Below are 57,671 nucleotides of genomic sequence, written 5' to 3' on the forward strand. Positions count from 1 at the left end.
CGGCCATACACAAAAAGCGACAAACAATAAAATGGTTTCGGTGCCTTCAGTCAGACCATGTAAGTAGTAAAAACTTTTATGGGCAAATTGTGGCCGCGCTAATTGTAAACGCTCTGCTGGAATGGCAAAGGCTAAAAAACTGGAGCCGGTACCAATAAAGCTGGCCAACAACACCGCAGCCGCTAAAGCATTGGCGGTTGGATCAGCCAAAGCAAAACCCAAAGGTATGGCGGCATAAAACAAAAAGTCTAAACTAATATCTAAAAAGCCACCGGAGGCGGTACTGCTGTTTTGCCAGCGCGCCAAGGCACCATCTAAGCCATCCACCACGCGATTGAGCAAGATCACGAGCAAGGCGGCAGTATAGTTTTGATAGGCTAGCAAGGGTAAAGCCAACATACCGAACAAAAAACCCAGCACAGTTAACTGATTAGGGCTTATTTTCCACTGATCTAACTGTTTTACCAGCGGTTGCATTAACGGTTTTAACAAGGGTGTGATCTTAGCATCTAACATGTGGCGGCCTCCATTTCAGCTAGGTTTATCAACCGCCCAGCGGCAGGCACATCAGCCTGATCATGGGTGACTAACAGCGCAGGGATCTTCGCTTGCTGAATAAAGTTAAACACTAACTCGCGTACTTCTTGGCGCAAACGGCTGTCGAGTTTGCTAAAAGGCTCATCTAATAATAACGCTTTAGGCTGCGCTAGCATCACGCGCAACAATGCCACCCGCGCTTGTTGCCCACCCGAAAGACTCGCCGGATTGCGCAATGCCATGTCAGCTAACCCCACCGAGTCTAACGCCGCTAAGATCTGCGCTTGGCGCTGTGCACCTTTAATGGCTTTAGGCATGGCAAAAGCGATATTCTCTGCCACATTCAGATGAGGAAACAATAACGGATCTTGTAATAACAACCCCATGTGCCGTTGATGCGGCGGCAAGTGAGTGATGTCTTTACCATCTAACACTATTTGACCAGACGCGCTAAATTGCGGCGCCAATAAACCGCTCAGCCAATTCAGTAAACTCGATTTACCACTGCCCGACGGGCCCATAACCGTCAGTACTTCTCCAGCATGGATCTCGGTACTGAGCGACAGCAAAGGCTGCTGCTGACGACTTAACTGTAAAGCGTTGATCTGAAGCGTGCCGCTATTCATAAATCCTATCTCATTTTACTGCAACAGAGGCGTTGCTTTGCGTCTTGGTGCCAGGCTGAAAAAATAGTTTGCTGCACCAATAGGCTAGCAAGAAGGCCAAAGCAGGTAACAACATTTGTAATAAGGCATATACCGCAACCAAACGGCGGCTGCCGCCATTAGCCAAGGCAACGGCTTCGGTGGTTAGCGTAGCAACCCTACCCGCACCGGTTAACAGTGTGGGCAAATATTGACCAAAACTGACCGCTAGCCCTAAAGCCAAGGCCAATAAAATTGGTTTAAACAATAAGGGCAATTTAACGCGAACAAACACGGCGCCCGGCGATAAACCCAAACTTGCTGCGACACTTGCCCAGCGCGGATCCAACAAACGATAATTGCCCGCTAACGCCAAAAACACATAAGGTAATACAAATAAGCTGTGACTGGCGATCACTGTGCCCATACCTGGGGCAATGCCCAGTTGCTCTTGTAACCAAACAACCCCAAATAAAAAGGCGATTGCCGGCACTAACAACGGTAAATAAATAATACTTTGGCTCAACCAAGAGAGCGGTTTTTGCCGCACTTGCTCAGCTTCTAAGGTGGCCAGTGTTAACAGCAAGGCCAAACCACTGGCCGCAAATGCGACGACTACGGCATTTAACAGCGGTAAACGAATAAATGGCAGTGCCGTGAGCCAATGGCTGAGTTGCAAGGTGTCGGGGACTAAATCGGGATAAGACCAATAACCCGCCATCGACCACAGTATTAAGCCCCCCATCGCCAATACTAACGTCAAGCCAACGAGGCCTAAAATTAACCAGCTTAAACGTTGCCAAACAGCATCGGCATAACTTCTGCGGCCATTACTTAACAGGCGGCCTAAGCCCCACGCCAGCAAGCGCTCGGCACACCACCATGCGAGCAGTACACTTAACACTACAGCTAATTGCAATACGGCACCGGCCGAGGCCATAAAACGGCGATGTAAATCGACATCATTAAACCACTGCACAATCGCTACAGCGAGCGTCGGTGGCCCTGATGGGCCAACAATTTGCGCGATTTCGACATTGGCACACCCATAGGCTAACACCGCATAAATGGGTAAACGTAATTTAGGATAAAGCTGCGGTAACACCACTTTGCAAAAGGCCGTTAATCGCTGATAGCCCATACTTTGCGCCAACTGAAACTGCGTTAACACTGTGCTGTTTGCTAAAGCAGCCAGTGACATAATCATTAAAAACGGTAATTCTTTTAAAAAGAGCGCCAACATAATACTGACGCCGACAGCATCATTGGGGAGTAACCAATCTGGCGGTGTTTGCCAGCCGGTGAGCAAAGCAAATACCCGACTAAAAAACCCCGATGGGGTGAGCAAAAAAGCCATGGCAATCGCGGCCGTAGCATGCGGTATCGCTAACAACGGACTAAAGATCCGCTGTAGCAGCATCATACCTCGGCTACCATAAAAACAGCCTAGTAATAACAAGCATACCAGCAACGCCAACAGGCTACTTAACACGCCGCTTGTGACACTTAATGTGACCATCTGTGGTAAACCCGGTTGTTGCCACAATTGCTGCCACGCCAGTAAATTAACCTGCTGAGAGCCCAGCGTGGGCAACCAACCAAAGGCCGGTAACAACACACCAATTAAACCGCCTAACACCGGCAGGACCAGCAGGGCGAATAGCAACCAAGGCGCTACCCTGATACCCCAGTCATAAAGTGACTGGCCCAGTTTCATGGTTGCACCCCATAACGTGCTAACCAAGCGGCGGTAAGCGCCCTACTCCAACTCGGATGCGGCTCAGCTAAGGCTGTGGTCGTGCTTGCTAGCGGCAAAGCAGCCGGCTCGGTTTGTGTTGTACTGGGCCAATTTAATAAGCGGCTGTCTAAAACGGTGCTATCCCCCCATACCGCTAATTGCTGTTTGTGCCACTGTGCTTCTGGCGACAATAAAAAGTTCGCCACCAGCTTGGCCGCGGCGCTGTGCGCGGCATTAAACGGGATCGCCACAAAATGTACATTGGCTAAACTGCCATCCTGCATGGCATAGCTGCGGGTGCTGCTTGGCAGATCGTAACGACGCACCGCGGCAGGAATGCTGGAAGGCGCAAAACTAAACGCCAGTTGTAATTCTTCATCACTGACCAAACGCATTAATTCATTGCCGCTGCTCGGGAAATGCCGACCTTGACGCCATAAGTTGGGATGTAATTTGGCTAAATATGGCCACAGCACTGCGGTCATTTGTTCAAAGCTGGCGGCGGTGACAGGCTGATACAATAACGGGTCTTGCTGATTAAGCACTAATAATAATTGCTTTAAAAAGCTTACGCCTAAAAAATCAGGCGGCCTGGGGTAAGTAAAACGCCCTGGCTGTTGCTGACTGAATTCAAGCAGTGTTGCCATCGTGCGAGGCGCTGAAGCAAGATGCTGACTATTGTAATAAAAAACCAGCTGCGCTTGGCCCCAAGGGGCTTCCATCCCTAACGTCGGCAAACCAAAGTCTAAACGCATTTGCGGGTTTTCGTCAGCATTCACATAAATGAAGTTGGGCAATTGCTCAGCCCAATCTGCTTCTAACAGCTGCCGTTGTTGTAAACTGGCAAAGTTTTCCCCGTTAATCCAAATCAGATCAACACTGCCATTACGATGATTGTTGGCGGCCTTTTCAGCTAAGATGCGGCTAACCGCTTCGCCTGTATCTGCCAGCTTGACGTGAGTAAGACGAATACCATAACGCGCTGCTACTTCTTGGCCGACCCACTGAATATACTGATTGACCTGCGGATCGCCGCCCCAAGCATGCCAGTACACAGGTTGATTTTGGCCTTGTGCGATGATCTGCTGCCAGGCGGCACTGTCTGCAACAGCCATAGCTGACATGCTAGCGTGCGCTGAGGTGCTATTTTTACTAGCCACGTTTGTATTTGCCGTTTCTGTTACGCTAGCGTGGGCCAAAGACAGACTGGCGCATAACAACACACTACATTGGCACAAGCTTTGGCAAAACCAAGCCAAATTACTGCGCCACTGCATTCAACCGCCAATCATAATCCAGAAAAGAAATCGGCAGCTTGCCTGCCGCTAACTGCTGCTGTTGGCGTTCATCCAGCTGTAACGCCTGTGCATAGCGCAACAAAAAACTCGCCAAACTGCGGCTATCGCGCCAAGGTTGTTGGAAATCTTCTTTGTACCATTTAAAAATTGCCGACAGCTGCAAGCGTTCGTCAGTGGCTAAATTGCGCGAGCGATCGGACAGAAAACGCACCGTTTGCTGCTCTAATTGTTGTTCTAAAGTGGCCGCGTTATAGGCTTCTTCACGCAACGCCGGACAACCGATACTGGCACAATTCACGGCAAAATGAATGCGCGGCTCGTTAAAGTCACCGCTGCCGCGGATCATCTCATGTTCGATTTCATCTAAAGAACGGTGTTGACCTAATAAAGGAATAAACCGTTTCTTCCACGGTGACTGAAACAAAGTGCCCAGATCTTTGATAGAGTCTAAGTTGGGATACGCCGTTAAAATCAACTGTAATGTCCAAGCGTTATAAGCATTGAGCAAAAAGGCTAAACGCTCTGCCGTAGGCCATTGCTTAAATGTACTCATTTCTACAGCGCTTAACGAGGTTAAATAGGCCTCAAGTTGCGCTTGCTGTTGTTGCAACAACCGGTAATTTACCGCGGTGGCATGGCCACCGGGCAAAGCATGCACCGTTTGCTGTAATAACTGGGTCAGCGGTTGATGTTCAAAGGTGCGCGCTTGCCCCTGTAAACTAAAACACAGTAGCCATAACAGTGTTACAAAACGCATAAGCTTATCCTTTTAAGCGCCAGTGATGGTATTTTTGCAGCAGCGATAAAATCGTTGCAGGCGCATGCGCACGTTTCCACTCGCCGGCGGCGTATTTATTGGCTTCGGCCCAGGTTGGATAACTGTGAATGGTCCCCAAAATTTTGTTTAAGCCTAAACCGTGCTTCATCGCCAAGACAAATTCAGCCAATAAATCGCCGGCATGCTCAGCAATAATGGTCACCCCTAAGATCTGATCTTTACCCGGCTTAGTCAGCACTTTCACTAAGCCTTGCGCAGCCCCATCTGTGATGGCGCGATCTAACTCACCTATGTCAAAGCGCGTGACTTCATAAGCGATGCCCTGCTCTTTGGCTACTTGCTCATTGATGCCCACTCGGGCCACTTCCGGATCGATAAAGGTTGTCCAGGGGATCACACGATAATCGACTTTGAATTTTTTGAACTGACCAAACAACGCATTCACCGCGGCATACCAAGCTTGATGAGCGGCCACATGCGTAAACTGATAAGGCCCAACAATGTCCCCTGCCGCAAAAATATTCGGTAATAAGGTTTCTAAATAGTCATTGGTTTGGACTGTCCGCGAGGTTTCAATCCCGAGCTCTTGCAAACCAAAACCCTCTAAGCGTGCGGTACGGCCTACAGCACAAATTAATTCATCATAAGGCAAGGCCATTTCTTGGCCTTGATGCTCGACGATTAAACATTTTTTCGCATCTTGTATTTCGCAGCGTAATGCTTTGTGCGACGTTAATAGCGTTACACCACTGCTTGTCAGCGCTTTGTGGGCAAAATCACTGATCTCACGATCTTCTTTGATCATCACCCGCTCGGCCATTTCGACTTGCGTCACTTCACTGCCAAGCCTGGCAAAACTTTGCGCCAGCTCACAGCCAATGGGCCCACCCCCTAAGATGACTAATTTAGCCGGTGGCTGCTCACGTTCGGCTAAAGCCTGCCATAAGGTATCACTGGTTAAATACCCCAGCTCTTTTAAACCGGGTAAAGGCGGCACAAACGGCTGTGCCCCCGCGGCAATAATAATGCTGCGCGCGGTAAGTTGCTGCACACGGCCATCCGTCAGCGTGATCTGCACCGTCCATGGATCGAGCAATTTGCCATAACCCTGCAACACCTCAACCCCTAAATTGGTATAACGTTCTACGCTATCATGTGGCGCAATATCAGCAATCACTTGCTCAATGCGCGCCATGACTTTTTTAAACGAAAACGGCGCAAGCATGCCCTGCTGATGACTCAACGGCTCGGCCGCCGCTAGACCATAATGCTCGGCATGCCGCAGCGTATGCGCGACCTTGGCACTTTTAATTAACGCTTTACTGGGTACACAGCCAAAATTTAAGCAATCGCCCCCCATTTTATGCGCTTCAATTAAGGTGACTTTGGCTTTCACCGCTGCCGCAATATAACTGCTCACTAACCCCGCTGCGCCGGCGCCAATCACAATCAGGTTTCGATCAAACTGCTTTGGTTTTTGCCATTTCGCATACAAGCGGCGCTGATTAATCAGTTTAATTAAGCCTTTCGCCAACCAAGGGAACAAGCCTAATAGTGCAAAAGACAACAGCATATTTAACGATAAAATACCGGCTAAGCTGTCAAGCTGTGCTATCTGCGTACCCGCATTCACATAAACAAAGGTACCGGCTAACATGCCTACTTGGCTCACCCAATAAAAAGTCCCTGCCCGCAGCGCGGTTAAACCCATCAATATGTTAATGAGAAAAAACGGGAAAATGGGCACTAATCGCAAGGTAAACAGATAAAAGGCACCATCTCGATCAATGCCTTGATCAATGGCTTTTAGCCGAGTAGAGAACTTTTGTTGCAAGGTGCTGCGCAGCATGTAGCGCGCCACTAAAAAAGCCAAGGTGGCACCGATGCTTGAGGCAAATGACACCAATAACAAGCCCTGCCATAAGCCAAATAAGGCCCCTGATGCCACAGTAAGAATTAATGCCCCCGGTAAAGACAGCGCCGTAACCAGTACATAAAACAGAAAAAACCCACCCGCGACCAGCCAAGGCGACGCCTGATACCACTGGCTAAACTCTGTTAGCCCTTGCTTTAAACCGGCAAAGGTTAAAAGCTGATGCAGGTCGAAGTAAAAAAAACTGCCCGCAAGCAACAGCAATAACAGTAAAACCAATATTTTTTTAAACATAGTATCCACTTATCAATTTAAGAGCGCAGCATTAAAAACGGTAGGTCACCGAGGCTTTTACATTACGGGGTAATTCAGGAAACACCAAGGTTGAGCCAAAATAACCGCCTTCAAATACCGGCCGCCAGTTTTGCTGCTGCGTCACGTTAAGCACATCCAGTCGCATTAACCATTGTGGGCTCAGCTGATAACTACTGTTCAGATTAATATGATACTGATCGCGAATTTGCACCGTGGCTAAGAAGTCTAACGGATAGCTCTTGGTATACACCGTGGCTAACCCCACTTGCCACAGCTCGGTTAATTGATAACCGGCGTTCAAAGACAAAATTGTTGAGGGGATCCCCTGTACTCGGCCAGATGATGGCGCAAAGCCCGCAAAATTCGGTGCGCCAATGCCGGTACCGGCAATAATATCGGGGCGTGAGTTATCAAAAGCATCAGCAACTTGCTGGCTATCTTGAAAGCTCGCTGAATCATCATAACGCGCATCTAAATAGCTGTAGGCGAGATTAAACCAATATAACTCGGCGCGGTAAAACACCTGCGCTTCAAACCCAGCCGTACGAATACCGCTGTTGCTGCCGTCACGATTACGTAAGCTGCGCCGCTGTTGAAACACCGCGGCATCAGCATACCAGCTGCTCTGCACGGGATCGTACTTAATACCGGTTTCAACTAAGGTGTTTTCGGTGGCAAAGTTAAGCGGGTTAATTTGATTGTTCGCCCCCAAAACCGTGCCGCCAGCCATACTGTTAGAGGTTGCTTCGTTGTAATTAGCGCTGGCATACAGCACTAAATCGGGCTGCAGTTTATAACTGACACTCAGCATACCGCTAGACAGTAATTCAGCATGGCTATCTTGCGCCGCTATTTGCCCTGCCGGCGGCAACGCATCACGGGCGGTCACGTCATACTGATCGGCACGCAGGCCAACAATGCTGCTCCATTTATCACTCCACTGGCTGTCGTGCTGCACAAACACACCCGTTTGCCAGCTGGTTGAATCCGTGGTGTCGGATAAGGAGAAATCACCGGTGCCGTCGTTATTAATATCGTATTGCGCACCGGGTGACACATAAATACCGGGGCGAAGCTCGACTAAGCGCGCTTGCTGTGCTGGCATTAACGGGATGCGTCGATTAGACAGCGGCCCGGTTAAATCAATAGGAAGATCCGCTTCGGTAGTAAATTGGCTGTAGCCCAGCACATCGTTATAACGGACATTCAGCCCAAAGGTGGTTTGCTGCGCTGCCTGCCACTGATATTGGAATTCGGTACGGTTTTCAAAGGTATCAGCACCATCAATAATCTCAACAAAACTGTTGCCGGCAATCTCTTCGCGGCTTAAATGCTGAAAATAACTGATATTGCGCACTAACCACTGCTCACTGAGTTGCTGTCGGTATTCACTGTGTACTAAAAAAGTTTGCGCTTGGTTAGTATCGTCTGGATCGGTCAGTACTTGATTGCGCGGCAACAGTACTTGGCCCGTGGGCGACACGAGCGCAAAGGCACCGGGTACGGTGCTGCCATTAGGCTGACGACCTTGGCCGGTGATATACAAGCCCGAATCGATCAGCGCTTGGGTTGGTCGGTTAATGCCAGCGATGTCGGTATAATTGGCTTTATAATATTCGGCGCTCAGATCCCAACGCGTATCGGCATCTAACTGCCAGCGACCACTGACATAAGCGCTGGTACTGCGATGATGGCTAAAATCATAAAAACTGTCTTCATCAATATGCTCTAAGCTTAGGCGCACACCGGCTTCGTTCTCCAATAGCGGCTGATTGATATCTAGCTGCGCCCGATATTGCTGCCAACTGCCCGCACTGACCCTCAGCTGCTGACTGGCTTGCTCTAGCGAGGCTTTTTTACTGACCAAATTGACATAACCGCCGTTGCGCTGGGTGCTACCGAGTATCACCGGTGGTGGCCCTTTTACAATATCGAGTTGCTCAATCGCATTAAAGGATAACGGCACACCAAAACCATTATTACCCGCTTGGCGACGAATACCGTTTTCAAACAGCTCACCTAACTGACCGCGTAAACTGGGTAAACTGGGCGCGCCAAAGCCAGAGGCCGCATAACTATTAGGCGTTAGGGCTAAAATATCTTGCAGTGAGGTAATGGCATATTGTTGCATCATCTCTTCAGTAATCACCGTGACCGAGCGCGCAATATCGACTAGCGCTTTGTCATCACCAAAGCTACCGCTGACCCGGGCAAATTTCGGCGAAATACGGTCGTCATCGCTTTGCACACCTTTAACGTTAATCACTTCGACCGGATCCGTCTGCTCAGCAGACTCGGTTGCTGCCATGCTTTGCGCTAAGGTTTGAGCTGAAGCGGTGAGAAGTGTCAGCGCAATCGCTGCCGCTAAGGGGTGATAATGAAATCGCAAAATAAATACCTTCTTTTTATAAGAATAAGTGAGATGTCAGTGCTGAAACGTTAAATGCCGATAAGCCTACTGACTTAACTATAATGTAAAAAACGCACCACTCGGTGCGTATTATCTCTCTATTGTTGGTTTAGCTAAAAATAGTTACAGCATTAGGAAAATAAATGTCTGCCAACGCGAGGCCAAAGCAGAGATAACTGCATGATTGCTTATACTGAAAAAAGCCGCCTCTAGCCCAACGACCTTAAAAAGAAGAACCTAGCTGTTGCAGAAAAACGAGCGCTTCTAGGGTGGAAACGTGGCCGAGAATGGCATTATGTTGCGGTTAGCAGCTAAAGCGCAACATAATCTCAGGGTAGGGATGTTCAAATTTCAGGGTGTTTTCTAGCCGCGTTTGGTTAATATGTTACTGCATAAGCAACCCTAGAACTAAAACACCTTAATTAGCCAACGCAAGCCAGAGCCTCGATCAAGCTAAGGCTCCGGCGGGATATTATATTGGCTTGGGTTATGAGTAAAATAAGCCTATGCGTGCCTTAGATTTTACCTCGCGCTTTTTAACCGAAATGACTTGAGCAGATCAAAACAGCCGGCGCAGTAGTTTATCTGCGCCTTAGTTCAGCTTTTGCACTAGCTCAGCTAAATCTTGCACCACGTAATCAGGTGCAGCCGCCAGCGGATAGAGGGTTTTGCCAGGCCTTGCCACAAAAGCGGTTTGCATACCGGCTGCTTTCGCGCCAGCAATATCCCAGCCGTGTGCCGCAACCATTAACGCCTCTTCTGGCTTAACGCCTAATTTAGCTAACGCCCAAGCATAAGCCCTGAGATCGGGTTTATACACTTTAATGTCTTCAATACTTAACCGTTGCTCGAAATAGTCGGTTAACCCCGCATGCGCAAACTGCGTGGCGACACCGTTATTCGATGAGTTGGTTAAGCTGACCAGCCGGTAACCTTTGGCCTTTAGTGCCGCCAAACCGGCTTTTACATCAGGGTGTGCTGGTAGTGACAATAAAGGCCCCTTGATCGCCGTCAGGGCTTGTTCTTCGGTTAAACGGATTTGATTACTCTGCGCCACCATCAGCAGCGCAGCCACACCAATCTTGCCAAAGTCTTGGTAATCACCCGTGACAGTGGTCACTAAAGAATGATGCAACATGGTTGAAAACCATAATGCGGTTAAATCGTCTCGGCCATTTAAAGCTTGGCCGATAGAACTGCGCATCGTTTCTAAATCTAACAGTGTTTCGTTAACATCAAAAACAATGACTTTAGGTTGAGTAGCAGCGTGACTCATCATTCCGGTCCCTAATAAAAACAGTAACACAAAAGCCAACCATGACCGTTGGCAACGGGGGATAAAAGGCATTAGTCGTCAATTCCTCAGTGATTGATCAGACAAAGACAGCAAAGCGACGAATACTAGGCCACTTTGCTGTCGTCATTTAAGCAAATCATTTAAACAAACAAGCGAGGCTTATTTTGCAGACCAGCTAAATTTTTGAAATGGCGCATCAACCGGCGTCGCGGCTAAGTGATTGGTATAATTACTCATCACCTTCTGGGCTAAACCCAACACAATTTCTAACAACTGACGCTGGGTATAACCTGCAGCAAAGAAACGCTCAAGTTGCTCTGCTGAGGGTTTGCCGCGACTGCGCGTCATGGCAAGCGTGGTGTCGTGTAGTACTTGCAGCTTTTCTGTCGGTAAAGGCGCACGATTGCGTAATGCGTCGGTTAATGCGGCATCCACTTTCATCATATGCGCAATACCCGTATGCGCGGGCACACAATAACCACATTCATGCTCAACGTTGATGGTTTGCCATACTACCGTTAATTCTTCTGCATTAAATGACGATTCACTGAACAGCTTGTGCAGTACTTGATAGCCGTCTAACAACCCAGGCGCTTCTGCCATCACCGCATGTAAATTAGGAATAAAACCAAAGGCGCTTAATGAGTTTTGTAGCATTGGCTTGCTGTCATCTGGCGCGGTATCGACGGTGTGCAAAGTGAAGTGACTCATAATCATGATCCTTAGTTAATAGCGAGAAAGTATCTGACGACAATATTTGCCGCGCTGATGGAGTTACTATAACTAATTATGAACAGTCGTTCAAGTTATTTATGAGCAACTGTTCAAATATGTCAGTAATACACTTTCATAAAGTGTGCTATACCTGTGCATGCTGACGGATCAAGTTATGATAAATATGATGTAAGCGGTCTAATTCAGCGCGCTCTACCCCCGAGTGACCTGCCAAGGCTTGAATACTTAAATCCAGTTGATATAAGGTTTCGCGCATTGCCGTGCCGGGGATCATGCTTTGTAACCAACTGATGGCCGCCACACGCTGCCCGGCGGTCACTGGCATCACCTGATGTAAGGTTGCCGAGGAATACAACACCGCATCACCGGCAGCGAGCTTAACGCTTTGCTCACCAAAATCGGTTTGAATGACTAACTCGCCACCTTGGTAGTCTTCTGGCTCTGATAAAAACACCGTGATGGAGAGATCTGAACGCAATATCTGTTGATCCGGTAAACGCATAATGGCGGCATCGACATGCCAGCCATAATGCCCACCTTCTGCATAACTGTTAAAACACGGTGGATAAATACGATGTGGTAAGGCTGCAGCCATCAAACTGGCGTTATACCCAAACTTCGCCAGTAAACGATTAGCCAGTTGCTGTACCTGGTGATGATCACGGTCTGCTTGTGCATTGTGTTTCACTACCGCCGCCATCCCCATTGCACTGCCCTTGCCATCTAACCAAGGCACGTGTTGCAGCGCTTGACGAAATTCTGCCACTTCAGTTTTAGTCAGTAATTGCTTTAACACGTGCATGTTTTAGCTCCTAAAGGTTAATAATGAAGTTTAAAATTCATAGGTTAAGGTTGCACGAACAGAACGGGCATCACCCAAGTACATAAAGGCGCCAGAACGATAAGCCGCAGTCCAGTATTCTTTATTGGTGACATTACCGATATTCATACGCAAGGTGGTGGCCTCGTTGATGTTATAGTTGGCAAATAAACCCAACACGGCATAACTCGGTACCACTATGCTGTAATCGTTAATCGTGCTATTGAAACCGGCTGCTGTATCGGGCTGACCGCCATAGATTTCGCTTTTATAGCTGTAATCTCCGCCCAGCACTAAATCAGGCGTTAATTGATAACGTAACTGCACATATACACTTTCATCAGCAAAGTTACTTAGCGCCAAACCAATATTGCTAGGCTCAATTGAATCCAGCACCTCTGACTGCATAATGGCCGCACTGGCTTGCACACTGAGCTTATCGGTTAAATTACCATTGATGGCAAACTCGACACCCTGAATACGGTTTTTACCGGTGTTTAAAGTCCCTAAGGTTGAATAAGCATCGCCAACACTTTCCATCACATCAGACTTCGTTGTGGTAAACCATGCTGCCGCTAAAAATAAGCGTTCATCTAACAGCGACCATTTAGTGCCTAATTCAATATTTTGCACTGTTTCTGGATCGGCTAATGCTGCTTGTTCTGGATCGCCACAAAGACCGCCATAGCCACAGTTTGCGCCCAGATCAGACTCGCCACCATTAATGTTGGTCGCGGTGGCGTAACTTAGATACACGTTACCCTGCTCGCTCAAGCTGTATACCAGCCCCAAATGACCATTGTAAAAACGGTCTTTATACGCATATTGCACCGGCTGACCAGAGGAAAGGACATCATTACTGTAATCGATTTGATCTACCCGCAGCCCCGCGAACGCTTGCCATTTATCATTCAGTGTGGCGGTATCCATAACATACGCGGCTAGCGTTTTGGCTTTAAACAAGGCGTCTGAACTGCCCTTCTCGATATTACGGCCAATAATATTATCGGCATTCGCGTAAACCTCACCCATGCCATCCAGTAAGCAATAACTGTTACTAACTGACGAGCGCCCTGCAACACGGCAATTAGTGCTGTTTTGGTAACTGATATCATAGACACCGTTATCCACTTGCTCGTCACTGATTTCCAGACCCAATAACAGCTGATGTGCTACCGAGCCGGTTTGGGTATCCCAAAATAAATTAAATTGGCTGGCAAAATACTCAACATCTTGCCAACCTTGATGGGTACTTAGCACTATGGTCTGAGCATTCGGCGCTGTTAAATCAGAGGCATCTCGTTCAGTGCCACGGGCACCGGTCGCTAAATAACCGTTGCGGGTTTCCCCATAGCGGGTGGCATTATGAAAACGCAGATTATCCGCTAACTGCCATTCAACCCGAAAGGTCGCGGCGGCCACTTCTGAATGTAAAAAGTCTTCTTGCTGCGCATATACCGGAATATCACTTAATGGCTTGCGACTATCTTGTTGATAATAACTGCCTAAATCCGGTGTATCTTCGGCTTTTAAATAATACACATCAGCAAAAGTTTTAAGCGAACTGGCATTATCATACACCCCCGATAACAAAGCGCCTTCACGGCTGCGGCTAATTCCTTCGCGCCCTGGAGCATCCTCTGCCGTGCTCAGTAAATTGATACGGGTAGCAAAGTCGTTGGCAATCGGCGTATTGTAATCCAGCACAAGACGATGATGTTCATCCGTGCCGAGGCTGGCATCCATACGGCCAAAATCGTAAGACGTTGAGGCTTTTTTACTAATACTGTTAACGGCCCCACCCGATGAACCGCGCCCGGCAAAAGTCGAGCTGGGGCCCTTGGTAATTTCAATTTGTTCTGTGGCAAAACTTTCGCGGGTGGTCATGCCTGGATCGCGTAAGCCGTCGACAAATACATCTGAGCGCGCTTCATGCCCGCGAATAATATAACGATCACCAAAGGCATTACCGTTTTCGCCCGTGCCCAGGGTAACGCCCGCTTGTGCCGCTAAAATTTCTTTGAGATCCGACTTACCCGACTCTTCAATTTGATCTTTGGTTAAAACCGTAATGGTTTGAGGTGTATCGAGCAGCGGTGCCGTGCGACGCAAATCACCTGATTGCTCTACCTGATATTTAGAAAAACGTACACCGTGGATCTTAATTAATTCGATGGCCTGCTCTTGGCAATTGGGCTCGGCAGTATCGCACTCAATCACAATTTCTTCGGCAGAAACCTGCCCGAGTGTTAGGGCTAAAGTGGTAAAAAGCGCTTTGGAACCAAAATGGTTCGACGGGTGTTTAGAGGTTACTTTCGTCATTATCATTCCCTTAAAGAGGTAAACCAATCAGGGCCGAAAGCATAAAAGGTTTCGCCCAATCTGTAAACCTAAATGATAACTATTTTTATTTGCATGCGCATTATCTGAGCAGCCAACCCAAAAAAACGGCTTTAGACATAAAAAAACCGCCACAATAAAGGTGGCGGTTTTTTTATAATGGGCTTAACGCAGTTTACTTTTCTGGCTGCTGTACCAAAGATAATTGATACACATCGTGCCGTCGATCTTTCATGGTATGCACACTGCCGTGAGTATGTAACTCTTTTAACAGATCCAAATTAACATCAACAATCAATAGCATCTCAGAATTGGGCGTTGCCTCGGCTTTAATACCGGTGGTTGGAAACGAAAAGTCTGATGGCGTAAACAAGGCTGACTGCGCATATTGAATATCCATGTTATTAACACGGGCCAAATTACCCACTGCACCGGCAATCGCCACATAACATTCGTTTTCAATGGCTCGGGCCATGGCACAGTGCCGCACACGGGTGTAACCATTTTGCGTATCCGTTAAAAATGGCACAAATAGAATATTCATGCCTTGATCGGATAATAAGCGCGCGTATTCAGGGAACTCGACATCGTAACAAATCATAATGCCAATTTTGCCACAGTCGGTATCGAACACCTTGATTTTATTGCCGCCATGCATCGCCCAGTTGCGTTTTTCAGCTGGCGTGACGTGCACCTTGTCATATTGCTCCCAACTGCCGTCACGGCGGCATAAAAAGCCACTGTTGTGCAGTTTGCCATCATACATATAAGGCATGCTGCCGGTAATGATATTGATGTTGTAAGAAATGGCGAATTCAATAAACTTATCACGGATCGTTTCGGTGTACTTTGACAACTCGCGAATACTTTGCGTAACACTTAAATGGTTGTAATGCTCCATCAGCGGTGCAGCGAACAGTTCAGGGAATAAGATAAAATCGCTTTTATAATCTGACACGGCATCAACAAAAAACTCCATCTGCTCAAAAAGCTGATTGATATCTTTCATATTGCGCATTTGCCATTGCACTAAACCTAAGCGTACTTCGGCTTTAGGGGCATTGATTAGCTTTACCGATTTGGTGTAATAAATATTGGCCCATTCTAATAAGGTGGCATATTCTTGCGACTCGGTATCACCACGCAAATACCCTTTGAGTAATTTGCGCACATGAAAGCCATTGGCTAACTGAAAACTTAACACCGGATCATAGATCTGTTTGCTTTTTACCTTTTCAATGTATTGCTTGGCACTTAATTTTTCTGCATGTTCATTATAGTTAGGCATGCGACCGCCGGCCATAATGGCGCGCAAATTAAGATTTTCGCAAAGCTCTTTGCGTACATCATATAAACGACGTGCTAAACGTAAACCACGGTAGTCGGGGTGAATAAACACTTCGATACCGTATAAAATATCGCCATGTGGGTCATGATTATTAAACGAAAAACCGGTAACAATTTGCTCGTAAGTATGTTCGTCGCTGAATTTGCTGTAATCAATAATCAGAGAAAAGGCACAGCCAACAACTTTACCGTCCACACAGGCACAAATTTGCCCCTCGGGAAACTTGGCTAACAAGGTATCAATCACCTCTTCGCTCCAACTGAGCAATGGGCCTGATTTATACACCTGCTCAGAAGCATGGCGTAACTCAGTCATGTCTTCTTTGGTTAAATGGCGAATTTCTATATGGCTAGCTTCCATGAAGTCTCCTGCTTTCAATACACTATCTTTAACTTAGCTTAACACTATCACAAATAACCGACTACTACCGTATCACTCAGACCGTGTTTAATTGATTATTTAGGCTCAAAATGAAAGGTAGGTTTATGATCAACCCAAATTGGCAGAAGACTGGGCGCATCAATACCTTGGCAGTAGGTATCTATTCGCCCAGCTGAATTTACACTTGATAACGTGCCAGCAATTGCTTGGCTTCGTTGGCGGCCTGTTGCAATGCGTTAGCCGCATTTTGCGTTTCTTGAGCATAGGTTGAATTTTGTTCCGCGCCTTGCTTAATTGTCTCAACATTTCGACTGACATCTTCAGCGACGACACTTTGCTGCTCGGCGGCGCTGGCAATGTCGGCATTGATGGCATTAATGCGTTTTGAGGCATCTAACACCTGTTGTAATGCATTAACAGCTTGCTGTGCCGACTGGGTGTTATTTTCAGACATCTGTTGCTGCGCGGCTGAAAAACTCGACACATCATTCACATTACCTTGCAAGCGCACAATCATGGTTTGAATTTCATCGGTTGAAGATTGTGTTTTACCGGCTAAGTTTCGTACTTCTGAGGCGACCACCGCAAAACCACGACCTTGCTCACCCGCTCTAGCCGCTTCAATAGCGGCATTCAGCGCCAGCAAATTGGTTTGTTCGGCAATCGATTTAATCACATTCAATACCGTGGCAATATCTTCACTGGCCGAGTTTAACTCTTTCACCACTTTTGAAGACGCCGAGGCTTTTTCCTGTTGCTGCTCGATACTTTTCAATAATTGTTGTGTTTGCAGATTGGCTTTATCGGTTAACTCAAATACAGAACCCGCCACATGCTCTGCATCCACCGTACTTTGCGCCACTGTTTGTGCGGTTACTGCCATTTCGTGAATTGACGCCGCAGCATGATCGGTTTGTTGCCTTTGTGAAGCACTCGCTGCTGTGGCACGGTCTGCCAAACTGCTCAGATCGTTAGCTGAGTGCTGCAATGCTTCGCTGGTATGGGCAAACTTAGCAATAGTCTGGCGAACATGTTCCAGTAGCTGATTAAACTCTTGCGCCATAGTGCCAATTTCATCTTTTGTGGTAATGGATAGACGCTGTGTTAAATCGCCGCCGCCTTGGGTAATTTGCGTTAATCGGCTAATGGTTTGTGTTAAAGGTGCCGCAATCAAGCGATTCACTAACACTGCTATCAACACGATAATCAGCAAACCAATAAAAATCACAGCAAAACCAATTTTAAATGATTCAGCTCTTACCAGCGCAGCGACATCATCATGATTAATTGCCACAATGACTCGATATTGCCATGCAGGGTAATCATTATTAATGACGGTCCAATCACTGTCTGAGCCGGCTAAGATACTTTCAATTGCAGCAGTGGTTTGGTTATCTGAATGCATCCGCACACGGTTTTTGTCATCGACCACGGCCACAAAGCCTTTTGATAACAATTTGCTGTCTTTAATACTGGCTTCAAGTTCAGTTAAGTCGGCTTTGTAACCAACATAAGCAATTCCCACGACTTGCTGTGCCGAGTTGAATAACGGGGTATAGCCGGTGAGATAAGGCGTGCCTAAAATATCAACTTGCCCAAAAAAGGCCTTGCCTTGTTTTATTAATTCAATCACGGTACCGCTCGGATTTAACTGTGTACCAATGGCTCGCTGCCCATTCACCAGCACATTGGTGGCCACCCGTACAAAATTATCACCATCTCGGCTAAAAAGTGTGGCCGTGCCACCGGCGATATCGGTTAGCTCATCAACGAGTTTAAAGTTATTGGCTTGTGGTACATCGTTAATCAGTAAATCAGGCACCATAACCTCTTTAACTTGTACCGGTTGACTTAAAGCCACAGGCCCCTCCTGTTCAATCCGTTGCAACAACAATTTCATGGTACTGGCGACACGGTCTTGCATCAGATTATCGGTTACAGAAAGAAGTTTAACCACGCTGGAGTTGAGCTGCTGAGCGCTTTGTGTCACTTGCTGCTTTATTGCTGTGTTGGTGCGAACATAGGTCAATCCGACCGCGATCAGCATTAAGCACACTATTAATACGCTCACCGATAATACAAACTTTCGTTGAATAGACATATATTTATAGCCTCAAAAGTAATCGTGACGTGGGTACTGCGGATAACAACGCAGAACGTTGTCTAATATTATGTCGGCACACTACCTGATTTTATGACTTTGCGATATCGGTAGAGGCACTTAAACCCTAATACTTTTATCAATCAAAACTCACGCTGTTGGCAACAAGGCACACTGACTTAATGTTGACGAGTGTATCTGCCTATCTATAAGGTTTAGCAGATGATTGACCCAAAATACATTTAACGACAAAACAAACGCAGTAAAAGCCGGAAACATCAAGACGATACCAAGGTATTCCCCTGAAAATCGGTTAAACCAGCTGATATGACCAAAACCATACCAAGCCATTAGCAATAGCGTTCGTCTTAGAACACTGCATCGGTAAACTGGAGTATTGCCTCGCTTTTCTATAAATAAAAACCATTGCAAAACCCCTCAAAATGTCATACCAATTAAAATTAATTGGTTGACAATAAAGTCGCTGGCGCCTACCTTATGCCTCACCCTGTGATGTTTTGTTGTTTAACCCTTTAGTAAGTTTGCCAATAACCTGCTTTAGCAACACAACCGATAATGTTTTAGCAGCGGTTAGCTACAACAGATATAAACCTGAAACCACAGCGGGCACGCGCCCAATCAATCAAGCTAACATGATTAACATGTATAAGTTAATGGTGTAACGGCTAAACGCTTTATAAAACGCTGTACCCTACATACAGCGAGAGGCCCTTCTGATGAAGGGCCTCTTATATTTTGCAGACATAAAAAATGCAGCGATGATCGCTGCATTTTTTTTATTAAGCTTATTGATGTTGGCGACTTGGCTATTGTGCGTTTAACCCCGTTCAGCAGACGAAACGCGCCGTGGCACAGAGCAATAAGGGCTAAACCACTTTATGTTTAACCAAATTCGAAATGGAATATAAACCGCGTTTCTCGTTATTCTTACGGCGTATTTCTTCTAAAGCGCTGGCTTCCGTGGCATCAAACAAGGTATTGATCAAACGGTTAAAGTGATTATGCATGGCCACCCGCGCTTTTGACGGATCTTTCGCCTTAAGCGCATTATAAATGGCCGTGTGCTCCTGCAACGTTAAGTGGCTATCCTTACTACAGACGCTAGCATAATCATCAATGATGGCCGCAGTAGATTCACGCAAAGACCATAACTTATTGACCAATAAAATCATCGCGCCATTTCGAGTCGCGCCAGCAATAATACTGTGAAATAAGCGATCGGCCTCTTCCGTTTCACCACGATCTTTCATCATAACAAGCGTATCATGTAAACGAGCCAGCTCTTCATCAGTAATGCTCACCGCCGCTAATGCCGCAACCTCGCCTTCAACCAGTGCCCGAGCTTGGGTTAATTCAAAAGCATTCACTACCGCTTCTTTATTATTTTTAACCGCACCTTCAAGTACATAAACCCCCGAGCCGGTTTTCACTTCAACCTTCTCACGCACTTCTAAAGCAATGATCGCTTCACGAATAGTCGGCCGACTAACATCAAACTTTTCTGCCAGTTCGCGCTCAGCCGGTAAACGACTACCTGGCGCAAATTCACCGCTATCAATTAACGCTTCAATTTCGTCTACGATGCCCCAAAACATTCGTCTGCTTTTCATACAGGCTCTCTCATATTTTTCTAACCAATATTCTGTGCACTAATTCACGTGCATATTAGCGACTTCAAAAGCCCTAAGCAAAAACAAAATCGTGGTTTTACCATTACGGGCCAAGCTATATTTTAAGCATAGCAGGTTATACCAAAAACTGGTAATAACATCATGCCGAAAAAAAGTTCACATTGGTAATATATCATGATTGACAATTTTTCATCCATTGGTTAGATTCCTTTCACGCATAATAGCTAGCGATATAAATTGTGCGATACATAGCGGCATATAAAAAAACAAAACCCAAGGGTAGACATGAAACTAAGCAAAGTAAGTACAGGGATCCGCGCTGCAAGTCGTGGCACGCTCACCACACAATGGGCCCTATTATCGACCCTATTGGCAACGCTAGCGATGCCAGCTGTGGCGCAAGAGGCTGAGACAACCGCTGCTGACACCCAAAAAGCCGCAGAAGTTGATGTAGAAGTGATACAAGTATCAGGCATGCGTGCCACCATGACCCGCTCGTTAACCTTAAAGAAAAACACTGAAGCCATTACTGATTCTATTGCCGCTGCAGATTTTGGTGATTTACCGGGTTTATCTATCTCTGATGTTATCGAAAACATCACCAGCGTGTCAGGCCACCGTGGTAAAGGTAGTGCCTCTGAAATGTCTATCCGTGGTTTAGGTCCGTTTTTAGGTTATAGCACCTTTAATGATCGCACTATTACTAGTGCCGGTTTTAGCCGTGCCGTGAACTTCAAAAAATTCCCATCTGAATTCTCTGATAAAGTAGTGGTGTATAAATCACAACAAGCTGATTTAGTTGAAGGGGGGGTAGCCGGTACCATTAACGTTGACTCGTTACGCCCGCTGGATTACGGCAAAGATCAAGTTTCACTTGAGTTGCAAGGTATTTATAACAATCACACTGCACACACCGATGGTGAGAACGGTTTAGGTAATCAGGTTACCGCTTCTTTTGTTAAGCAGTTAAATAATGCTGTGTTAGGTAACTTTGCGATCACCGCCGGTTATCAGCGTACAGATTCTTCTAACCCTGAAGAAAGCATGTTAACCAGCTCGACCATGTATGCCTGTGCTACTCGCTTAGCTGATGGTACGCCAACTCGTACGGTAAACGATTGTAACTCGACGTCCAGCAATGCGAACGCCAGTGTTACCCGGGCCAATATTGATAATTATGACCGTTCATCTGTTTTCTTAACGCCATCAAGCTGGACGTTCCGTAATCAGGAAGAAGAAGATACGCGTGATGCTTTCGTCACCGCCTTACAATGGCAGCCAAACGATGCTTGGAATATCAACTTTGATATTGAATATTCAAACAATACCTATTTTGAAGATCGCCATGATTTCGTTATCGCCAGTGCCCGTCGTAACTTGCGTAACCATATTATCGATGACGAATTAAACCTGCTGTACCGCGAAGGTGATTCAAGAATGGAAACCCAAGGTCTTTATCGTAATGAAGACGAAACCTATAACGGTTGGGGTTTAAATATTGAGCATAACCTCACAGACGATTTAAAAATTTCTACTGATATTTCTTACTCTAAGTCTTACCGTAACCGTACAGATTATCAATCTCGGATTATTAGCAATAGCTATTGGAAATACAGCATTGATAACACGGCACATCGTTTAAGCGAAGTGCAGTTCTTAGATGCTAACTGGAATAGCCCAGGTGATGCCGGTTACAACAGCAGTACCGCTTTTGATCCCAACAATATTGCGTCTTGGAGTGCCGCTCGGAACAATAATGTCAACCCAGAAGCCCGATACCGTCGTTTAATGGAAGAACGCTTTGACCGCTTAGGCGCTATCCGCTTCGACTTAGAATACTACTTAGGTGGCGACGTTTTTTCGAGTATTCATGCCGGTGTGCGCTACTCTGAAGAAGAGCTATTCTCCGATTTAGATACCACTCGTGCCGTCAACCCCTTCACCGGTGCAGAATCAAGCGAATTTGCCACCCGTGATGCAACCTTGGTTAACGCTGTTGTAAACAACTGCTTTATCGATTGGAATAATCCAGATTGGTTAAGCAGCGAGTCTGGTAGTGGTTTTGCTGATGGTCAGTTTGCCCAGTTAAATGGCCGTTGTGGTTTTGGTATTTTATCTGGCGTAAATGCTGACGGTAGTTTTGCCGACATCGGCCCCTTCGCTGATGTGCGCAGTACGGGTGATGTTGATATTACAGAGTCAATTACTGCTGCTTATGTCATGGCTAAACTGCAAACCCAACTGTTTGGTTTACCGGTATCAGGTAACATCGGTTTACGCGCGGTGCAAACCAAAATTGATTCTAACGGCATTCGCTCGGGCTATCGCGTTTCAACCAATAACACGGGCTCGTTAACCTTAGAGCCAACGGGTACCATTGAAGAGTTTAATATCAAAAATGATACTATCGACTTCTTACCCAGTGCCAATATTACCTTTCATTACAGCGATACGTTCTTAATTCGTGCAGCCGCCTATCGTGCTATGTCCAGACCGCAATTGCTAGACATGAGCGCAGGCCGTGATATCGATGTGAATACTGAAGATACCATTACTAACCCGAACGATTTGATTCGTCAGGTTAGCGGTGGTAACCCTTATCAAACCCCTTTAATGTCAAACAGTGCTGACTTATCACTGGAATGGTACCCCTCAATGGATACCGCTTACTCAATTGCGTTCTATGTGAAACAGTTTGAAGCAAACTTCCGTGACGTGGTTGTTGCTGAAACCTTAACTATTGATGGCCAGCCGATTGATGTGCAGTTATCAACCAGCACCTATACCGATGACGCCAGCTACTTACGCGGTGTAGAGCTGAGTGCGCAGCACAACTTCGTTAATTTACCTGCCCCGTTTGATGGTTTGGGTGTCAAGCTATCTTATAACTACGCAAACTCGTCTTTCGAAAATCAAGATGGCACTTTCGGGGATGTGTTTGACTTAGACGGTAATTTAACGCAAGCCGGCTTTGTTGAGCCCGCTAACGTGTTTGGTTTATCCGAAGACGTGTTCTCGGGCTCGGTATACTGGGAAGGTAAGAAGTTCTCCATGCGCGTGCTGTACAAGTACCGCTCACAATACTTCCAGCCAAACAGTGGCGCCGCCTCTAACCGTTATGTTGAGCCGTTCAACTATGTTGATTTTAGTGCGAAATACAAAATGACTAAGGCGACTTCTATTTCGTTCCAAGCGTTGAACATTACTGACGAAGCTCAATACATGACACGTGGCGCCAGCAATACGCCTACGTTAGTGTCAAGTTCAGGTCCTAAGTACTTCTTAAGCCTGAAAACCGTGTTCTAATTGCATGGTGTTGCAGCACCCATCGCCTTTTGATGGGTGCTTTTTTTCTCTTGTTTCAAACCAAGTGGTTACCATGAAAAATACAACACGACTATGCTCTGCCGCCGTCATTATCAGCTTATGCTGCCTGTTCTCTGTAGATGCCGCAGATCCTTTAGTTACGGATAAAGCCGCGTTCTCCAAAACGCTGCGCGCCGCTAAGCCTAGCGATACCATGATGAATGGCGTGCCAAACGGGTCAGTGAATCGCTATCAGCAAGTTGTGAAGGCACAGAACAGTCAAAACAGCGTTATTAATGTCGATAATATTTAGGTAGCGGCCGGTAGCGATGCTTAATGCACTGCCATAGCAATGGATAGCCGCATACAAGGCAATTTATTTTTTCAACAAAACAACAAACACCGTTCAGCCCTTTGATGCTATCAGTGGTATCAACGTCAGTTTTAACGTCACTCATTCTATGACGCTAGGTGAACGATTAAAAGGCATTAAAGCGCCAGCCATCAGTTTAAGCCGTGCCAATACTGGCCTGCTTTACGCTACTGATGCGGCTTTAGCAAAGTTTGGCGTATCAGCGGGGTTAGTTCCGGTTAGCAAGGAAGCGACAGGCCCCGCTTGATACGACAAACCATTCGCCGTCACGCCACAACCGCGTGTTAGCTCTGTAGAGGCATAATAAATGAATACGCAAACACTGACTTCTCCCGTAACGGCTTGGCGCCGTATCAGCCAACTGACCGCTGCGTTACTGGCTGTAGCCACCTTATGTTGGCACAGCCTAGTCTTGGCGCAGCCGCATCCAAACCTGGTGCTCACTGCAGCCGATATTATTGAAATGCGCACAGCCATTCAAACGCCAAGTTTATTTACCGACACCTTTAACAAAACAAAAGCCCGCATTGATAAGCAATTAACCTTCAGCATGGAAGTACCGGTTCCCAAAGATGCCGGCGGCGGTTATACCCACGAACGCCACAAGAAAAATGCTCAGTTAATGTATGACGCTGCCATTGTGTTTCAATTAACCGAGCAAAACCGTTATGCACACTACGTTCGAGATATGTTACTCAAGTATGCCGCACTTTACCCAACGTTACCGCGACACCCCATGCGCAAAAGTAGTAACGAAGGCAAATTATTTTGGCAAGGTTTAAACGAAGCGGTTTGGTTGGTGTATACCATTCAAGCCTATGATTTAGTTTACAATGTCTTATCAGCTGAAGAACGCCACACCATTGAACAAGGCATTATTCGCCCAGTCGCCCGTTTCTTATCGATTGAATCACCGCAAACCTTTAATAAAGTGCATAACCATGGCACTTGGGCTACTGCAGCCGTCGGCATGACCGGTTATGTCCTGTCTGAGCCGGAATTCGTTGAAACCGCCTTATTAGATTTGAGCAAATCTGGCAAAGGGGGTTTTTTACGCCAGCTGCAAGAGTTGTTTTCACCGCAGGGTTATTACAATGAAGGACCTTATTACCAGCGTTATGCGCTGCTGCCATTTGTCACCTTTGCGAAAGCAATTCAAGTCAACCAACCTGAGCGCGATATCTTTGGTTACCGCGACGGTGTGTTGTTAAAAGCCATCGATACCACTATTCAGTTGAGCTACAACGGCCTATTCTTCCCCCTAAACGATGCCATCAAAAACAAAGGTATTGATACCATTGAATTAGTTACAGGTGTAGCCATGGCTTACGGTTTAAATGGCGACACCAGTTTGCTGGATATTGCGCAACGCCAAAACACCCTTTTATTGACTGGCGATGGCTTAAAAGTGGCACGTGATCTGGCCGCAAACAAAGCCACCCCTTACCGTTTTAATAGCATCGCCTATGGCGACGGCAAGGATGGTAATGAAGGGGCTTTAGTGGTTATGCGCAGCGCTACCCCAAAACCGGCTGCCGTGGTGTTTAAAGCTACTGCGCAAGGTTTAGGCCATGGACACTTTGATAAACTCAACTGGCAATTCTACGATGCAGGGGCTGAAATTGTTACCGACTATGGTGCGGTGCGTTTTCTTAATGTTGAAGCCAAAGACGGTGGTGGTTACCTTAATGAAAACAAGACCTGGGCTAAGCAAACGGTTGCGCACAATACCTTAGTGGTGAACGAGCAAAGCCACTTCGCAGGTAATACGAAAACCGGTAATCAGCACCATCCAGAATTACACTTTTTTGCGACGAACCCGCAAGGCAGTATCGCTTCTGCAAGTATGGATACCGCTTATAAGGATACGCAATTTACCCGCACCATGGCGTTAATCACCCTACCTGATAGTGATCTGCCATTAGTGGTCGACATCTTAAAAGCGACAGCTAAAACCGCTAAGCAGTTTGATTTACCGCTGCATTACAACGGTCAATTAATTGAAACTAACTTTAAACGTGATACCGCCTTACAGCAAATGCAAGCACTGGGCAAAGCCAATGGTTATGAACACCTGTGGTTAACCGCTACTGGCAAGCCAGATGCGGCACTGGCTAAAATTACATGGTTGAATGACAACGGGCGTTTCTACACTTTAAACACCGCTAATCGCGCTAACTTACAGGTGTTATTTACCCAACTGGGTGCCAATGATCCGAATAACAATTTACGCAACGAACGTGCCTTTATTCTGCGCAGCAACGGCAGCCGTGAGCAACGTTTCGTCAGTGTGTTAGAACCGCATGGTGAATATAACCCATCAAATGAATTTACTTTAGATGCCAACAGTAAACTGGTTGCGATGAACAGCCACAGTTTAAAAAATATGGAAATTATCGACCTGCAATTCAAGGATAACCGGCATTTCTTACTGGCCTATCGCACCGACCCAGTCAACGGCTCAACCTCTAGCCAATTCACTTTGAATGGCAAGCGCTACAGTTTCAGCGGCCGCTTTGCGTTGTTGCATGTGACAGAATAACCAGCAGAATATGATGAAACAGCCTGCTCATTTTCATGTGGTCAGCACCGTTTTTTATAGCGCCGCTCGTTAAGCCACTCTAAAGTAAAAGCTAGTTGCCGTTCGCGCCTTGGTATATGATGTCAGACATATTGACGTCTACCGTGAAGGAAAAACTGCGATGCTGTTTGAGTTGTTCCAGTTGCCTGCACAGCCAGTGTTGTTAGAGGGTACTTATCAGCTTGAGCTCGTTTTGCTGTCTATGTTGGTGGCCATACTGTCTTCTGGGGCGGCATTATTTTCGGTAGATATTAGTCGACAACATTTCTTACCATGGCAACGCCAACTGGCCATATTAGCCGGCACCATCAGCCTTGGCATTGGCATCTGGTCAATGCATTTTATTGGCATGTTGGCTTTTAGCTTATGTACCCCAGTCGACTACACCACCAATCTCACCCTCTTCTCTTTATTGCCCAGCTTGTTAGCCTCGTATACAGCGCTGAATTTATTGCGCCAAGAACGGTTGACCTTAGCAAAACTGTTAATCGGTGGTGTGCTTGTGGGCGCCGGTATTGGCGCCATGCATTATACCGGTATGGCCGCGATGAGTATGGCGCCGCAATTACGTTACGATCCCCTGCTCTTTAGCCTTTCTATTTTAATTGCCGTATTTATGGCTTTTTTAGCCTTGTGGATCCGTTTTGGTATCAACCGATTACAACTGAAGTTACCACGTTGGCAGCTGAATTTGTTAAGCGGCACCGTGATGGGCTTAGCGATTAGCGCAATGCATTACATGGGTATGTTAGCGGCCCGTTTTGTTGCTCCGCCAGGCTTTACTGCCGCTGAGGATACTGCCAATAGTGGTTTTATGGCGTTGATCGTGACCTCAGTCACCTTGGTGGTTACCTTGTTGGTGTTATTGCTGCAAGTACTACTCAAATTTTACGCCGCTAAAAGCTCGAGCGACAATTATGCAAAACGGCTTGGCGCCATTATGAATACGGTATTAGATGCCATCGTCACGCTGGACCGTCGCGGCGTCATTGTCGAGCACAATCAAGCCGCACCCGCCTTGTTTGGCACCACCGCCTTATTAGGCAAACATTTTAAGATGTTTCTTACGCCAAAAGATGCTGAGATGTACCAGCAAAAACTAAAAACAAATGAATTAACACAAACGTTTAACTTGCAGGGAACAGAGCGAGCCATCCCCATCATTAAAGCAGATGGCAGCCGAATTACCGCTAGACTTGCCTTAAGCATAACCCAACTTGAAAATGAGTTGCTGTATGTGGCCTGTTTAAGTGATATTTCCGTCAAATTGGCATTTGAGGAATCGCTGCAACAAAGCGAACAAAAATTGCGCTCGTTAATCCAGAATATTCCTGGTGCAGCCTATCGGGCAACGTGGCAGCAAAGTTGGCAAATAGAGTATATCAGCGAACGAGTCGCGCTGATTAGCGGCTATCCTGCTGAAGACTTTATGCCACCACAAGCCAAACGTTCTTGGTTCTCGATCATCGCAGCAGAGGATCAAGCTCGGGTTAGGGCTACCGATTTTAGTCAGGCTTTTGTGTTAGAGTATCGCATTGTTCACGCCGATGGCAGCGTGCGCTGGATGCTAGAACATGGCGATAGCTTACCGCAACATCAAGGCTTAATCCGTGACGGTTTTATCATGGATATTACCGAGCGGCGGCAAATGGAAGAGCAGCTTCGCTTTGCTAAATTACAAGCCGAGCAGGCCGCAGAGGTCAAAAGTACCTTTTTAGCCAATATGAGCCATGAAATTCGGACACCCTTAAATGCCATCATTGGCTTTAGCGGTTTACTATTGGAAACACCAGACACACCCGATGCGCAGCGTTATCTGACGACCACACACCAATCGGCCAAAGCATTACTCAGTTTGCTAAACGATATATTGGACAGTGCGAAACTAGAACGTGGCAAAATGGAGTTAGAGCAACTGGATTTTAACTTAACCGAGCTAGCTGATCAGGTTATCTCTACGCTTTGGATGAGTGCTAAACAGAAAAACGTGCAATTACTGCTGCAAATCGACCCCAATGTGGCCACATTTTATTATGGTGCAGCCGATCGCATTCGTCAGGTTTTACTCAATATCGTGGGCAACGCGATTAAATTTACCGAGCAAGGCTCTGTGCATTTAAAAATCCACACCTCGACAAATGGCCTGCTATTTCAGGTCATCGATACGGGCATTGGTATGGCCCCCTCACGACTGCAGGCTATTTTCGAACCCTTTACTCAAGCCGATGCCAGCATGAGTCGTCGTTTTGGAGGGACAGGCCTTGGTACCACCATAAGTAAACAACTGGTCGAGTTAATGGGCGGGCAGATCCACGTTCAAAGCCAAGTTGGCCAAGGCTCAACGTTTAGCATCAGTATTCCGTTGCAACCAGGCAAGCCCATGGTGCAAGCAAGCAACGCGCTGGTTTTACCGCCATTATCTATTTTAGTTGTCGATGACATTGCGCAAAATGTAGATTTACTCAGCACACTGTTAGTACGCCAGCAGCATAGGGTACTTACCGCATGCAATGGTGCTGAAGCGCTAACGCTATTAGCCGAACAAAGGCCTGATATTGTGTTGATGGATATACAAATGCCCGTGATGGATGGACTCACCGCGGCACAACAGCAACGACAACGCGAACAAAAGCAACAGTTACCACGGATACCGATTATTGCCCTAACCGCCAGCGCATTAACCGAAGATAAACTGGCTGCACAGCAAGCCGGCATGGATGGCTTCAGTTCAAAACCGATTGAACCAGATCAACTGTTTGCTGAAATAGCCCGCGTGTTAAAGCTTGAGCCGCAAGATCCCGTTATCCCACCTTTGCCAGCCACAGTTGAAGATCAGTTATTCGATCCGCGTCACGGTATTGCCTTATGGGGAAGTAAAGAACGCTATTGTAATGAGCTTAAACGTTTTGCAACAAAGCCGCTGACGGATTTGCTAGAACAGTTACACCAGGCGTTGAAAACAGGCAATTATCCGCTATTGCAACAGCAAGCTCACAATGGCAAGGGATTAGCTGGAAATTTATCTTTAAAACCTCTAGCTAACGTATTTTCAACTCTGGAACAGGCGCTCAGGCAGCAGCAGCTCGCTGAATTAACCGACGTTATGCAACACATTTCTGCAGTGGCCAAGCAAACTATACTGGCTATTGAGCAGTATTGTAGTAACGCAAATACCTCAGCAGCAAAGCTTGATCTTAGCGTGTTACCCCTTTTGTTAAACGAACTGGCGGAACAGTTACAGCAACACGATTATAACGACCGTTTATTATCTAAAATTAAAGCCTATCAAGACACATCCTACAGAGATGAAATAAATCAACTGCTTATGCTAGTAGAGAATTTTAAATTTGATCAGGCTAAAACAATCTTGACTGCACTGCTAAGTGCTTTGGAACAGCAGCATGCTTAACGAACCATCAACCACCGCTTTCAGCCGTATTTTGATTGTCGATGACGAACCGCTGAACTTACGGGTGTTAAAGCAGATTTTGCAAGATAGCTATAAGCTGATGTTTGCCACCAGTGCTCAGCAAGCCTTTGAGTTATTGCAACACGATAAACCCGATCTCATTCTGTTAGATGTGATGATGCCTGATATTACCGGGTTTGAGCTGTGTGCTAGCTTAAAACTAAGGCCGGACCTCGCCGATATTCCGGTGATCTTTGTAACCGCACTAAAAGATGAAATAGACGAGAGCAATGGCCTTGAATTAGGCGCCGTTGATTACATCACCAAACCTATAAGCCCGGCTATCGTGCGCGCGAGGGTTAAAACCCATTTATCATTGGTCAAAGTAGACGAATTAAAACGTACTCGCTTACAAGTTGTTGAGCGACTTGGCCGTGCCGCTGAATATAAAGACAATGAAACCGGCCTGCATGTAAAACGCATGAGTCATTATGCGCAAATTTTGGCCTTAGCGGCCGGTTACTCGACTGAATGGGCAGAAGAGCTGTTACATGCCGCGCCAATGCATGACATCGGTAAGATTGGTACACCCGATCATATTTTATTGAAACCGGGTAAACTGACTGATGACGAAATGGTCATTATGCGCCAACATACTTGCATTGGTGCTGATATTCTCGGCGAGTGTGATTCAAGCCTGATGGCAACCGCATCTCAAGTGGCACGTTGGCACCATGAAAAATGGGATGGTAGTGGTTATCCCGATGGTCTAGCCGGCGCTGAGATCCCTATCGCTGCAAGGATCGTGGCGCTTGCCGACGTATTTGATGCGCTAACCAGTGAACGACCCTACAAGCAAGCATGGACAGTAGACGCGGCTTTAGCGTTTATCACCAGCCAATCAGGAAAGCATTTTGATCCTCAATTGGTGCCTTTATTTATCGCCGAGTTACCCAAGCTGTTAGCCATTAAAGCTAAATGGGCAGATTGACTAAAACATTAATGAAAAAACGGACAAGAGAGAGAAAATAAAAAGCAACGTAACAATCTGTTTTAGCTACTTTTTTATCGTTAGCGCTGTTTTAATGCTATTTGCATCTCACTGAAAATGCACTATAGTTTAGCTAGGTTTAGCCAAAGCTTGGCCGAATAGATGGAGCAGCTACAATGAGTTCCTTAAGCACAAGTAGTTTTCCGGTTAATACGCTATTACGCCAACAGACAGTTCGACAAGCCGAACTTGCTGAGCAGCAAGCACGTGCTTTAGAAACCCAGGCTGCAGCCAAACGGCGTGAAGCTCGACAAGCCGATGCAGCCGCAAAACGTTTAGATACCGAGGCTAACGCTGCTGAAAATGAAGCGAGCACCCTACAGCAAAATTTAAATGCGGCCGAACAACTGAGCCAAAGCAACCAGCAAAACAATGAGCGGTTTCAGCAAAGTGTCAACCGACAATTTACCCAAAACTCTTCGGCAGAGCCTGATAACAAAGCTAATGCCTTAACAATCGAGATCAATAACTTAGTACACGGCTCCTCTGGCGAAAAAAGCGGTAGCCTGATTAATACAGTGATCTAATACGCCACACCTTGTGATCTCGCATAGCTGCGAGATTACCGTTGAGCATAGAAAAGGAACCTCATGCACAAAACCTTGGCTTTTTTTCAGTCTTCTCGCTTTGTGCTCCCCTGCTTCATTTTAGCTATTTTTGTCATTTTATTAGCGGATAATTTAACCCAACTGGGTTTTGCTCACGGCATGCTATATGCGCCGTTGATCTTACTAGCGGGTTTCACCTACCGTTATCGTTTACTGAACCTAACCGCCAGTTTAAGTATCATGGCCATATGGCTCGGTTATTTCATCGCTCCCCCAGCGCCAGATAACTTCTCAGAAGCCTATGTGTTGGCCAATCGCGGTTTAGCCACCTTGGTCATCGCCATCCTCTGGTGGCTAAGTTTTAAAATTATTACCCATCTTCAATTACAACAAACTCAACTACAGCAAGAAAAACGCGCTCGCCTGGAGTTAAATTTAGCCCAAGAGGTGGCCGGATTAAGTCATTGGCACTTAAATGACTACCGAAAAATGGTGGTATTAGATGCAGCCAGTTGCGAGTTATTAAAACTGAACAAGCTTGAGCTAACCATTGAGCAGTTTTATGCCTGTTTTGATGATGCCTCACAAACTGAATTAACAAACCGAGTTCAAGCCTGTTTATTTGAAGGTAAAATGATTAAGCTTGAAATGCAATTAGCCAACCAAAGCCTACCGGTGAAACGGATCAAACTGGTTGCTTATCCGGATCCAGATAATCGCGACATTGTGCGCGGATTATTACAAAATCTTCAGCCATTATTATCGCCAGACGACGCACTTAGTGAGCAAATTCAACAGTTTAAATATCTAGCCGACACCTTACCCGTTAAGGTATGGATCGCCGATGCGGATGGCCTGATTAACTTTATTTCACAAAGTTTTGCAGTATTTTGTGGTTGGAGCGCCGAGCGTATTGTCGCCGACTGGCTTAACATCATCCATCCTGAAGACCAAGCGGCAACCATGTTAGCCTGGCAACAGGCTTTACAGCATGAAACATCATACAAAATTGAATTTAGGTTGTTAGGTGCGGATGGACAATACAGTTGGCACCTGATGCATGCCGTACCCATTTATCAGGCTCCGGGGCAGTTAAGTTACTGGTTTGGTTCAGCCATGGATATCAGTAAACAAAAAGCGCTGTGGCTACAAACTGATGAGCTTAAGCGCTCGCTTTATCAGATTTTAGAAAATGTGACCGATGGTTTATTTATGCTAGATGCCCATTTTCACTTTAGCTATATCAACCAGCAAGCTCTGGAATGGATTGCCGGTAATAGAGCCTTGTCACCGGGTAAACACATGACTGAAGTGTTCTATCAATCAGAAGTCGATTTTAGCCCGCTGATCAGCGCGATCCAACGGGCCTTTACTGAAAAACAAAATAGTCAGCTGTGGTTTACCCTGCCCTCACACACCGAGCCGAGTTTAATCAGCATTTATCCTGCCAGCCATGGGGTTAGCGTACTTATCCAGTTACGTTCAACCTTACCTAAAAAGGCGGGGCCGCTGTCAGTTGCACCGACTCACCACTAAGCGGATGTTGAAAACGAATTTGGTAAGCATGTAACAGTAAACGCGGGGCTCTTTTTGCAATGGCTTTTGTGCCATATAAGGTATCCCCTAAGATGGCATGGCCAATACTGAGCAAATGCAAACGCAACTGGTGCGAGCGACCGGTCACCGGCTGTAACAACACCCGGGAGCTGTCGATTAAAGCAGGATCAGCCAAGCGCGTGAAATGCGTTAGAGCCGGCTTACCGCTTTGCGCACAAATTTTATACAGTGGGCGATTGTCAGCATCCACCGCTATCGGCAAGTTAATCTCGCCACTGTCTGGTAAGTCACCCGCAACCACAGCCAAATAATCTTTTTCTATGGTTCGTGCCTGAAATTGCTTACTAATGGCTGAGAGTGTCGCTTTGTTTAACGGTAAAATGACCAAGCCTGACGTATCATAATCCAAACGATGCACCACCTGGGCAGTTGGAAAATCCTGCTGCACCCGACTGATTAAACAGTCATGATTCGCCGGATGTCGACCAGGCACAGTGAGGAGATGGCTCGGTTTATCCACCACCAGCAGCACATCATCTTGATAAATAATGCGGTAGGCGTCTTGGGTTGCCGGTAATATGGCTAACGCTTGCGGTTCAACAGACATAGTTACGCTCAAATACGAAAAAACACAGGCATTATGCCGCAAAAAAACCTAGCCAGCAGCCATAAATCCGTTAAGCTGCGCAAAAACACTGACACAGGAACAGCATGATGATTGCTCCGCTGCGGTATAACCCTCCGCAAACTGCGCTAGATATTTTATATGCAGACAAAGATCTGTTAGTTGTCAATAAACCCAGTGGCCTGCTTACCAATCCCGGTAAAGGGCCTGAGTTAGCAGATTGTTTGCTCAGCAGAGTTTGCGCGATCTACCCACTAGCGCAATTAGTTCATCGATTAGATCTCAGTACATCCGGTGTGGTGGCTTTTGCTTTAAGGCGCAAAGCCGAGCGAGAATTAAAACGGCAATTTGCCGAACGTTTGGTAAAAAAACGCTATCTTGCCATTGTTGCCGGGCAAGTGACCGAAACGACAGGTTGCATTACTCTGCCTTTAGCGGCCGATCCCGATAATCCTCCCAAACAACAAGTTGATACCGCAGGCAAAGTAGCAGAAACGCATTTTAACGTTTTAGAGCAATACGCTAACTCGGCCTTAGTAGAATTAAGGCCCGTTACCGGCCGTTCACATCAATTACGCGTTCATATGGCAGCATTAGGGCATCCGATCTTAGGCGATGCTTTTTATGCCCCTATCGAGGTGCAACAAGCTGCACCGCGCTTACTACTCCATGCCGCCACACTGACACTGCAACAACCTTACAGCCAACAAACACTCACCTTTAATGCCGATAGCGATTTCGTCACTGCCAGCGGCCAACGCCTGCGCTAAGCGCCTTCCGTTAAAACCTCCCCTCAAAACGTCTCTGAGTATGGTCATACCAGACTCAGAGTGAGGTACAACCAGTACCGGAGTGCGGTCGTACCAGTGTCAGAGTGTGGTACGACCTGTACCGGAGTGCGGTCGTACCAGTGTCAGAGTGTGGTAAAACCAGTACCGGAGTGCGGTCATACCAGTGTTAGAGTGTGGTACGACCTGTACCGGAGTGCGGTCATACCAGTGTCAGAGTGTGGTACGACCTGTACCGGAGTGCGGTCGTACCAGTGTTAGAGTGTGGTACGACCTGTACCGGAGTGCGGTCATACCAGTGTCAGAGTGTGGTACGACCTGTACCGGAGTGCGGTCGTACCAGTGTCGGAGTGTGGTCGGGCCTGAGTGAGGCCCTTATTGTGTGGAATGAGCGGTTTAGAGGTTTTCTTCGAACAGTTTGTGGATGCGACGATATTCGTCTAACCAGCTGCTTGGTTGACGAAAGCCATGCGCTTCAACGGGGTAAATCGCTGTTTCGAAGTCAACAATTTCGTGCTCGATTAAGCGCTGCACCAAACGTACCACATCTTGAAAAAACACGTTGTCGTCAACCATGGGGGCATTGATCAGTAAGGGCTTTTTCAAACCTTCGGTGAAATAAATGGGCGAGCTGCGCTCATAGGCGATAGGATCGATTGCCGGCGTGTTTAAAATATTGGAGGTATAAGGATGGTTGTAATAAGCCCAATCACTGACTGGACGCAGCGCTGCCCCTGCTTGAAATAACTCAGGCTCTTTAAACAACGCCATAAAAGTCATGAAACCACCGTATGAACCCCCGTAAGTACCCACACGCTTGCGGTCGACATTGGCGTTTTTGACTAAATAGTCCACACCATCAACTAAATCTTCAATTTCAGGTGTTCCCATCTGCCGATATATCGCAGTGCGCCAATCTCGGCCGTAACCTTTTGATGCGCGGTAATCCATATCAAGTACCACATAGCCTTGTTGAACCAACAAGTTATGGAACAAGAATTCACGAAAATAACCAGACCAACCTAGATCACTGTTCTGCAGATAACCGGCGCCATGGTTAAACACGACAGCACGACGGGCCTCGCCTTGCTGATAATCAGCCGGTAAATACAATTTGCTAAATACCGGATGTGAGCCATGGCTTGAAGGCACAGCCACAACCTGAGGTGCAACTAGTGGTAACTGCCGAAACGCTGCAGAAACCGTATCCGTTAACTGACGAACCGTTGTACCTGCCTTCGCCTCTGCTACAAACAGCTCAGGTGGCATCAGGTTGGTTGAGTGGCGCAGCAACAACTGCTGTTCATCTGGCGATAAAGTAAACTCCGTACTGCCCAGTAAATTGGTTACCTGTTCAGTCTGGTTAGTGCCGAGCACTTGGCGATACACATTGTAGATCCCAGGATGGCTCTTGTTGGCGGTGAAATAGATGTACTGATCGTCATGCGTTAACACCGGGCCGGTCACTTCAAATGTGCCTGAGGTTAATTTTGTCGCTTTTTTCGCCGTTAATGCTTTGCTGTAAAGGTGGGCATAACCACTTTCTTCCGATAAGAAGAACAAGGTTTCACTGTTGTTTAACCAACCAAAATCATTAAAAGCGTAATTAACCCAAGCTTTATCATGCAAACGATGCTGAGGTACTAACTGCTTTTTCGCCAAATCGACAGTGGCAATCCAACGGTCTTTATTGTCAAAGGCTTTTAACATGACCGCCACTTGCTGACCGTTATTGTGCCAACGCATGGCACTTTGGCTCCAATACCAATCGGTCATTAAGCCAATATCACGGATCACTTTTTCCGATTGATACTTTTTACCCAGTGCCTTGGCATTTTCTGCTTTCACTTCTGCCAGTACATCTTCGTTATAACCTGGCAAACTGCTATAACTGAGCTCCTGCATGCTGTTTTGTTGTAAATCAACTAACAGCAACTTTTGCGGCTCAGGAGAAAAATCATTCACACGTGCACGCACCTGCTGCGCGGCAATATCACCGTTAGCCGTAATATAATTCGGCATAATATCTTTGTCATTGCGAGCACTCGATTTACGCGTAGCAAGCATCAAAAAATCACCCTTGGGCGATAAGCTGGCATCAACAATTTGTTGCCCTTTACCCAAATAAATCGCGGCCGGAGCCATGCTATTATTTTCAGTGCGTAACTGCTGTGCGGCCTGATAACGCTCGGTTTGATTTTGTTGTTGTAGCCCAATATATCGGATCAGCTTCGCTTGCTCTTGACCCAAATAGCCTTTTGCCGGTGCAGGTGCGGTGGGGGCATCTTCTGTTTTTAAACTGGCAATTTCGCTATGGCTACCGTTGTTAAAGTCATAAGCAAAAAAATCCCAACCTTGTTGATAGGCTAAACGACCATCTAACAAAAATTGTGGTCTGCTTTGACTGTTATTACTGCGGGTCAGTTGCTGCAACTTCCCATCAATTATGACAAACAGGTTGCCTTCAAAAATATAAGCCATTTTGCTGCGATCAGCGTTAAAAACTAACTGTTCTGCACCCATTTGATGCCAATCAGCGAGTTTAACTTGCTCACCATTGCCTGCGCCTTGCACCGGACGACGAAACCAATCGCGCAATTCGCTTTGCTCACGTTTACGTTGATAATACACCGTGCTGCTATCTGGTGCCCAAAAAGCGCTTTCTGGTTGACGACCCAACCAATCCGGATCCGCCATAATGTGTTCCATCGTCAATCGAATTGACGGATCAACTTGATTTTGTTGCACAACGCTGATGGTGTCGGTTGCCCAAGTACGAGGCTCACCTTTTGCAGCCACAACCGAACTAAAACACAATAACGAGCTGACACTTAAAGCAAGTATGGCGCAGTGAAATTTTTTCATAGAGTTATTCTTCATTTCTGCCTAAGACCCTGCTGTTATACAAAGCTTGAAATCAGAACGCAACCGATTGCGCCTGAATGCAAAGCCAATACGCTAAAAAGCAAAAAACCGGCATCACGCCGGTTTGTGTTGCAGCTAAAAAACAAACATTAAGCAAATAACTGCTTGCCGAGTGCGCTAAGTTGCGTTTTTGCCTTACTCATGGCTTGTGCCGCACTGTCAGGCCCCATATTTAAGCCCTCGGCGTAAACAAAATGCAATTGCGTTAGCCCTAAGAAATTAAAAAAGGTTTTTAAGAAAGGTACCTGACTGTCAGCCGGACCATTTGCATATACGCCACCACGAGTCAGTGCGAAAACCACGGGCTTGTCGTTTAACAACCCGACTGGGCCTTGCTCAGTGTATTTAAAGGTCACCCCTACTCTTGCTAAACGATCTAACAGCGCTTTTAATTGGCTGGGTATCGCAAAGTTGTACATGGGCACACCAAATACTAAAACGTCAGCCGCTTTAATCTGAGCCACTAAATCATCAGAAATTGCCGCGAGTTGTTGTTGCTCGGCATTACGCTCTGCTGCAGCCGTCATCCAACTTCCCATCTCAGGCATTGTCAAATGCGCCAGTGGCGTCGCATTTAAATCAATTTCAGTTACCTTGTGCTGCGCTTGCGGCAACTGTGCTAAAAAGTGTTGCACTAATTCTACAGATTTACCGGCAGAGCCACTGATCGAGCTGTTTATCACTAAGATATTTTTCATCAACATTCTCCGTTTAAAAAAATTTAGCTGATGTTACATGCAACTTTTTAGAATTAAAAACGGATAATTTCGGATTTAACGTTCTATTTTTTATTTTAATTATATTTAAAACCAGTTCCTATTTCGCTGCGTATAAATTGCACGTTTCAAAAAACGCACTTAATCGCCGGGAAATAACGAATATGTTGGAATCTACCGTGCTATCAGGGCATCATGACAACTCGAGAGCTAAAACGAGGATGCCCGACCGTATGACTATTAGTGCAGAACCCAATATCCGCACTGGGCAATGGGAAGACGCTTTAACTTATGTCGCTGTAAATGCTGACAAAGCAGCTTACGCTGAGCTATTTAGCTACTTTGCGCCACGCTTAAAAGCTTTTGGTATGAAGATGTTCGGCAACGAGCAGCAAGCTTTAGAGATGGTTCAAGACACCATGCTTAATGTTTGGAAAAAAGCCAATTTGTTCGACGCAAGTCGAGGCTGCGCTTCTACTTGGATCTTTACTATTGCGCGTAATGTCCGTTTTGACATGTTGCGCAAAAAGCAAAGCCGTAAAGATGACATCAGCGCCGATGACTTATGGGCTGATGGTGATTACCCAGAGCAAGAAGGCAGCACTACTGAGCAATGGGAAACTATGCTAATGAGTGAAAAGCTGGCTCCCCATTTCGATGCTTTACCGCCAGCACAGCGAATGGTAATGCAAAAAGTTTATTTAGAAGAAAAATCTCATCAAGAAGTATCCGATGAGCTAGGAATTCCGCTTGGCACAGTAAAGTCACGGATCAGGTTGGCGCTAGATCGATTGAGAGAGGCATTAGATGACACACGCAGTTAAATTTCATCCTGGAATGATGCTGATGGAACAGTATGTAGAAGGCACGCTTTCTGCTGAAGTTGCCTTGGCAGTTGCCACACATATTGACTTGTGTCCGCACTGTCAGCACCTGTGCCAAGATTTACACAACGATCAAGGCAGTCAATTAGCCAAGTTAGCCCCAGAAACAAATAACAACGCTGATGATTTCGCACAGATGCTTGAGTTCATTACGGCGCAGCAACCTAACACAGGCTCACACGCGCCGAAGCAACAAGAGTCAGTAACGGTAAACGTCAATGGGCGTGAGTTTCGTATACCACGTGCACTAAGCCGTTTAGTGACGCAACAAAGCAAATGGTTACAGTTAGGCGGCATTGCCACTGCTAAGTTGCCTGCCGGTGAAAAAACCCATGTGTCTTTGCTGTATATTGATAAAGGTACCGAAGTGCCAAACCATAGCCATTTAGGCATGGAAATGACACTGGTATTAAGTGGGCGTATTTATGATGAAAGCGGTGAATACGGTGCGGGTGATTTATTAATTAATTCACCTGACGATACGCATACGCCGCACACTCGGGCTGACGAAGATTGTTTATGTTTGTCGGTACTGAGCGCGCCATTAAAGTTCAACAAAGGCTTAGTGCGTTTATTGAACCCGTTACAGCAGTTTTTTTACTAAACCCGTTTCAACAAGTACTTCTGATGTAGCACTGTTGCGCCGGCTATTGCCGGCGCTTTTTTTAGCTTAATAAAGCCACACCACCCTGTAAATTCCACAGTTGCTGAAAGCCCAAACGCCGAAGCACTCGCGCAGCTAATAAACTTCTATTACCCGTTCGACAAATCAACAACAAGGGCTGATCTTGCTGTAATTGCTGCTGCAGCATGGCATTGCAAAGCCGTGATAAAGGGATCTGCAGCACCTCAGCCGCTACCGGTAAATAGGTTTGTACCGCTCCCGCGCTTTGCTCATAGGGCTCACGCACATCCAGCACGGTAATCTGTTTCGAGCCTAATAACTGCTCTAAATCATTGGGCTGTACTAACGCAATGGCATCTTGATGAGACACTTCAACCAAACCACACAAATGCGTGCTGGCTTGTTGCAAAATCGCACTTTGTTCATTTAATCGTTGTTGCCATTGCTCTTGCTCAGCGCCGGCTAAAATTTGTTGTAACAAAGGGGTTTCTTGTTTAGCTAAGGCGAAGGTGGTAACAAAGCGCTGTGCGTAATCATGGCTTGAAAATAATAGCGTTTGCTCAGAAACCGTTGCTTGCAAAAGTTGCAGACTCTGCTGTAAAGCCATGGCACTCCCACCGTCAAGATCGGTGCGACCAATACCTGCTGGCAGTAAAATATCGCCAATAAAGGCAGCAGTGATACTATCAGCTTGTTTTAACAACACACTATAAGCTTGCGAACTATGGCCCGGGGTAGCAATGCGGCTTAATTGATAAGCACCAACTTGCAGCGTAACTTGTGCCAACGGCCAACCGGTTGCATCCTGCTCCTTTGCATCGACCAACAATTGTCGTAATAACTTTGACGCAGGGTTGGCTTGTTGATGCAAATGCGTATCCAACACGGCAACTAATGTTAAACCCTGCCCTTGAATAATATTCACTAAACGCTCTGCTAACGGCATAACCGGATCAATAATAATGGCTTGGCGACTGTGCTCACAACTGAGTAAATAACTGCAATTAGCATCATATTTAAATTGTGACAAACCGGCCGCCACGCTCATATTCAGCGGATCCGCGTCCGTTAACACTAAACAGTGTTGGCGCACCACTGGCGCTAAACTGACAATACGCTTGCACGCTTCGTCACATTCTTCTGCTGTCATCGCGGGGCCAAAAGATAAACGAATAGCGCCTTCACTGCGCCAGCGCTCCAGCCCCATGGCATCTAAGACAAAACTACCGGTTACTTTTGAGCTACACGCAGAGCCTGAACTCACGCGAATACCCGCCGCATCAAACAGATCTAAAATATCTTTGGCAAAGAAACCTGGCACAGCAAAATTTAAGGTTGTGGCGAGAATATGTGGCTCAGCGCTATTTAATACCAAGGCCGGGAAAACCTGACGAAGCGCAGCTAGCAGTTGTTGCCGGTAATGCCACAGCACCGCATCAGCGCAGAACACACTTGATTCAGGGTTCAGTAATTGACTAAAGATGGTACTTAAAGCGGCGATACCCGGTAAGTTTTCTGTACCCGAGCGTAAACCGCCCTCTTGACCACCACCAGCAATTAATGGCTGATAAGGCGCACCTGGGCGAACATACAAAAAACCAATGCCCTTAGGACCATACAACTTATGGCCACTGAACGGCGCATAATCGATACTGATCTTCGCAAAATCTAAAGACATTTTGCCCAGAGCCTGTACGCAATCAACCAACCAATACGCATCCGGTTTCACTTCACGGATCAGTTTTTCTAACGCCACTAAATCTTGTTTTACCCCCGTTTCGTTATTAGCCGCCATAGTGCAAACCATAGCAGCACGAGGTAATAATTGACGTAACGCATCCGTGTCAATTAGCCCACTGTTCAGTACAGGAATAGCCTGTACCGTCGCATTAATTTGTAAAAGCTTGTTCCAGTACTTTAAACTTTCCGGAACGGCTTTATGCTCGGTCGCGCCATATAATAATAAGGTTTCAGGCCCACATAAGCCGCGAGCACGCAGCGCTTGCAACGCGGATATCACCGACGTTTGAATGCCCTCTGTTGCCCCCGAAGTGAAAATAATCTCGCCTGTGGCAGCCCCCAATAATTGCCGCGCCAAACTGCGGGTATGCTCCAAGGCAACCTTCGCTTTAATACCGGTACTATGGCTGCTGCTTGGATTGCCAAAGTCTTGCTGCATTGTTTGCATCACGGCAGCGGCCACTGCCGGCAACACCGGTGTAGTCGCATTATTATCTAAATACACTTCGGCCAAAGTGCGACAACGGTGGGAGGGTGCTGACATCGAGGAAACTCCAAAAACGTGGCGAAAACCAACTTATAACTAAAGGTTATATGTTATATCATTTGGTTTGCTTGGCACAGCATTAAATAAAAAAGCCGCTATTGATAACAATAGCGGCTTTTTCTATATACTACAGTAGATTAAATCAAATCATTTGGGATCTGTGGGCGCATCTCTAACCAAATTTTGCCACTTTCAATACCGTATTTACGCACGACCATGATCACGTCGTTATGCTTACCGGCCTGGGCCATCTGCTTTAACTGTTCATAATAGCTGCGGGCGAGCGCACGGGCTGCCGGTTGTGAAAAATAAAAACGGGCAATTTTGTTATACAAGCCGCGAAAGCCATTTAAGATCAACACATAAATACGGTTAGAAGAATGCAGCGCTAATTCATGGTTGAGGTTGTAATCAAACTCAGCAAAGGCTTCTGCAGTATCGTCTAAGGTTTCAGCGTTACTTAAATAATCAATCACCTGCTGCTGATGCGTCTTAATGGCGCCACGAATATAGATAGCGCTAATATTAGTCCGGGCAGAAAGCAGTTCATCTACTAAGTCTGGCATATGCTCTTCATCAAGCCGCGCCAGCGTTTCTAAAATATTTAAACCTGAGGTTTCCCAAAAGTTATTCACTTTAGTGGGTTTGCCATGTTGAATGGTTAACCAACCATCGCGCGCTAAACGTTGTAACACTTCACGCAAGGTTGTGCGGGTTACACCAATCAATTCTGATAGCTCACGCTCAGCCGGTAATATAGAACCTGGGGCAAATTTGCCATTCCAGATTGAATCAACAATATACTCTTCAGCAAAGCCTGCAGGGCTTTGTGCTTTAATTAGGTTGGTCATGCGGATTAATCCGTCTCATTAGTCTTAAAATTATCCACTGATTGTACCAGAGCGATAGCAGTTAACAAGACACACGGCAAAATTCGCTACACTAAGACAGACTTCATTGTGTATTCTGTTGAAATACCTTAAATTGTTTAGCTATATTTGCTTAACTTTGCAGGCAGCAGCATGTTTCAAGCGCTTAAATCACTTTCTCTCAAACGTTGGCCTTGGCTTTTACTGGCTTTCACCGCGTTATTATTTGAAGCTTCCGGCTTATATTTTCAGTATGTGCTTAATTTTCAACCTTGTATCAAGTGTATTTATATTCGCGCAGCCTTTCTTGGTATTCTGGTAGCCGGTTTAATCGGTGCTTTTGCGTCTAGACAAACCATTGGCCGTTTTGTGGCTAACTTAGCTTGGCTTGGCGCTGCGCTTTATGGTTTCTGGCAAGCGCAAGAATTGGTGGTGATAGAGCAAACATTAGCCAGCGGCGGTTTTACCACTTGTGCCCTGTTTGCCGATTTTCCTAGTTGGTTAGCTTTAGATCGCTGGTTTCCCGCGGTTTTTGAAGTCACCGGTACTTGTGGCGGGGTAAGTTGGCAATTTGCTTCGCTCAGCATGGCGCAATGGAGCCGGATCATCATGTTAAGTTACAGTGTCGTCGCGGTAGTGGTGTTGGCCAGCCAATTTAGCCGGCTCAACAAAAACCCTTACATGGATTAACCCACAAACCCTGTTTACACTCGGTAATTACTGACTAATTGATCCAACTCTGTGGCGAGTGCCGTGAGTTGTTCGCTGGTGTGTGTGGCCCGTTGGGTACCACCAGCTGTTTCTTCGATAACCATAACAATTTGATGCACATTTTCGTTAATGGCACCAGAAACATGGGTTTGCTCTTCTGCTGCGGTGGCAATTTGTGCGTTCATGTTATTAATGGTATTTACCGCAGTACTAATTTGATTTAATGCCAATTCTACTTGGCGGATCTCATCTACGCTGCTCTGACTGCTTTGCTTTAACTGACTGATCAGCTCAATCGCACCTTTAATACCTGAGTGTAAGCGTGAAATCATTTGCTGAATTTCTTGAGTGCTTTTTTGCGTGCGGCTGGCCAGCGTGCGCACTTCATCGGCGACTACGGCAAAACCCCGCCCCGCTTCACCGGCTCGGGCCGCTTCAATTGCCGCATTTAGCGCTAACAGATTAGTTTGCTCAGCAATACTGCGGATCACATCTAACACCCCGCCAATCCGATCAGACTCTTTGCTTAAATCTGCAATAACCGATACGCCATCATTCACTTGCAAAGCTAAACCATCAATTACTTGTACGGTTTTCTCCAGTGTTTGCTTCGAGTTACTGACCAGATCTTCCGCATCCGCTGCCGCGGATGATGCTTGCATCGCACTGTCGGCCACCTCTTGTGAAGATGCCGCCATTTCATTCATCGCGGTAGCGACTTGATCACTTTCTGATTGCTGACGACTCACGCCCTGAGTGGCTTGTCGCATGATGGTGTTTAATTCACCGGCACTGCTGTTTAAAGTTGAAGTTGAACCGGCAACCCTTGCAACCAAATCTCGTACCTGACTGGCAAAGCGGTTAAAGGCTTCGGACAACTGTGCTAATTCATCATTACCACTCACGGTTAAACGATGGCGTAAATCCCCCCCCCCTTGCGCTATTGCGGTCATTGCCGTAACAACTGATTTTAACGGCGTAATAATGCTGCGCACCACAACCAGCGCCAACAACATAATCACGATTAACGAGGCGACGGCGGTACCCAGTGAGCTCCAAAAGCTGGTACTGAGTGATTCATCCACTTTTTGCTGCATCAGCGCCACTTGTTTATCTAAACTGTCAATCCAAAAACCCGTGCCAAGCATCAACCCCCACTTACTTAACTCTTCAGCGTACCCCAATTTGGGCTCAGTCAGGTTAGTCTGGGTATTATTCCAATGATAATATAAATAACCGTCACCACTTCGCGCCGCATTCCATAAACCTCGGATCACTTCTACACCATTTGGATCTTTTAGATCCATCAGGTTACGGCCTTGTAAGGCCTCATTAGCCGCATGCATCACATTGACGCCTTGCTGATCATAAATAAAGAAATAGCCCATACTGCCGCTATCATCAAAACGCAATTGCCTTAAAATCTCGATAGCTTCAGCTTTAACTGCTGGGTTAGTGGCGGCATCAGGCGCGTTATAAAGATGGGCAATGGCACTTTTGCCTAATTGCATATAGTTTTTAATTAAGGCTTGCTGACTTTGCTGAAACATCTCTTCAAAACTATCAACCCCTTGCTGACCCAAAGATTTAGCTTGTAACAAACTAAAGCTCACTAACAACACGGCAAGCAAGGTGCTGGGGATCAGAGCTAATAATAAAATTCGGGTTTGGATGGTAAGGTTGGCCATCAGTTACTCCATGTTAACGGCTAAATTCAACAGTCAGTATAAACCTAGTTTTGCCATACTGCTGTATAAAGGCATGAAAAACGTAAGATTAACGCTTACCGCGTTCTTGCTCATCATAAAAAAAGCGCCGAACTAAGTCGGCGCTTTTTAACAACGAATACCGCGCGAGCTTAAACGATAGCTAACAGCTCAACGTCAAAAATCAGCGTGCTAAATGGGGCGATTGCATTACCTGCACCACGTTCGCCGTAAGCGAGGTTATGTGGCACATATAAACGTAACTTTGAACCTACCGCCATCATTTGTAACGCTTCAGTCCAGCCAGCAATCACGCCTGATACTGGGAACTCAGCAGGCTCGCCACGCTGATAAGAGCTGTCAAAGACCGTGCCGTCAATTAAAGTACCGTGATAGTGCGTGCGCACGGTAGAAGCAGCAGTCGGTTTTTCACCATCGGCGGCAACTAACACTTCATATTGTAAACCTGAAGCGGTGGTGGTGACTTCTGCACGCTTGGCGTTTTCCGTTAAAAATACTTCGCCCGCTTCGGCTAAAGCCGCCGCTTTTTCTTGTTCAACGGCTTGCATACGCTCACTGATAACCGTAAAAGCAGCACGAACTTGATCTTCGGTCACTTCTGGCGCTTCTTCATTGTATGCTGCGGCTAAACCTGCGGCCACCGCAGTAATATCTAAGCCATCAAATGGACGATCAGCAAGCTGCTGACCCATCTGTAAACCAATACCGTAACTTGCGTGTTGCTCTAAGGTGGTAAATTTTGACATGCGTTCCACTTATCCTTGACGGATGGCGCTAAGCACCATCAGAGTTAAAATTGCGCTTATCTTACGCTAATTAGAAGAACTTGTCTCGCAAGACGATTGTAACTGTTGCCAAACCGCACGAACTTGCTGCTGATCTTGCTCAGTCAGTTCACCGCCGGCAATGGCTTGCGCCAAACTCTGCTCCACTTGCGCCACAATATCGCTGACGTGAAAAGGCTGCTCAGTGACCTGCAAGGTCCCCACCACTAAATCAACATGGCCGCGTAAGTAACCTGCAGCAAATAACTCATCATCGGTCGCAATGGGCACTAACTGATCAAAATAGGCGGCGGCCTGCTCAATAAACTGCTCGGTATGTTCTTGTTGCTGCATCTTAATGCTCATCCTCATATCCTAGACGGTAAATAACATAATCGTTGTAACCGGTTAGCACACTGATCAAGCCTTGCAGCTCACGATCTAATGCGACATCGCCGGTATCGGCCAACAACGGCCGTCCGTCTAATTGTTGTAACTTGGTTTTAGTGGCTAATAATAAAATGTTGTCACGGCCTACGGCACGGATCACCGCAGGGGATAGTTGCTGATTACCTCGACCAAACACATGGCCTTGCCCGCCTATCAAAGTGATAACTAACTTACTAGGATAATCTTTTACCCAATCAAGCAGTTCACTGGCGGTCACGTCTTGCGCTAATAGTTGGCCATTTTCAACGACATCTACCCCTAGCAAGGTGTTTTCTAAGCCTAACTCCGCCATCACTGCAGCCACGGTTGAACCAGAGCCCATCACATAACGCACGTCATCTTCTAATTGGCTGGCCACATAAGCTGCTAAATCATCCAACACCAGCTCAGCGGATTCTTTGCCCGCCATTTTCACGCTTTGGACATAACGTAATTCAGCCGGAATACGCATTTCACCATAACGCCGTGCTTTCACCACGCCTTGGCGAAACGCCACTTCATCAATATCCATCACCGCCGCTTCTTGCTGGCTAACTAATTCACCTGCGACTAACTTGCTCAGTAACTTCCCTGCGGCCAGCGGTGATATGGCATACACGCCCGAATGAATTTTACAGCCAGCAGGAATGCCCAGCACCGTGGTGCGATCTGCTACCACACTGCAAACATTGCGCGCGGTGCCATCGCCACCTGCGAATAACAGTAAATCAACGCCCGCCGCTGCAATCAGCTCGGCAGCGTGTTCCGTATCCAGCGCTTGTGTAGGATGTTGTGTTGGGGTGTAACATACCTGATACTGAAAACCTAACTCGGCGGCCAAAGCCTCGCCCATGTCATCGGCAACCGTGAGAATTTCAACTTGCTGCTGCAGTGGTAATAACTGCTCTAAACAGACACGAGCGCGCGCGCCGGCCATCGGCGTAGCGCCAAGCGCCAAGGCTTGCTCGGCCAGTTGATCGCTACCTTTTAACCCCACGCTACCGCCCAAGCCGGCTAATGGGTTAATAATTAAGCCTAATCGAAATCGTTTCGCCATAACTACTGCTACCTATAGCTCGCTGCCTCTTAAAAGCAGGCGTATTGCAATTGCCGCGCATTGTACCTGCTAATCTGGCTATTTCCCAGCGATCAGCCGCCAGACCAGCGCATCGCAACCCAGTAACAGCCGCCTAGCATGGGTAGGCAATTTCAGCAGGCTTGCGGCAAGACCGTCAGTGCTCTACAGTAAGTCGGCATTCGCGCCCCACGGTTTGGTTTTATGCGCTACACCAACTGTTTTTTATGCCGATTTTGCTACTTATCCTTGAATATCGTTTCTTATCAGGAGTTTTTATGACCTCGCTCGAACAGCAGTTTGCGCAACACCAGCAGGCATTTCATGCAGATCCTTACCCAAGCCTTGCCCGTCGCCGTCAGCGTTTAACTGCCTTAATGCGTGCTTTGCAGCAATTTGAGCACGCGCTATGCGAAGCCGTTGCCAGCGATTTTGGCCAGCGCAGTCATGATGAAACCCGATTACTGGAAATCGCGCCATGTCGCCAAGGCTTAAAATATCAATTGCGCCATTTAAAAGCGTGGATGCGCCCGAAAAAGCGGCATGTTCATTACACTTTTGCGCCAGCCAGTAATCGGGTGATGCCACAGCCGCTTGGCGTAGTGGGTATTATTGTACCGTGGAATTATCCGATATTTTTGGCACTGAGCCCTTTAATGACGGCACTGGCAGCGGGCAATCATGCCTTGGTTAAATTATCTGAATTTACCCCAGCAACCAATCAAGTACTGCGCCAATTATGCCAGCAAGCCTGTGCGGATAGCGTCAGTATTATCGAAGGCGATGCGAATGTCGCTGCCGACTTTTCTGCCCTACCCTTTGATCATTTGCTGTTTACCGGTTCAACCCAGGTTGGGCGTAAAGTGATGCAAGCCGCCGCCGCCAACTTAACGCCAGTGACCTTAGAGCTTGGCGGGAAAAGCCCGGTACTGATTGCACCTGATGCCAAATTAGCACGCATCAGCGAGCGCTTGCTGTTTGGTAAAACGGCTAATGCCGGTCAAACCTGTGTCGCACCAGATTATGTATTAGTACCTCGTGCCCAACTGCCCGAGTTAATCAGTCTGCTCAAGAAAGGGTTTCAACGTTTTTACCCCGATTTCCCAAACAGCAGCTCATACAGTGCGGTCGTCAATCAGCGACAATATCAGCGGCTCAGCCATCTTTTGCAAGAAGCGAAAGATGCCGGCGCAACCTTAATCCCCTGCAGCGAAGGCGGCAACGTTGAGCAGCGCTTATTGCCGCTGACTTTGGTAGTGGATGCCCCGTTAGCGTGTCAGTTATGGCAAGAAGAGATTTTCGGGCCGGTTTTACCGCTGCTGCCTTATGATGATATTAACGAGGCCATTGCCTTTATCCGAGAACGACCTAAGCCCTTAGCCTTATACCTGATGAGCGAGAACTCAGCGTTAATTAGCCAAGTGCTCGAGCAAGTGCATGCGGGTGGCGTAGCCATTAATGATACCTTGCTGCAAGTGGCGCAAGATGATTTGCCATTTGGCGGTGTCGGGCCATCAGGCCTCGGCTATTATCATGGCCCAGAGGGCTTTTTACGCTTGTCGCATCTTAAAGCCATCCATGAAAAAGGCCGCTTTAGTAGCAGCCAATTTATTTACCCGCCGTTTGATCGGCCGCTATTTCAAGCTTTATTACGCTGGCTCACGCGATAAGGCGTTAAACCAAGGCCGCTTTAGGCATCTGTTTAGGTAAGCACCAAGCTAAGATGGCGGCAAAACATGCCGCTATCGCTGCCAGCACATAGGTTTGTTCAGCACCTAAGCCATTTTGCCAACTAATACCGCTGATATAAGCACCTAGCGCACCACCGCCACCGTATATAATACCGGCGTAAAAAGCTTGGCCTCGCCCTCGTTGCGCCTTGGGGAAAAACTGCTGAATAAACTGCATCGCGCAGCTATGGGCAATGGCAAAACTCCCCGCATGAAACAACATACTTAGCGCTAACAGCCACGGCGAATCGGCAACAAAAGCTAACATAAGCCAGCGAATCACCGTCAAACCGTAACAGCAGGCCAACAACCGACGAAAAGAAAAACGCTGCAAAATACGCCCGGCATAATAAAAGGCGATGATTTCAGCCAGCACCGCTAAACCTATAAACAAGCCGGTAAGGGTTCCGCTGTAACCCAGATCGCGGCTATACAGCGTAAAAAAACCATAAAACGGTGCAAAGCTCATCTGTAATAAAAATGCCGCGGCCATAAACTGCCACAGCACCTTACTGGAAAACAATTCAGCAAAAGATAATTTGGGCTGATCTTTACTCGGTGGCGGTGGCATCGGCGGTAAATTAACCAAGCTGAGTAACAACAAGAACAGAAATAACAACGCGGTGCCCGGCATAAACTCACTACCAAAGCGCTGATAAAGCCAGCCGCCCAGCATGACCAATACGATATACCCGATACTGCCAAAGGTACGAATTTTACTGTAGCTGCCGGTATCATCATTCAAACTATGAAAAGTACAGACTTCCAGCTGCGGTAAAATCGCTGTCCAGAAAAAGCTGAATACCGCAAAACCCAGTAATAATGGCCAAAAGCCAAAATCGACTAAGCTGCTAAGCCAAGCAACAATAGCAATACTGGCGCCAAAGCGCATGATCCCTAATGGATTAGCCGTGCGATCGGCTAAAGTGCCCCAAAGCGCTGGGCCTACAATACGGGTGGCGGTAACCAATGCCAGTAACAAACCGATTTGTGCCGATTGATAACCGCGGCCATCTAAAAACAAGCCAAAATACGGCACAAAGATGCCCAGTACACCAAAGTAAGCAAAATAAGCCAGCGATAACGCTGGCTTGGCAGTTAATCTGAACACAATAATCGCTTATTCGTTGGGAGTTTGTTGACGAGCGATAGCGGCAATATCCGGCGTAGCAACTTGCACCATGGCATTTTGCGCGCGCTGTCTTAACAGGTGATCTAACAGCACAATCGCCAGCATCGCTTCGGCCACAGGTACAGCTCGAATGCCAACACAGGGATCATGCCGCCCTTTGGTCACGATATCGACCACTTCACCGTCGGTATTAATGCTTTTACCAGGCACACTGATACTCGAAGTGGGCTTTAGCGCAATACTGACTAATAAATCTTGGCCGCTGGAAATGCCGCCTAAGGTGCCACCAGCATGATTGGCACTAAAGCCCGTTGGCGTTAATTCATCACGACCCGTTGAGCCGCGCTGCTCGACCACCGCAAAGCCATCGCCAATTTCCACCGCTTTTACCGCATTAATGCTCATCATGGCATGCGCAACATCGGCATCTAAGCGATCAAACACCGGCTCACCTAAGCCAACAGGCATGCCGCTCGCCACCACATTAACGCGAGCACCGACCGAATCACCGTCTTTTTTCAGTTGCCGCATGTACTCATCTAAAGCGTTGAGCTTATCTGGATCGGGGAAGAAAAACGGGTTATTTTCAACTTCATGCCATTGTAATTGTTCCGCTTTAACCGGGCCCAACTGGGCTAAATAACCGCGAATTTCAATGCCACAATGCTCTTTTAAATATTTTTTAGCGATAGCACCGGCAGCCACTCGAATGGCCGTTTCCCGCGCAGATGAACGACCACCGCCACGATAATCGCGGATCCCAAATTTGTGCCAGTAGGTGTAATCGGCATGCCCAGGACGAAATAAAGCAGCAATGTTCGAGTAATCTTGTGAACGCTGATCGGTGTTTTCAATCAATAAACCGATAGAGCAGCCGGTAGTGGTATCGTTAAACACCCCTGATAATAGCTTTACCGTATCTTCTTCACGGCGCGCGGTGGTGTAACGCGACGTGCCTGGCTTGCGCCGATCCAGATCTAACTGCAGATCTTCAGCGGTCAACGCCATACCAGGTGGACAGCCATCAACCACGCCGCCAATAGCCGGGCCATGGCTTTCGCCAAAGGTGGTGACTTTAAATAACTGCCCAATACTGTTACCTGCCATTTATGCTTCCTCAAACAAATGCTGACTGTTGATAAGCTGCTGCTTTGTCAACGCGAAAACGCCCAGGCCACCGCTGTTAAACTCAAGCCAATTAAATGGGACGTCTGGATATCTATACTGCAATTCAACCATACTATTGCCAACTTCACAAACTAAAATGCCCTGTTCGGTAAGATGTGCTGCCGCATCGCGAAGAATTTGCCGCGTTAATGCCAACCCATCCACACCCGAGGCTAAGCCTAATTCGGGCTCATGCCGATACTCTTCTGGTAAGTCATCCATATCTTCGGCGTCAACATAAGGCGGGTTGGTCACTATCAAATCGTAATGCTGGCCTTGTAAGGCGGCAAAGCCATCAGATAACACGGGAAACACCCGCTCTTCTAATTGATGTTCCGCAATATTAATTTGCGCAACATTTAACGCATCAGGACTAATATCCACGGCATCCACTTGTGCATCAGGGAACGCATAAGCACAAGCGATAGCAATACAGGCAGAGCCGGTACATAAATCTAAAATAGCCGTGGGTGTAAAACCCGGCTCAAGTAAGTCAGCAAATTTGTTTTTAATTAATTCGGCAATCGGCGAGCGTGGGATCAACACCCGCTCATCCACATAAAACGGCAGATCGCAAAAGTAGGCTTGCTGAGTCAGGTAAGCGGCGGGAATACGCTGTTCAATGCGTTGCTGCAGTAAATCGATAAACGCTTGGCGCTCATGCAGAGTTAAACGTACGGGCAACAGTTTGTCATCGGTCAGTGGCGGTAAAAATAGCACATGGGCTAACAGCACTGCCGCTTCATCCCAAGCATTGTCGGTACCATGACCAAAATACACTCCAGCCTGATGAAAACGACTTACTGCCCAACGTAACCAATCATGTACCGTGCACAGTTCTGATAAAGTCCCCTGCAACTGTTCAGGATGAAAAGGTGATAGCGGTTGCTCAGTCATGGTATGCTGCACTCCAGATTTTAACAAAATATTGATTAGACCCGCGCGCATGCAGAAAAAAAACTCAGCTAGCAAAACCCTTGATCCAGAGGAGCTGGAATTGTTCCGGGAGTTTGTTGCTGGCACCCGCCCGCTTGAGCAAGACAAGATAGCGCCAGTTGCCAAACGCAGCAAGCAAAAACGCCCCGGCGCGGCCTCGAATAGCGCAACTGCTGAAAAGCTGTTCTTTTTCTCTGATGAATACGAGGTTTTTAGCGATACCCAAGGCAGCTTGTCTTATGTGCAAAGCGGTGATGATCCGCATTTAGCCGGACGCCTGCGCCGCGCAGAAATCGAGCCGCAAGTCGTTTTGGATTTACATGGCATGACCGGCCAACAAGCGAAAACAGAATTAGCGGGGTTATTAGCATATTGCCAGCAGCAGCAATTTAACTGTGCCTGCGTGGTACATGGCAAAGGGTTAGGGATTTTAGCGCGAAAAGTGCCGAATTGGTTAGTGCAGCATCCCAATGTGCGCGCCTTTCATACCGCGCCCAAAGCATGGGGCAAACAAGGCGCTTTATTACTGCTTTTGAAAATCAACCAAAGCACCGAGCAACAGTTTCGGGATTTGCCTGGCCGCTAACGCCGTTCGCTTTTCAGATTTCGGGTAATACCGACAACGCCAATGGCCGATTACGCTCTTGCACCACGCCCCCTTGCCCTGGCTGGTAACTGATACAAGTTAACGAGGCGGTGCTAAAAATTGGAGCTTGGCCGGGCTCAGTTAAACTTTCAACTAAAAAACTCACCAACGGCATATGTGATACCAACAACAGCTTGGCGTTGGGCTGGGCTAACAATAAGGCATCAATTTGCGCCTTCATTGCTTGCGCTGGCGCATCAGGCACTAATTCGGGTATTAGCGTAAATTGGCATTCTGCGGGCTGCTGCTCTAACATTAACTCAGCTGTTTGCTGCGCACGTAGGTATGGACTACTCCAAACATAATCGAAATTGGCATAGACCGTTTTTAACCACAAGGCCATTTGCCGCACATCATTCTGACCGTCTGGTGTTAATTGTCGTAAGCTGTCATCCGCCGCATAGGGCTGTGCTTCGCCATGTCGCATGATCACGAGATTTACCATGAAATTGTTACCATACTGCTGTTTTGTCCCATTCAGTCTGCTATTGAGCAAATTAGCATGCGTCAGGTGAAAATAGTGCGCTATGATAAAGAAAGTCTGCCGTCAGCGTAACTATCATTTGTGCATAATATAGCGCTTAGTTATTACTTATCGCTATGAAACTTTCGTCGGATAACCCGCAATCGTCAACAAGCACCCATGTTGAATAAAGGAACCGCTTTGCAACATAATGAACTGATAAAAAGTCCAAATGATCCAAAGCAATACCGCTATCTGCAGTTAGCTAACGGTTTACCTGTGCTTTTGGTTCACCAAGCTGACAGTGAAAAAAGTGCCGCCGCCTTAACCATTAATGTCGGACACTTTGACGATCCGCAAGAACGAGAAGGCCTCGCGCACTTTTTAGAACATATGCTGTTTTTAGGCTCGGCACACTATCCGAACGCCGGTGAGTTTCAACATTTTATCAGTGAGCATGCCGGTAGTCATAATGCCTGGACCGGCACTGAACATAGTCATTTTTATTTTGATATCGAACACGCCGCTTTTGCGCAAGGCTTGGCCCGTTTTGGTGATATGTTTAGTGCGCCGTTGTTTAGCGCCAGCTACGTTGATAAAGAGCGGCAATCTATCGAAGCGGAGTTTTCCATGAAACTCAAAGATGATAGCCGCCGCATTTATCAAGCGCACAAAGAAAGCATTAACCCTGCGCATCCTTTTGCTAAATTTTCAGTTGGGAATGCCCAAACACTCGCCGATTTACCGAACAACAGCCTGCAACAAGCCGTCAGCCAGTTTTATCAGCAGCAATACAGCACTAGCCGCATGAGTTTGTGCTTAGTTGGTCCTCAATCACTTACTGAATTAGCCACGCTGGCCGAGCAACATTTTGCGGCACTGCCAACGCATCTTCCAAAAAAACCTGCGGTACAGGTGCCACTGTATTTACCTGAACAGCAAGGGATTCAATTAAATATCCGCCCCCATAAAAGCAGCAGCCGTTTGGTGGTCAGCTTTGCCATGCCTGATATTCAGCCATGGTACCGCTATAAACTGGTGAGTTTTATCGCACATCTGCTGGGCGATGAAGGGCAACATTCTTTACTGGCCTATTTAAAAGATCGCGAGCTGGTTAATCAATTAAGTGCCGGTGGCGGTATTGATGGCAGTAATTACAAAGATTTCACCGTCGCCTTTGAACTGACGGCCAGTGGCCGCGCGCATTATCGCGATATTGTGGCGGCATTGTTCAGTCAAATTAAGCTGCTAAAACAATCCGGGTTCAATCACGCGTTGTTTATCGAGCGGCAACGCTTATTACAATGGTCATTTCAGTTTTATGAGCCCAGTAGCGCTTTACAAACTGCGGGCGATTTATCGTTAAATATGCAGCATTACGCGCCTGAGGATATTATTTTCGGCGATTATCGCATGGAATTGCCGCCCGAGGCGCTGTATCAAGAACTGCTGGGGTATTTTCGAAGTGACAATATGCGCATTATGCTGGTGGCCGATGAGGTGCCGGTTAATCGTGAAGCGCGCTGGTATCATACCCCCTACAGTATTGTCCGTTTAGATAAGCAGTGGCTTGAGCAATTAAGCCAACAACCCCTCAAAGGCGCCATGCAATTGCCAGCGCCAAATCCGTATTTACAAACCGAATTGTCGTTATTGCCAGACAGTGCGCATATGCCGTTACCGCAAGCGGTATGTCAGCGTGATGATCTGCACATTTGGTATAAAGCCGACACGGATTTTAACACCCCCAAAGGCCATATCTTTGTGCAGCTAACCTTGCCTAATAGCTGTCAAACCATAACGCAGTTAGCTGCCACTCGCTTGTGGGTAGAACTGGTGCTGGATCGCTTTAACCAGCAATTGTATGCCGCCACCACTGCAGGATTAAATTATTATCTGCATGTACATCGGCAAGGTGTCAGTTTACAAACCTCTGGCTTGACCGCGAACCAAATTCGTTTACTCAGCGATATTTTAAGCCAATTACCCGAGCCTCAATTTAGTGAACAGCGTTTTAATGAGCTAAAACATCAACTGTGCCGACACTGGGAAAACAGCAGTAAAAATAAACCCGTCGCCCAGTTATTTAGTCAGTTATCAGCCATTTTGCAGCCGCAAAACCCTGAGTTAGATTTATTACAACGCACCCTAGCGGCATTAAGCTTTGAGCAGTTTCAGCAATTTCAGCAGCAACTGTTACAGCAGATCCATCTGGAAGCTTTACTGGTGGGCAACTGGCCTGCTGCTGCCGCGGCCGATTTACAGCAGCTATTAGTGACGTGGTTAGCGGCACAGCACTCTAGCGGCCCCGCTTTGCCTGCGCGGCAAAACGGCATTAAAGATCTTGGCCCGGTTTGGTTGCAAAGTGTCGCCAGTGGTCAAACCGACCATGCCATTGTGATTTATATTGCGGCTCAGCAAAAAACGGCCGACCAAATGGCCTGCTTTATGTTGGCGAACCATGTGATGTCGCCACGCTATTTTCATCAATTACGCACAGAGCAACAGTTAGGCTATTTAGTTGGTACCGGTTATGTGCCGATTAATACCCTGCCAGGTTTAGCGTTTTACGTACAATCGCCCGACTCAACAGCAGATAAACTGTATGCCGCGACGGTGGCGTTTTTTCAGCAGTTTTTAGAACAAATTCAGCAGTTAACGTCTGACGAGTTCGCCGCATTAAAACAAAGTATGCTATCGCAATTGGCCGAGCGTGATACCAGTTTAGGCGCACGTGCCAAGCGCTTGTGGCTAGCCCTTGGCCAGCAAGATTATCAGTTTAGTCTTACCGCAGATATTCAACAGGCCTTAGCAACGCTAAGCCGGCAAGCCTTTATTGCGTTTTTACAACAACTGCTCGCACCCGACTACGATGTGCTGTTTTTAGCAACCGATCCGGCGCCCAGCCATAGCCATGTAAAAACCCTCTTGAAAACTGAATTATTAGATAAACTAACACGGGGCTGAATTTGCTTTGACAGCCCTGCTGATCTTCGTTAACTTAGCTTGAGTATTCGCTAAAACAATAATAAATGTCTTATAAAAAATTTACGCTTGGCAGTTTGATTTTACTGGCTTTTTTTTCGCCGTATCTTGCGGCAACAGTAATCGACTGGACCATCATTGAACCTTATCTGCTTTACACTGTGATGGCGATTGCCGTCGCAGGTTTTTTGCTTGCCCAATTTAATCAACGTCGCATGCGCACTTACCATCAAGCTCTGGCAAAAAGTGAAGAGCGTTTACGCTTATCCATTTGGGGTAGCGGTGATGAGTTATGGGATTGGAATATCGAAAGTGGTGAGCTGTATCGCTCCAGCGCATGGCTTGAACCCCTGTCTGCGCCGCCTGAAGGTAAAAACTTTCCTCCGAACAAAAATTTAATTCATCCACAAGATCTAGAACGTGTCAGTAGCGCCCTCTCGCAGCATCTGGCCGGAAATAGCCCGTTTTTTGAATCCAGTTATCGCTTACGCACGGCAGACGATAATTACATCTGGGTATTAGATCGCGGCAAAGTTGTTGCCTATAACAGCGAAGGCAAAGCACAGCGAATGACCGGCACGCTGAAAAACATTAGTCAGTTAAAACAAGCGGAAGCGAGAATGCAGTTATTTGCACGCTGTCTAGAAAACATTTCAGATGCCGTGGTGATTTGTGATACCAAATTTAATATTATCGAAGTGAACCCCGCGTTTAGCAGCATTACCGGTAATACTCGGGAAAGCGTGCTACAAACCCGCTTTAAACTTAGCTTATATCCGCCGCGCTTCTTACAAGAAATTGAAAAAACCTTGGTACAAAAAGGCCGCTGGAGTGATGAGATCCGTGAACTCAAAACCAACGGTGATTATTATCAAGCCGAATTAACCTTTGATGTGATTAAAGACGAACAAGGCTTTATCACTCAATATGTCGCCGTATTCTCTGATATTTCAGAGCGCAAACGACGTGATGCCGAACTCAATCGATTAGCCAATAGCGATACGCTGACCGGACTGCCCAATCGGGCGGTGTTTATGAATAAACTGGCCAGTTTAGTCAAAGACAACACCCAGCATGCGCTTTTAGTTTTCGACT

At 46.9% G+C, this 57,671-nt stretch carries 43 protein-coding genes (2 of these 43 cut by a window edge); 16 read left to right on the forward strand and 27 right to left on the reverse strand.

Annotated features, from left to right (window positions below; all coding sequences use genetic code 11):
• From L1N97_RS11720 to L1N97_RS11785, 14 genes are all read right to left on the reverse strand, one after another.
• Positions 1-516: the 5' portion of a CDP-alcohol phosphatidyltransferase family protein gene (locus L1N97_RS11720; RefSeq protein WP_236129918.1), read on the reverse strand. It extends 111 nt beyond the left edge of the window; the window shows 516 of its 627 coding nt (coding positions 1-516); the start codon lies at positions 514-516; its stop codon lies off the left edge, out of view.
• Entirely contained in the window at positions 510-1,163 is a 654-nt protein-coding gene (locus L1N97_RS11725) for an ATP-binding cassette domain-containing protein (protein ID WP_236129919.1), read from the reverse strand. The genes L1N97_RS11720 and L1N97_RS11725 overlap by 7 nt, the downstream gene beginning before the upstream one ends.
• A gap of 10 nt (positions 1,164-1,173) precedes the next feature.
• Positions 1,174-2,898, reverse strand: a complete 1,725-nt coding sequence (locus L1N97_RS11730) for an ABC transporter permease (protein WP_236129920.1) — start codon at positions 2,896-2,898, stop codon at positions 1,174-1,176.
• A complete protein-coding gene (locus tag L1N97_RS11735; RefSeq protein ID WP_268964720.1) occupies positions 2,895-4,196 on the reverse strand; it encodes an ABC transporter substrate-binding protein in 1,302 nt (433 codons plus the stop codon). The genes L1N97_RS11730 and L1N97_RS11735 overlap by 4 nt, the downstream gene beginning before the upstream one ends.
• On the reverse strand, positions 4,180-4,974 hold the full coding sequence (locus L1N97_RS11740) for a DUF547 domain-containing protein (protein WP_236129922.1): 795 nt from the start codon (positions 4,972-4,974) through the stop codon (positions 4,180-4,182). Before L1N97_RS11740 ends, L1N97_RS11735 begins: the two co-directional genes overlap by 17 nt.
• A gap of 4 nt (positions 4,975-4,978) precedes the next feature.
• Positions 4,979-7,162 (reverse strand): FAD-dependent oxidoreductase, encoded by a 2,184-nt coding sequence (locus L1N97_RS11745; RefSeq protein ID WP_236129923.1) that lies wholly within the window; start codon positions 7,160-7,162, stop codon positions 4,979-4,981.
• A gap of 31 nt (positions 7,163-7,193) precedes the next feature.
• Positions 7,194-9,572, reverse strand: a complete 2,379-nt coding sequence (locus tag L1N97_RS11750; protein ID WP_236129924.1) for a TonB-dependent receptor — start codon at positions 9,570-9,572, stop codon at positions 7,194-7,196.
• Between the two features lie 613 nt (positions 9,573-10,185).
• Positions 10,186-10,941, reverse strand: coding sequence for a haloacid dehalogenase type II (locus L1N97_RS11755; protein ID WP_236129925.1), 756 nt, complete (start codon positions 10,939-10,941; stop codon positions 10,186-10,188).
• A gap of 108 nt (positions 10,942-11,049) precedes the next feature.
• Positions 11,050-11,601, reverse strand: coding sequence for a carboxymuconolactone decarboxylase family protein (locus L1N97_RS11760; RefSeq protein ID WP_236129926.1), 552 nt, complete (start codon positions 11,599-11,601; stop codon positions 11,050-11,052).
• 148 nt (positions 11,602-11,749) lie between these two features.
• Positions 11,750-12,427, reverse strand: a complete 678-nt coding sequence (locus tag L1N97_RS11765; RefSeq protein WP_236129927.1) for a Fe2+-dependent dioxygenase — start codon at positions 12,425-12,427, stop codon at positions 11,750-11,752.
• 30 nt (positions 12,428-12,457) lie between these two features.
• Positions 12,458-14,767: a TonB-dependent receptor gene (locus L1N97_RS11770; protein WP_236129928.1), complete on the reverse strand. Its 2,310-nt coding sequence runs from the start codon at positions 14,765-14,767 to the stop codon at positions 12,458-12,460.
• A gap of 193 nt (positions 14,768-14,960) precedes the next feature.
• Entirely contained in the window at positions 14,961-16,493 is a 1,533-nt protein-coding gene (locus tag L1N97_RS11775; RefSeq protein WP_236129929.1) for a bifunctional GNAT family N-acetyltransferase/carbon-nitrogen hydrolase family protein, read from the reverse strand.
• Positions 16,494-16,692: 199 nt separating this feature from the next.
• Positions 16,693-18,615, reverse strand: coding sequence for a methyl-accepting chemotaxis protein (locus L1N97_RS11780; RefSeq protein ID WP_236129930.1), 1,923 nt, complete (start codon positions 18,613-18,615; stop codon positions 16,693-16,695).
• Positions 18,616-19,502: 887 nt separating this feature from the next.
• On the reverse strand, positions 19,503-20,246 hold the full coding sequence (locus L1N97_RS11785) for a FadR/GntR family transcriptional regulator (RefSeq protein ID WP_229585168.1): 744 nt from the start codon (positions 20,244-20,246) through the stop codon (positions 19,503-19,505).
• Between the two features lie 306 nt (positions 20,247-20,552).
• Here L1N97_RS11785 and L1N97_RS11790 point away from each other — a divergent pair, with 306 nt between their 5' ends.
• The 8 genes from L1N97_RS11790 to L1N97_RS11825 all read left to right on the forward strand — a co-directional run bounded on the left by L1N97_RS11790 (position 20,553) and on the right by L1N97_RS11825 (position 33,071).
• On the forward strand, positions 20,553-23,573 hold the full coding sequence (locus tag L1N97_RS11790; RefSeq protein WP_236129931.1) for a TonB-dependent receptor: 3,021 nt from the start codon (positions 20,553-20,555) through the stop codon (positions 23,571-23,573).
• A 73-nt stretch (positions 23,574-23,646) separates the two neighbouring features.
• Entirely contained in the window at positions 23,647-23,886 is a 240-nt protein-coding gene (locus L1N97_RS11795; protein WP_236129932.1) for a hypothetical protein, read from the forward strand.
• 148 nt (positions 23,887-24,034) lie between these two features.
• Positions 24,035-24,193 (forward strand): hypothetical protein, encoded by a 159-nt coding sequence (locus L1N97_RS11800; RefSeq protein WP_229585165.1) that lies wholly within the window; start codon positions 24,035-24,037, stop codon positions 24,191-24,193.
• Between the two features lie 60 nt (positions 24,194-24,253).
• Complete coding sequence (locus L1N97_RS11805) at positions 24,254-26,488, forward strand: heparinase II/III domain-containing protein (protein ID WP_236129933.1); 2,235 nt, start codon at positions 24,254-24,256, stop codon at positions 26,486-26,488.
• A gap of 160 nt (positions 26,489-26,648) precedes the next feature.
• A complete protein-coding gene (locus L1N97_RS11810) occupies positions 26,649-29,936 on the forward strand; it encodes an MHYT domain-containing protein (protein WP_236129934.1) in 3,288 nt (1,095 codons plus the stop codon).
• Complete coding sequence (locus L1N97_RS11815) at positions 29,929-30,927, forward strand: response regulator (protein WP_236129935.1); 999 nt, start codon at positions 29,929-29,931, stop codon at positions 30,925-30,927. The genes L1N97_RS11810 and L1N97_RS11815 overlap by 8 nt, the downstream gene beginning before the upstream one ends.
• Before the next feature lie 176 nt (positions 30,928-31,103).
• Entirely contained in the window at positions 31,104-31,514 is a 411-nt protein-coding gene (locus L1N97_RS11820) for a hypothetical protein (RefSeq protein ID WP_236129936.1), read from the forward strand.
• Between the two features lie 63 nt (positions 31,515-31,577).
• Positions 31,578-33,071 carry a PAS domain-containing protein gene (locus tag L1N97_RS11825; protein ID WP_236129937.1) on the forward strand — a complete coding sequence of 498 codons (1,494 nt, stop codon included), beginning with the start codon at positions 31,578-31,580 and terminating at the stop codon, positions 33,069-33,071.
• Here the strand turns inward: L1N97_RS11825 and L1N97_RS11830 are convergent.
• Complete coding sequence (locus L1N97_RS11830; RefSeq protein WP_236129938.1) at positions 33,028-33,699, reverse strand: RluA family pseudouridine synthase; 672 nt, start codon at positions 33,697-33,699, stop codon at positions 33,028-33,030. The two genes, L1N97_RS11825 and L1N97_RS11830, sit on opposite strands and share 44 nt — an antisense overlap.
• Before the next feature lie 104 nt (positions 33,700-33,803).
• Here L1N97_RS11830 and L1N97_RS11835 point away from each other — a divergent pair, with 104 nt between their 5' ends.
• Positions 33,804-34,487: an RluA family pseudouridine synthase gene (locus L1N97_RS11835; protein ID WP_442967233.1), complete on the forward strand. Its 684-nt coding sequence runs from the start codon at positions 33,804-33,806 to the stop codon at positions 34,485-34,487.
• Between the two features lie 414 nt (positions 34,488-34,901).
• Here the strand turns inward: L1N97_RS11835 and L1N97_RS11840 are convergent, their stop codons facing one another.
• Together L1N97_RS11840 and L1N97_RS11845 are read right to left on the reverse strand one after the other, a co-directional pair.
• Positions 34,902-37,370, reverse strand: coding sequence for a S9 family peptidase (locus L1N97_RS11840; protein ID WP_236129939.1), 2,469 nt, complete (start codon positions 37,368-37,370; stop codon positions 34,902-34,904).
• A gap of 149 nt (positions 37,371-37,519) precedes the next feature.
• Positions 37,520-38,128, reverse strand: a complete 609-nt coding sequence (locus L1N97_RS11845; RefSeq protein ID WP_236129940.1) for an FMN-dependent NADH-azoreductase — start codon at positions 38,126-38,128, stop codon at positions 37,520-37,522.
• 251 nt (positions 38,129-38,379) lie between these two features.
• Here L1N97_RS11845 and L1N97_RS11850 point away from each other — a divergent pair, with 251 nt between their 5' ends.
• A complete protein-coding gene (locus L1N97_RS11850) occupies positions 38,380-38,970 on the forward strand; it encodes a sigma-70 family RNA polymerase sigma factor (RefSeq protein WP_229585158.1) in 591 nt (196 codons plus the stop codon).
• Entirely contained in the window at positions 38,954-39,634 is a 681-nt protein-coding gene (locus L1N97_RS11855) for a ChrR family anti-sigma-E factor (RefSeq protein WP_229585157.1), read from the forward strand. Before L1N97_RS11850 ends, L1N97_RS11855 begins: the two co-directional genes overlap by 17 nt.
• A 61-nt stretch (positions 39,635-39,695) precedes the next feature.
• Here the strand turns inward: L1N97_RS11855 and L1N97_RS11860 are convergent, their stop codons facing one another.
• Together L1N97_RS11860 and fadR are read right to left on the reverse strand one after the other, a co-directional pair.
• The gene (locus L1N97_RS11860; protein ID WP_236129941.1) at positions 39,696-41,939 is read right to left on the reverse strand and encodes an aminotransferase class V-fold PLP-dependent enzyme; all 2,244 of its coding nucleotides are present in this window, start codon (positions 41,937-41,939) and stop codon (positions 39,696-39,698) included.
• A 140-nt stretch (positions 41,940-42,079) separates the two neighbouring features.
• Positions 42,080-42,793, reverse strand: coding sequence for a fatty acid metabolism transcriptional regulator FadR (gene fadR, locus L1N97_RS11865; protein WP_229585155.1), 714 nt, complete (start codon positions 42,791-42,793; stop codon positions 42,080-42,082).
• Positions 42,794-42,964: 171 nt separating this feature from the next.
• Here fadR and dsbB point away from each other — a divergent pair, with 171 nt between their 5' ends.
• Complete coding sequence (gene dsbB / locus L1N97_RS11870; RefSeq protein WP_236129942.1) at positions 42,965-43,501, forward strand: disulfide bond formation protein DsbB; 537 nt, start codon at positions 42,965-42,967, stop codon at positions 43,499-43,501.
• Positions 43,502-43,515: 14 nt separating this feature from the next.
• Here the strand turns inward: dsbB and L1N97_RS11875 are convergent, their stop codons facing one another.
• From L1N97_RS11875 to L1N97_RS11890, 4 genes are all read right to left on the reverse strand, one after another.
• Complete coding sequence (locus tag L1N97_RS11875; protein ID WP_236129943.1) at positions 43,516-45,210, reverse strand: methyl-accepting chemotaxis protein; 1,695 nt, start codon at positions 45,208-45,210, stop codon at positions 43,516-43,518.
• 170 nt (positions 45,211-45,380) lie between these two features.
• Positions 45,381-45,995 (reverse strand): FKBP-type peptidyl-prolyl cis-trans isomerase, encoded by a 615-nt coding sequence (locus L1N97_RS11880; RefSeq protein ID WP_236129944.1) that lies wholly within the window; start codon positions 45,993-45,995, stop codon positions 45,381-45,383.
• Positions 45,996-46,061: 66 nt separating this feature from the next.
• Positions 46,062-46,379: a YfcL family protein gene (locus L1N97_RS11885; RefSeq protein WP_226750863.1), complete on the reverse strand. Its 318-nt coding sequence runs from the start codon at positions 46,377-46,379 to the stop codon at positions 46,062-46,064.
• Positions 46,369-47,499, reverse strand: a complete 1,131-nt coding sequence (locus tag L1N97_RS11890; protein WP_236129945.1) for an ATP-NAD kinase family protein — start codon at positions 47,497-47,499, stop codon at positions 46,369-46,371. The genes L1N97_RS11885 and L1N97_RS11890 overlap by 11 nt, the downstream gene beginning before the upstream one ends.
• Before the next feature lie 296 nt (positions 47,500-47,795).
• Here L1N97_RS11890 and L1N97_RS11895 point away from each other — a divergent pair, with 296 nt between their 5' ends.
• A complete protein-coding gene (locus tag L1N97_RS11895) occupies positions 47,796-49,187 on the forward strand; it encodes a coniferyl aldehyde dehydrogenase (RefSeq protein WP_236129946.1) in 1,392 nt (463 codons plus the stop codon).
• A gap of 4 nt (positions 49,188-49,191) precedes the next feature.
• Here L1N97_RS11895 and L1N97_RS11900 read toward each other — a convergent pair whose 3' ends face one another.
• The 3 genes from L1N97_RS11900 to prmB are packed head-to-tail and all read right to left on the reverse strand — an operon-like array spanning position 49,192 to position 52,443.
• Positions 49,192-50,358, reverse strand: a complete 1,167-nt coding sequence (locus L1N97_RS11900; RefSeq protein ID WP_229585148.1) for an MFS transporter — start codon at positions 50,356-50,358, stop codon at positions 49,192-49,194.
• A gap of 9 nt (positions 50,359-50,367) precedes the next feature.
• A complete protein-coding gene (gene aroC / locus L1N97_RS11905) occupies positions 50,368-51,486 on the reverse strand; it encodes a chorismate synthase (protein WP_236129947.1) in 1,119 nt (372 codons plus the stop codon).
• On the reverse strand, positions 51,487-52,443 hold the full coding sequence (prmB, locus tag L1N97_RS11910; protein ID WP_229585146.1) for a 50S ribosomal protein L3 N(5)-glutamine methyltransferase: 957 nt from the start codon (positions 52,441-52,443) through the stop codon (positions 51,487-51,489).
• Between the two features lie 49 nt (positions 52,444-52,492).
• Here prmB and smrB point away from each other — a divergent pair, with 49 nt between their 5' ends.
• Positions 52,493-53,068, forward strand: a complete 576-nt coding sequence (smrB, locus tag L1N97_RS11915; protein ID WP_236129948.1) for an endonuclease SmrB — start codon at positions 52,493-52,495, stop codon at positions 53,066-53,068.
• Positions 53,069-53,081: 13 nt separating this feature from the next.
• Here the strand turns inward: smrB and sixA are convergent, their stop codons facing one another.
• Positions 53,082-53,573 carry a phosphohistidine phosphatase SixA gene (gene sixA / locus L1N97_RS11920; protein ID WP_236129949.1) on the reverse strand — a complete coding sequence of 164 codons (492 nt, stop codon included), beginning with the start codon at positions 53,571-53,573 and terminating at the stop codon, positions 53,082-53,084.
• 219 nt (positions 53,574-53,792) lie between these two features.
• Between sixA and L1N97_RS11925 the strand changes: the two genes are divergently transcribed.
• Together L1N97_RS11925 and L1N97_RS11930 are read left to right on the forward strand one after the other, a co-directional pair.
• The gene (locus L1N97_RS11925; protein WP_236129950.1) at positions 53,793-56,558 is read left to right on the forward strand and encodes an insulinase family protein; all 2,766 of its coding nucleotides are present in this window, start codon (positions 53,793-53,795) and stop codon (positions 56,556-56,558) included.
• Positions 56,559-56,623: 65 nt separating this feature from the next.
• Positions 56,624-57,671: the 5' portion of a putative bifunctional diguanylate cyclase/phosphodiesterase gene (locus tag L1N97_RS11930; RefSeq protein WP_229585143.1), read on the forward strand. The gene runs 1,202 nt beyond the window's last position; 1,048 of the gene's 2,250 nt are visible here — the first part of the coding sequence; it begins with the start codon at positions 56,624-56,626; the stop codon falls past the right edge of the window.

The sequence above is a fragment of the Rheinheimera sp. UJ63 genome (assembly GCF_021568285.1).
GTDB classification, from domain to species: domain Bacteria; phylum Pseudomonadota; class Gammaproteobacteria; order Enterobacterales; family Alteromonadaceae; genus Alishewanella; species Alishewanella maricola.

Coding starts and splice junctions, on each gene's coding strand:
- L1N97_RS11755 (WP_236129925.1), bottom strand. CDS start 10,941: ATGCCTTTTATCCCCCGTTGCCAACGGTCATGGTTGGCTTTTGTGTTA.
- L1N97_RS11830 (WP_236129938.1), bottom strand. CDS start 33,699: ATGTCTGTTGAACCGCAAGCGTTAGCCATATTACCGGCAACCCAAGAC.
- L1N97_RS11880 (WP_236129944.1), bottom strand. CDS start 45,995: ATGTCAAAATTTACCACCTTAGAGCAACACGCAAGTTACGGTATTGGT.
- L1N97_RS11780 (WP_236129930.1), bottom strand. CDS start 18,615: ATGTCTATTCAACGAAAGTTTGTATTATCGGTGAGCGTATTAATAGTG.
- L1N97_RS11855 (WP_229585157.1), top strand. CDS start 38,954: ATGACACACGCAGTTAAATTTCATCCTGGAATGATGCTGATGGAACAG.
- L1N97_RS11760 (WP_236129926.1), bottom strand. CDS start 11,601: ATGAGTCACTTCACTTTGCACACCGTCGATACCGCGCCAGATGACAGC.
- L1N97_RS11860 (WP_236129941.1), bottom strand. CDS start 41,939: ATGTCAGCACCCTCCCACCGTTGTCGCACTTTGGCCGAAGTGTATTTA.
- L1N97_RS11785 (WP_229585168.1), bottom strand. CDS start 20,246: ATGAAAAGCAGACGAATGTTTTGGGGCATCGTAGACGAAATTGAAGCG.
- L1N97_RS11740 (WP_236129922.1), bottom strand. CDS start 4,974: ATGCGTTTTGTAACACTGTTATGGCTACTGTGTTTTAGTTTACAGGGG.
- fadR (WP_229585155.1), bottom strand. CDS start 42,793: ATGACCAACCTAATTAAAGCACAAAGCCCTGCAGGCTTTGCTGAAGAG.
- L1N97_RS11775 (WP_236129929.1), bottom strand. CDS start 16,493: ATGGAAGCTAGCCATATAGAAATTCGCCATTTAACCAAAGAAGACATG.
- L1N97_RS11810 (WP_236129934.1), top strand. CDS start 26,649: ATGCTGTTTGAGTTGTTCCAGTTGCCTGCACAGCCAGTGTTGTTAGAG.
- L1N97_RS11835 (WP_442967233.1), top strand. CDS start 33,804: ATGATGATTGCTCCGCTGCGGTATAACCCTCCGCAAACTGCGCTAGAT.
- L1N97_RS11770 (WP_236129928.1), bottom strand. CDS start 14,767: ATGACGAAAGTAACCTCTAAACACCCGTCGAACCATTTTGGTTCCAAA.
- L1N97_RS11850 (WP_229585158.1), top strand. CDS start 38,380: ATGACTATTAGTGCAGAACCCAATATCCGCACTGGGCAATGGGAAGAC.
- L1N97_RS11805 (WP_236129933.1), top strand. CDS start 24,254: ATGAATACGCAAACACTGACTTCTCCCGTAACGGCTTGGCGCCGTATC.
- L1N97_RS11725 (WP_236129919.1), bottom strand. CDS start 1,163: ATGAATAGCGGCACGCTTCAGATCAACGCTTTACAGTTAAGTCGTCAG.
- L1N97_RS11820 (WP_236129936.1), top strand. CDS start 31,104: ATGAGTTCCTTAAGCACAAGTAGTTTTCCGGTTAATACGCTATTACGC.
- L1N97_RS11815 (WP_236129935.1), top strand. CDS start 29,929: ATGCTTAACGAACCATCAACCACCGCTTTCAGCCGTATTTTGATTGTC.
- smrB (WP_236129948.1), top strand. CDS start 52,493: ATGCAGAAAAAAAACTCAGCTAGCAAAACCCTTGATCCAGAGGAGCTG.
- L1N97_RS11790 (WP_236129931.1), top strand. CDS start 20,553: ATGAAACTAAGCAAAGTAAGTACAGGGATCCGCGCTGCAAGTCGTGGC.
- L1N97_RS11845 (WP_236129940.1), bottom strand. CDS start 38,128: ATGAAAAATATCTTAGTGATAAACAGCTCGATCAGTGGCTCTGCCGGT.
- dsbB (WP_236129942.1), top strand. CDS start 42,965: ATGTTTCAAGCGCTTAAATCACTTTCTCTCAAACGTTGGCCTTGGCTT.
- L1N97_RS11890 (WP_236129945.1), bottom strand. CDS start 47,499: ATGGCGAAACGATTTCGATTAGGCTTAATTATTAACCCATTAGCCGGC.
- L1N97_RS11825 (WP_236129937.1), top strand. CDS start 31,578: ATGCACAAAACCTTGGCTTTTTTTCAGTCTTCTCGCTTTGTGCTCCCC.
- L1N97_RS11875 (WP_236129943.1), bottom strand. CDS start 45,210: ATGGCCAACCTTACCATCCAAACCCGAATTTTATTATTAGCTCTGATC.
- L1N97_RS11765 (WP_236129927.1), bottom strand. CDS start 12,427: ATGCACGTGTTAAAGCAATTACTGACTAAAACTGAAGTGGCAGAATTT.
- L1N97_RS11840 (WP_236129939.1), bottom strand. CDS start 37,370: ATGAAAAAATTTCACTGCGCCATACTTGCTTTAAGTGTCAGCTCGTTA.
- aroC (WP_236129947.1), bottom strand. CDS start 51,486: ATGGCAGGTAACAGTATTGGGCAGTTATTTAAAGTCACCACCTTTGGC.
- L1N97_RS11800 (WP_229585165.1), top strand. CDS start 24,035: ATGACGCTAGGTGAACGATTAAAAGGCATTAAAGCGCCAGCCATCAGT.
- L1N97_RS11885 (WP_226750863.1), bottom strand. CDS start 46,379: ATGAGCATTAAGATGCAGCAACAAGAACATACCGAGCAGTTTATTGAG.
- sixA (WP_236129949.1), bottom strand. CDS start 53,573: ATGGTAAATCTCGTGATCATGCGACATGGCGAAGCACAGCCCTATGCG.
- L1N97_RS11795 (WP_236129932.1), top strand. CDS start 23,647: ATGAAAAATACAACACGACTATGCTCTGCCGCCGTCATTATCAGCTTA.
- L1N97_RS11730 (WP_236129920.1), bottom strand. CDS start 2,898: ATGAAACTGGGCCAGTCACTTTATGACTGGGGTATCAGGGTAGCGCCT.
- L1N97_RS11745 (WP_236129923.1), bottom strand. CDS start 7,162: ATGTTTAAAAAAATATTGGTTTTACTGTTATTGCTGTTGCTTGCGGGC.
- L1N97_RS11735 (WP_268964720.1), bottom strand. CDS start 4,196: ATGCAGTGGCGCAGTAATTTGGCTTGGTTTTGCCAAAGCTTGTGCCAA.
- prmB (WP_229585146.1), bottom strand. CDS start 52,443: ATGACTGAGCAACCGCTATCACCTTTTCATCCTGAACAGTTGCAGGGG.
- L1N97_RS11895 (WP_236129946.1), top strand. CDS start 47,796: ATGACCTCGCTCGAACAGCAGTTTGCGCAACACCAGCAGGCATTTCAT.